The sequence below is a fragment of the Saccharicrinis sp. GN24d3 genome (genome assembly GCF_052400645.1).
Lineage (GTDB): Bacteria > Bacteroidota > Bacteroidia > Bacteroidales > Marinilabiliaceae > Saccharicrinis.
This window is the reverse complement of record NZ_JBQTGI010000003.1, coordinates 429,215-486,885: the sequence shown is the minus strand read 5'-3', so window position 1 is coordinate 486,885 and position 57,671 is coordinate 429,215. Positions and strand designations below refer to the sequence as shown.

The window sequence follows — 57,671 nt, the reverse complement described above, 5'->3', positions numbered from 1 at the left end:
TCTTTACAAATTCATCAAAGGCGTCTTTATATTGCTTGCTGATGGGAATGCGTTCTTTACCAAAGATGATTCTGTAGCGTTCTATAGTGGTTACTTTTTCGAGATTGACAATAAATGAACGATGGACACGCATAAAACGTTCCGAAGGCAATCGCTCCTCAACAGATTTCATGGTAGCATAAAACACGATTGGTGTTTGTTCCGATTCCGTATAAAGTTTCACGTAATCTTTTAATCCTTCCAGATAAAGAATTTCACCATAATTAATCCGCCTTAATTGCGCGTTGGCTTTTATAAACAAGTAATCGCCATCCGAATTAAGATGGCTTTCGGCCGGAGATTTTGCCGCTTCGATCAGGTCAAAGTGTTTTTGGGCATGTTTGGCTGCTTTCAAAAAAACCTCGTAACTCACTGGCTTGAGTAAATAATCGAGGGCATGAAGCTGAAAACCCTCCAAAGCATATTTCTCGAATGCTGTAGTAAATATCACCTTACAGCTTTCATCCAGTGTGCGCGCAAATTCTACACCGGTAAAATCGGGCATCTGTATATCCAAATAAATTAGTTGAACGGGATTGTCCTGCAAAAATTCCATTGCATCTATCGGGTTATCAAACTCCCCCTTCAGTTCCAAAAAAGGTGTTTTATTAATATGAGAAACCATTAAACCCAGGGCTAATGGCTCGTCGTCGATGGCTATGCAGGCAATTTTTTTCATGGTATTAGATTACTAGGCATGAAGAATATTTATAAATCAATATTCTAAAGGAATGATTAAACTTACACTAAAAACATTTTCTTCTATATCCATATTTAAAATAGCTCTATCTCCATAAATTAAATCCAAACGTTTTTTAATATTTGTGATCCCTACCCCGCCCTTTTCGTCATTTACACTGTTTCCTTTTTGGGGGATACTGTTCTTGCACGCAAACTTTACTTGGTTGTTTTCTTGTTTTAACTCAATTTTTATAAATGATTGCTCGCGATAACTGACACCATGCTTAAATGCATTCTCAATAAACGGAATAAACATCAGCGGAGGAATATCGGTGTTCGAGTTTTGATTCGAGATGCTCACATCCAGTTTTACTTTGGAAGTCAAACGTTGCCGCATCAGGTCAATGTAATTTCGTGTAAAATCAAATTCCTTTTGTAAGGCTATGGTTTTAATATCTGACTCATAGATTAAATAGCGCATTAACGCAGAAAGTTTTTCCACAGATTTTTGCGCTTTGTCGCTGTCGATAGCAATAAGCGCGTATATGTTGTTTAAAGCGTTAAAGAAAAAATGCGGGCTAATCTGGTTTTTCAGAAAAGCCAGCTCCGTATCTTGATGCGCCCGTTCTTTTTCTTGTTGCACTTTTTCGTTTTGCCTGATCTTATGAATAATAGCTAATCCCGTACTGGTGCTAATTACCAATATAAGCAGGTAAATATTGTCAACTGCCCTTGGGTCGAGAAACATACCCTCACGTTTATCTTTCCTTACAGGCTTCTCCATGCTCATACTTTCCCTAATCTCGTCAAAACCAACCAGTTCAAAACCCATTTGCCATAGAGACAGAATGGTTAGTATGAACAATACTATTGCAATAAAAAAAACGATTTTGTTTTTAGAGAAATACAATCGGGGCACTAATACCAAATAATTGACATAAAATGCCAATGTCATAAAAAACATCTGATAGTAGTACATATATCTCCAAAATGTCAGATGATTGTCCGACCTGTCGAATACAAACAAAGGCATCAGAAGCACAAATGCTATGGCTATGATATGCGGTAACCAGTTTCCTAGTTTTGATTTGATAATTTGCATATGGTAAAGATAATTATTTCAGTCAATAGTCAGCAGTAGACAGTTATTATCAAACGGATGGTATTTCTTTGCTGCCCACCAGAGTTCGAAAAGTTGGAAAATTGCATTTTTACAATAGTTTACAAGACGGGAATCGGCTCTCCTCCTTAGTAAGAAGGAGAGTCCAAATTACGGATATACTATATTTTACAATTGCAAAACATCAAACCTTATTTTTCGAGCCATCCGCCTATCGCTCTATGCACTTAGCTGCACACTTATTCGTGACGTAAAGCTACAATCGGATCAAGAGCTGACGCCTTTCGCGCCGGATACCAGCCAAAGAAAACACCGATAAAAGAGCAAACCAAAAACGATAACAACACAGAATCCGTGGTAATCAGAATGGGCCAGTTCAAGATACTTTCCACCGAATTAGATGCAAAATACCCGAGCAATACCCCTATGATTCCGCCTAACACGCTCAGTAAAATAGCTTCCAGTAAAAACTGCATCAGAATGTCTTTGCCCTTTCCGCCAATGGCCAGGCGCAGTCCTATTTCTCTGGTACGCTCCGTAACCGACACATACATGATATTCATAATCCCAATGCCGCCTACTAACAAAGAAATAGCTGAGATTGATCCTAATAAAACCAACAACATTTCTGATATAGACCCAAAGTTGCTGATCAGCTCCTCCTGGGTTCTGATTTCAAAATCATTATCCTCTGCTTCCTTCAATTTATGCGATTGACGCAACAACTCTTCTATCTCGGCGCTTGTTTCTTTAATATTATCTTCGGAAGAAGCCGACAAAACAATTTCACGCAAATGTGTCTCGCGGGTTATACGTTTCATGATCGTTGAATAAGGCATCAGAATCATATCATCCTGGTCTTGTCCGAAAGTGTTGTTCCCTTTTTCTTTGAAAGTTCCTATTACCTTAAACGGTATGTTGTTGAAACGAATACTTTGTCCAATAGGGTCAACATCCTCCCCAAAAACATTTTCCACCACTGTTTGACCCAGAACGCATACTTTTGCTGCTGTTTTTATTTCCTGACTGGTATAAAAGCGACCTGTCTCAATCTCGTATTTTTTGATAGTTGCATATTCTTCATTACCTCCACTGATGCTTGTCGGCCAATTGTTCGATCCATATACTACTTGCCCAGAGCCCTTCATTCCGGGAGACACTGCGTCAATCAAAGTACAATTTTGCTTCAGATACGCTACGTCTTTCTCTTTCAGTGTTTGCGATGCCGTTCTGCCTTGTTGTACGCCACCCCTGCTCATACTGGCAGGCATCACGTTAATCAGGTTGGTTCCCATAGAGGCAATACTTGATTTAATGCTTTCGTTAGATCCCTGGCCGATAGCCAACATGGTAATCACTGCCCCTACCCCAATGACAATCCCTAACATGGTCAGGAACGATCTCATTTTATTGCGCTTAATAGCTGCAATGGCTATTTTAAATAAGTTTATTAGTTTCATTTTGCAAGATTTTTAGGTAATAGATTAGAGATAATAGACTTAAAACACAGAAACATAAAGCTTCTTTAAGAACTGCCTAAAACTAAAGGTATACATAAGGAACGGTCCATAAGCCTCAGGAGCTTCGTATGAACCTTTCCAATCAACCTTATCCTAATTCAATATATAATCTTCGTTTTTCAGTTTCAATATCGCCTCACTGGCAATGGCCCTATTTTCTGTTTGGGCATCTTTAATAATCCGGCCATCTCTGAAAACAATATTCCTTTTGGTAAACAAGGCGATATCCGGTTCGTGTGTCACAAAGCCAATGGTTATGCCTTTTTCGTTCAGTTCCTGAAACAAGGCCATAATCTCAAAAGAAGTCCGTGTATCCAGGTTGCCCGTGGCCTCATCGGCCAAAATAATTACCGGGTCGTTCACTATTGACCGGGCTATGGCCACACGTTGCTGCTGTCCGCCCGACATCTGGTTGGACAGGTGTTTCATCCTATCTTGCAAACCCACTGCTACCAAGGCAGCCTCAGCCTTTTCGCGACGCAGCTTACTGTTAATGGATGGATTATATAACAAGGGGAGTTCCACATTTTCCAGGGCCGTAGTTCTGGGCAATAAATTGTACGACTGGAACACAAAGCCCAACTTGGTGCTTCTTATTTCCGCCAGCTGATTTTTCTTCATGGACTTCACATTGTTTCCATCCAGCCAATAATCCCCTTCCGATGCTCTATCAAGGCATCCAAGAATATTCAACAGGGTTGATTTGCCTGAACCGCTGGTACCCATAATGGCCACAAATTCGCCTTGAGTAATGGACAAGTCCACTCCCCGAAGCGCCTTTACGGTTTCGTCGCCCACCCGATAGTTTTTATGGAGACCTTTAATTTCTATGATTTTATGATTGTTCATGATTACATCAATTTTTAAAATTCCAACTCAAAGAGATACTTTGGTTACCTCATAATGTCTTCCAATATTTATCAAATAGGTTTCCAATTGCCGACGCAAAGTTGCGTTACAAACATAATTAGTTGATGATGCGTCGGTTTGAATTACATCACCAACCTGGGACGTTGCCCCAGGTTAGTGCCAAACGCCCTTCGGAGCTTTATTTAAAGAGTTAGTATTACCATTGACTGTTGACTGCCAACTCTCCAAGCTTATCGAAGTCTTACCTCGGTGGTCCACCGCCACCTTTACCACGCGATGGCATAAATGGACTGGATTGCTCTTCATCTGCGCTTTCTTCTTCCGTTTCCTCTTGCATCCCCTCGTTCATAGCTATAACAACTTCATCACCTTCTTCCAATCCTGAAATAATTTGAATTTGGGTTCCATCATTAATACCAATTTCAATGGGGACAGGATGAATCGAACTACCTTTTTTAATCCACACCATTGTTTTTGAGTCATCCTCTTTCATCATACCATCAGATGGCCCTTGCATTTGCTTTCCGGATGATTGACCGCTTTGCACGTTACCTTTGTTTCCGTTCATACCTGGTCTTCCTTCCGGGCGTTGCGGTCTTTGATCTTCAGGTAATGATTGCATATATTCCATCATCATTTCCCTTTCCGGACTAAAGCGTAAGGCTTTACCTGCTGCCAATAATACATCATTGGCTTCTTCCACATATGCGGTGATACTTGCGGTCATGCCCGGCTTTAGTTTTTTGTCGGGGTTGGCAACTATTACAATTACCGTATAGGTAATTACGTTTGACGATTCATTAGGCTGCAGCCTTATCTCAGAAACCTTACCGGTAAAAGTATCATCGGGAAAAGCATCTACCGTAAAATCCACATGCTGCCCAACTTCCACCATACCTATATCGGCTTCATCCACATCGGCTTCCACCTGCATTTCGCTTAAATCGTTGGTAATGGTATACAGCTCAGGTGTATTCATGCTTGCTGCCACAGTTTGCCCCTCTTCTACGGCACGGTTCAACACCACGCCATCAATAGGTGAATAGATGGTGGCATAACTTAAATTCCGCTCTGCTTTTTCTACATTGGCTTTCGCAGACTTCAGGTTAGCCTCGCTTGTTTTATAATTATACACCGCTAAATCATAATCACTTTGCGATAACACATCTTTATCGTACAAAGTCCTCATCCTGGCCAGGTTGCTTTTTTGGTATTCGTACTCGGCCTCTGATCTGTTTAGGTCGGCCTGTGCATTTTCCAGCGAAGATTTTAAGGTGGATTTATCCAGCTCCGCAATTAACTGCCCCTTTTTTACGACAGAATTAAAATCCACATATAGTTTTTCGATCACACCAGACACCTGGGTTCCTACCTCAACCGTATTAGTGGCTTCCAATGTTCCTGTAGCCGTAATCGAATTGTTTATGGATCCTCGTTGCACTATTGCTGTTTCAAAAACATATCCCGACTTGCCGCTATTGGTAAAGGAATAAGTCAGTACTGCTGCTATTACCATGCATGAAACAACTGCATAAATGATTATTTTTTTCCGTTTCATCTTTATTAGATTTTAGTATTCAGATATATGTATCCAGTTTATTTTACTTCCTTTTATCATTTTATAGGGCAATAAGGTTTCCCATGTAGTATTCAATGATTTCGTTTTGTAAAACCATTTCGTACTTTGCCCTTGTCAGGTTATTTTCTGCTGTCGTTAAATTGTTTTTCGATATCAGGAAATCCACGGAACTCAACATTCCTTGCGAAAACATTTCTTCCGCTAACTTAAAAGATTCCTGTTCTGCCACGAATTGTTCCTCGTACGACAAAAAGGTACTACTGGCCGTTTGCGCATCGGTACAGGCCTGTTCAATGGCTTTTCGCAAATCGTTTCTGGTGTCTATCAGGTTGTACTCATAATTATCCCTTGTAATCACCGCTTGTTTCACCCTGTTTTTAACCTCTTTTCGTTGATAAATAGGAATAGACAAGGATAACCCAATGGTGGGAGTTACCTGGTTAGAAAATTGATCGCTAAATGCAGGAGTAAATCCACTATTATAATTGCTTTGAACACTCCCGTTTAACGAAAGATATGGTAGTGCATTTACTTTTGCGAGTTTGATATCCATCTCCGAGCTTTCCAGGTCCAACTCGGCTGTTTTAACACCTGGCTGAATTCCCAATGCCACGTTATACACAATGCCGGGATCCGTTTCCGTGTTCAACTTCACTAAGGTATCTATATTAGGATGCGATATGTCGAACGAATTGCTCACAGGCATATTCATGGTCTGCATCAAGGTTACCAAAGCAATTCGTAACGAACTTTGCGAAGTGACCAAGGTGGCCTTATCGCTCGAATACTGCGATCTTATATTCAAATAGTCAGATGGCGACATGACTCCCGCCTCACGACGAATGGTAGCTTCTTCCAGTTCCTTTTCCGTGGCCTCCAATTGCGACTGGCTGTTTTTTACTTGCTCCTTAGCCTGCAACACGGCAATGTAATTGGCCAGAACATCCAGACTTAATAATTCTTCCTTGGTTTTAATATCAGTTTCGGCTGCGGATAGGTTGATTTTTCCTTGAAGAATGGAGTTTTTGATTTTTGCACCGTTATACAAGGTAAGGTTTGAGCTTAAGGAAACATTCAAGTTGCTATTTGTTTCCCGGTCCCAGATTCCTTCTGTGTTGTTATAAGTATTATTGGAGCTTACTGATTCATTGGCCGACAATGATAAATTGGGACTACGTTCCGCTTTTCTTTGTTCCAATTCAGAAACCATACTAATAACCTCATTATTGGCCCTGCCAATAGTGGTACTGTTTTCCAAGGCATACGCAATGCAATCGTCCAGTGAAAACTGTTTTTCCTGTCCTTTTGCCGGTAAAAAAATTATACCTAATAAAAGAATTGGCATGAATGTTTTCAATATCGTGTTCATCTTAATTGATTTAATAATTGATTTACGATACAAATATTCCTCTATTTGTTGTGTACCTCAATTCAATTAGACCGTTGGCTGGGTATTTTAGAAGTTTGAACGGTTTTACCCGACGAATGGAAATTGGAATTATAGAAAAAGTCATTACAAAACTTATCTATAAGTACGGTTATTATCCTTCCTATTTAATATTTTAAGAATTGCTATAATTATCCTTATAAAAAATACAAAGATGGATACCATTGAAAATGATAAAGCGAGGTTTGATACCAGGCTGCCCAAAGAACAAAAGGAACTTTTTGAAGGAGTTGCTATGCTGGGGATAAAGAACTCTTACAGAGTTTGTATTATCTACCGTTTAGGGAAAAGCCAATGAAATAATTACGAATCAGAAAAAAATAATTTCTACTCAAAACGACATAGAAGTATTTTTTAATGCACTTACGAATCCTCCAACTCCTAACGATAATTTTGTTATGGCAGCAGAAGCTTATAAAAACTACATTAACAAATGAATTTTGCAACCCTTCCCTTAGAAAAAGCGCATTAAAAAAAAGGATTTTGTTGTGGCAATACAATGCTTGATAATTATTTTCAGCATCAGGTTACGCATTAAATAAAAAGTAAATTCGTTTTTATTTCGTTACCCGATAGTGGTAAAATGTTTATAGCCATGAAAACGGTTAAAGTTTTATTTGAGAAATCAAATTTACTTTAACTACTGCCTGGTTGGTGAGTATATAAAAAAGGAATGAATGATGCACGTTAAATCCTGAGCTCAAAAAACCTATCTTTGCGCATATTAAAGTATATGGAAAAGAAGATTGAATTATTGGCTCCGGGTGGAGATGTTAACAGTATTAAAGCGGCCATAATTGCTGGTGCAGATGCTGTTTACTGTGGGTTGGATAGGTTTAATGCCCGTAACAGGGCTGCCAATATTAGTTTCGATGAATTGCAAGGTGTGATGCGCCTCGCGCATAATTACCGATGCGAAGTCTTTCTTACGTTGAATATCCTTATTCTCGAAAATGAAATTCCCGCTTTAATTCAACTACTCAACCAACTTGTAAATACCAACATCGATGGAATCATTGTTCAGGATTTGGGGTTGCTCTATATCCTTTCTACCTATTACAAGTCACTGAGAATTCATGCCTCCACACAGATGACCACGCATAACGAAGGTCAGATAAAATTTTTGGCCCGGCTACATGCAGAGCGTGTCAATTTATCCCGGGAATTGAACTTAAAAGAGATCAAACACCTGACATCCGTCGGAAAAAAACATGAGGTACAAACCGAAGTATTTGTGCACGGTTCGCAATGCATTTCATTCTCGGGCATTTGTTATATGAGTTCGGTCCATGGCGGAAATTCGGGAAACAGAGGAAGATGCAGTCAGCCCTGCAGAGACCGGTATTTAACCACACCGGCAGGAAAAGAATACCCGCTGAATTTAAAGGACAATTCGGCGTATTCGAACATTGGGGAATTATACGAAGCCGGTGTATATTCGTTGAAAATAGAAGGTCGCATAAAAAAGCACGATTATATTTATACGGTGGTTGGTTCCTACAAAAAACAGATTGAAAACTGGCAAAAGCACCAAACGCTACTTTCTGAAAAAAACATGTTGTACAAGGTTTTTAACCGCGATTTTTCCAATGCTTATCTTACGGCGGAAATCTCAAAAGACATGTTTATCGATAATCCCAGGGATTATTCGGTTATTCGTTTAAAGAAAGATAAGGCGTTTCAATCCCTGACCGAGAGAGAACAAGCGGAGAAAGATCTTTTTGAGGAAAAAGATAGGATTATGGAAGATGTGGAAACCAAAACTAAAAAGCTGAGTATTGAAAAACTGCCTGTGATCCTTCGTATTACAGGCGAAGTTGCGTCTCCATTAAAAATATCGGTGCAAACTCCTGATGCTTCCTTCGATGTGATTTCAGAAGTTGTACTTAGTAATAAAGGAACAGAATCCATAAGCTATAGCACTCTATTTAAACGCTTAAAAGCGATCAACACCAGTAATTATTATATTTCGGAAATGAACCTGGAAGGGATAAATGACCGGTTATATCTGCCTTTTAAAGAACTGACAGTCTTAAGGAATCGAATACTTTTTTTATTAATGGATTCCAAGAAAAACATCACGCCTGTTCAGCTACCTCAAATAAAAAGTCAACCAAAGCAAGGCATCAAACCAGCATTATCCGTATTTATTTCATCTTTAAATGATTTACATCACACTTCGGAAACCGACACTTCCATCTACTTTAAACTCCCCGGTAATTTTAAAAACAGGTTTTCGGAATATATTGAAGTATTCAGGAAGGAACGAAACCTTATCCCCTGTTTTCCTTCTGTTTTAATTGGTGATGAATATTCTACAGCTGTCGATTTCATCCATAAAGTCCGGCCTAATTCATTGGTAACCGATAATACGGGAATTGCATTTGAGGCCTATCAACTTGGGTTGGAATGGATCGCAGGCCCCGGATTGAACATCGTTAATTCATACAGTTTGAAGTGCTTAAAAAAGCAATTCAATTGTGCGGGTGCCTTTATCTCGAGCGAATTAAGCAGAATGCAACTCAGAGGTATTCAGAAACCTGATAATTTTAATCTTTATTTTAGCGTTTACCATCCTCATGTTTTAATGACATCCAGACAGTGTTTTACACAACAGACCATGGGATGTAATAAAAAAGTGGTTGACAGCGAATGCATTGAAAATTGCGAAAAATCTTCATCCATCACCAATACGAAAGGTATTTCATTTGCCGTCGTAAAATCCAAAGGGAACTATCACCAAATTTACAGTAACCAAAACTATCTGAATACCGATATTATTAGCGACAACCTCAAAATGTTCGATTCATTTTTTATTGATTTAAGCGATGTAGCCACCGAAACGATGGTAACTATAAGTAAAGCAGAAATTATCCGGCATTTTAATGATTTAGTAAGCGGAAATTCCAAGGCAAGTCAACTAATACGTCAATCCGTTTATCCTACCTCCTGCATTCAATATAAAAAAGGCATATAGATTACCCATACAACTGAAGAAAAATTGTTAATCTCTGCTTTTTAAACAAAAACATAATCCTGGCACCTCTCTATTTTAGAAAAGAGAATTACTTTAAATTATATTTCAATTTTATTTCTTGCTTTTTATCTTCGTCCAGTGATTTCATATATCCTTTCCATCCGGGACAAAAAGTAATATGCCACCTCCAAAACCTCCCGATCAACGATTTGGGTTTTACATCGTATTTAGCCCTCATCCAACACTGTTCGCAGCTTTGCTTTTCCATGGTATTGTTTTTAGTCTGTGAAAAAATAAGTTCTCCACTAAGTTAATAAATCGAATGCCTTCCACAATCCAAAAATTTGACATGTGGTTCTTTTTTAACCACCTTATTATTGGTGTCCGGTTATAATTGAATCTATTCCCCGTCTGTCCAACAAGCAGGCGCTCTTCTTTCGGACTGCAATGAAGCCAAAAATAGTTGACACCTTGTGAAGTTAAACCCGCAATATGCATAGAAATTCTATTACACATTGAAATTACTTTAAAACAAGACTCTTCGTTGCTTCAAGTAATACCTTGTTTTATTGTACTTGCAATGCTCATGACGAACCTCCAATACATAATCCGGGTTAAACCAGACCTTTATTTTTATATCCTAACATTCTACCATCACCATAAATTAATAGGGGTACTTTTAAAAATAAACTTCTTTTTTTTTGCAACTACCCCACATCAAACACCAATGTATTTTTGTTTATAAACGTTTTTCGACAAATCACCCTTAATTTGTTAGTTACTAAAACATTAATCCACATCAAGAAGACGATGTTATTTAACGTAAATTAACAATATGATTTCACCCTTATGGCTGTATGAACTGTCATTAGTAAGAGAAACATTATACCAACAAACGTAAAACACTTGCAAAAAATTATGAAGACCATGGAGAAGAAAAGTGAGAATGCCCAAAAGTTAAAACTAACAACAACCAAGACATTTTTGAATATTTTTATAGTGATTCTATTTTTAATCGTCGGTATTTTGCCATCAAACAATCATGTTATGGCCGATATTAAGCCAGGTAAGAAGAAGGCTACTTTGATCCTTTCCGATGGTCGCAAGTTTGTGTTAACCGACACAGATACCTTGTTAAACTCCGGCATCCCAGGTGTTAAAATACGAATTGATTCGTTAGGTATTCATTATGAACAAAAAATGACATTGCAAACAAAGGATAATCAGGTTAAACAATCCATTAAAAAGGGCAACCATAACAAAATAAGTCCCAAAAACATATAGCACACCCATCTTCCAAGAACGAAATACCTATTCCGCCAGCGAATTATGGTGCGACATGAGCAAAATATGATAAGTCACCTGCGAAAAGGGTTTTACAAAGGCATATTGGTGTGTTACGATAGCCAAACAGGGTATATCGCAGGCCAAAAAGCAGGTTACGAGGGTAAAATAGCATGTTACCAAAGCGAAATAGTATGTTACGAGGGCTAAACGAGATGTTACCATCGTAACACCCCGTTTCGCTCCTGTAACTATGTATTTGGTTATGGTAACACCTTAATCGCTCCCGTTCCTTGGTGTTTTGCCATTGTCGTAAGCACTTTGGTTTATGTTTAAAGCAGTTCGCTTCTTTTCATAAGTCCTATACCTCCGTAGATATTCGGAACAAGTGATGATATCCAACTTTTAAGAGGATGATAATTGCAATGTAATAATTGATAACATTTATAACTTGTACTTCAATTTCTCCGGCAATAGCGGCGTTGCACCGTTGTTGGTGCACACAAAGGCAGAAACATCCACCGCTTTTTGGTGAAGCGCCGTCAGCGGCTGTTCATATAGCAATCCCATCACCATGGTGGCCGTAAACGAATCACCGGCACCAATGGTATCGGCCACTTTTACTTTCGGCGTGGGGATAAATGACTTTTCATCCTTGGCCATCAGCAAACTACCCTCAGAACCTTTTGTTAGCGTTAACAGCCGAAGATTGTATTGATCCACAACCTGGGCGCACAACTCCTCCTCCGTCCCTTCCATGCCGAACATGGTTCGGAAAATTTCTATCTCTTCTTCATTGATTTTAAACACATCGGCAAATTCCAACGACTTCTCTATGACTTCCTTAGAGTAAAAATGCTGCCGCAAATTAATATCAAATACCTTTATGCAGGATTCTGGCACCAATGCCAAAGCCTCCCAAATGGCTTTTCGGGAAACCTTGCTACGCTGGGCCAAAGAGCCAAAGCAAACAGCATCTGCTTTAACCAATTTCTCTTTGGCTACATCAGTCAGTTTAATATTGTCCCAGGCCACATCTTCGTAAATGGTATAGCTGGGGATGCCATTATTTAATTCTACCCCAACCGTACCTGTTGGTTTGTTAGAAATATGAAGTGCGTTAACCACGTTTTCTTCTTCTATAATTTTGACAATCTCCTGGCCGAGTTCATCATTGCCAATAGCACTGATGGCCACCCCTTCGGCACCTAACTGCATGGCATGATATGCAAAGTTGGCAGGTGCCCCGCCCAACACTTTTCCTTCCGGAAGCATGTCCCAAAGTATTTCGCCTATTCCTATTACTGTTTTCATCTCATTATAATTTTAAACTTTTACATGTATTCGATAGTACGCGCCAATACATATTTTTCTGACTGCGAAACAATTCGCATGGCTCGTTTCATTTTTTTATATTTTAGAAGCCCCCAACCTACGAATGGGCTTTGATTAGTTGTTCGGATTTAAATAATTCTTCCCGTCATACCCTTTAAAACCGCCATATGCATCAGAAATCCTATTTTACAATTCAACTACTTTAAAACAAGGCATTTCACTCATTTTAAACTCTCCAGAGGGGTGCTATGCCTCGTTTCATCCATGCCTTGTTTTATGGTATTTTAAAAGCCCGTTACGTACCTCTAGTACATAATCCGTGTTAAATTAGCCATTAACAATGTATTAAAAATTTTACTCATCTACCAACCCGGAGATTTTCGCATGCTTAGGTCACGAAAAGTTGCAATCGGAACTGTAAAAATAAATGGGTCCCATAATCCGTTTTTTCGCTCGAAACAAAATATCGTTTAAGCCCAGGTGCATTCGGCGCTGGTTATATTATTGGCTGCGCCGACAGCAGGTTTTCTTATCAATATTTCACCTTGTTGATGTAGGATAGCAGGTATACCGCTCCGGCAAGCATAACAATAATTGCGCCTATTTGCGAAGCCATCGCATCTGAGGCCACCCCCATAACAAGCGGAAATATTGTTCCCCCGAACAGACCCATAATCATCAAGCCCGATATTTCGTTTTTCTTGTCCGGCTTATGGAACAAGGCCTGTGAAAATACAATGGAGAAAACATTTGAGTTACCGTACCCGATCATACCCACAAAGGCATAAATCAACCATTGATTAGTGGCAATTGTCAGACCCGAAATCCCAACCGTTAGCATTGCAACGCTTATTATAAAGAATTTTTTAGCGGAAAACTTTACCAAGATAAAACTCCCGGTCAAGGCTCCTATGGTCCGGAAAAGAAAATATACACTGGTGGCATATCCGGCAGCGGACAAGTCCATTCCCAATCGCTCCATTAGAATCTTGGGCGCGGTAACATTTGTGCCCACATCGATGCCCACATGGCACATGATACCCAGGAAGGATAGAAAAACGAAGCCATCGCCCAGCAGGGAAAAGCATTGCCCGAAGGTGGAAGGTTTCCCCACCACTTTCTCCTCCTCTATTTTTGTGAACCCTAACCATAAAGTAGCGGCTATGGCCACGACCATAAAAATTGGGAACAATAACTTCCAGTCGTTAAATTGCAGGGCCGCCCAGGCCGCTATAATAGGGGCCATAAAACTAGCAATCGCTTTCACAAACTGTCCGAAGGTCATGGTGCTGGCCAATCTGTCGCCACGTATTAAGTTTGACACCAAAGGGTTGATAGACACCTGCATCAAAGTGTTACCAATTCCCAAAAGGGCAAAAGAAACCAGCATGACAGTGTAGTCATAGGCAATTACAGGCAACATCAACGATAAAATCGTGACAAATAAGCTTAACACCAATGTTTTTCTGCGCCCTATCCGATCCATCAGCATCCCTGTAGGCACCGAAAAAATCAAAAACCAAAAAAAGACCATGGAAGGTAAAAGGTTGGCCACACTGTCGGACAGTTCAAAATCGGCCTTCACATAATTGGTGGCAATTCCCACCAGGTCCACAAACCCCATAGCAAAGAATGCTAACATTACCGGGGCCAGTTTGGCATAGTTCAATTTATTGTTAGTAGTATCCATATTATTATTTTTTATTACAACCTGTGTCGTTGTAGAAATTAGAACACAGAGGCGCGGAGACACTGGGTTTAATTATTATTAATCTTTCCAACATTAAGTTTTGATCTCCGTTCTTGAATCGCACGATCGTTGCAAAGAACGGTTCTATTTAATTCCAAATTTTATGGACAGGCGTAAATGAAGCTTCAATCAGCATAGCTTCTCCACTCGACGACATTTCCATGGTATTCCAGTTTTTGTTGGGGAATACCAGGTTGGTCATCTGAAACTCTCCGTCGTTTACAAATATTTCAAAACCATTTTCGTCCCAATATATGTGCACCTTTATTTTTGTTTTGTCAAAAACATAGTTGCCTGAAACAGGCACCGCAAAGTCTTGGCTAAAATCGCTTTTGCCAGCTTTCGTCCTATCAAAATCAATTCTCCCCTCCTCTATCTCAAGGTTGAGCGATACTTCTTCTTTCAAATCGTTTTTAAGCTTTATGTTAACGGATTTACCGGACATGGCATCTATGTTAAGTTCCGACATCCACGCTCCACCTTTTACTTTTGATTCAAATAGCTGAAGTGCGTTCTCCGAAAGGTTAATCCCTGATTCCGATTGAGCCTGTGTTTTGTTTAAAATGGAAGCCGTCTCTGCAACAGGCTTAGCAGCCAATAAGTAGTTATCTCCTTTGCTTATCAATCTTAATTCGCGTGGCAGGGTCATTCCGCTTCGCCATCTTTCGGTTGGTACTTTGGTTGCATATTGCCAGTTACTCATCCAGCCGATAAATATTCTTCTCCCATCCTGCTCCGGGATATCGCTCCAGGTAACACCTGCATAATTATCCTTTCCATGATCCAACCATATCGGTTGGGGCGACGGGTTTTCGTTGATAAACTTGTTACCGTCAAATTCCCCCACAAAATATTGTGTAGCCGAACCTCCGTTTGGACCTCCCGGATTAATGCTGACCAACAGCACCCATTTTTCGTTTCCCCTGTCGTCTTTGATCGGAAACAAATCGGGACATTCCCAAACGCCACCATGGCCACCTACATCTTTACCAAAATCTGACTCATGTGTCCATGATTTTAAATCTGGCGATGAATAAAAACCAATATGGTCCTTGACAGCCAGGGCCATGATCCATTTATTGTATTTTTCTGACCAGATCACCTTGGGATCCCTGAAATCTTGAATGCCGGGATTGGCGAGAACCGGGTTGCCTTGGTACGTTTCCCAGGTACGTCCTTTATCCAAACTATAGGCAATACTCTGATATTGATAATCGTTCCTTTCTTGTTTAGCCATCGGGTCGTTATGATGCGTAAAAATGGCTATCAACGGAGGATTTTCCTCGCTACCCAAACCGGATGTATTATTCCAGTCCACGACTGCACTTCCCGAGAATATCCAACCCAAAGAGTCTGGATAGATACCAATAGGTAAATGCTCCCAATGAACCAGATCAGTACTTACCGCATGGCCCCAGTGCATAGGGCCCCAAACATTAGCATCCGGGTAATACTGGTAAAATAGGTGATACTCTCCTTGATAATAAACCATTCCGTTCGGGTCGTTCATCCACATGGAATCCGGCGTAAAGTGGTATTGAGGGCGGTATTGCTCCGTGTAGTATTCGCTTGCTGTTTCCTTTGTTGCTTGCTGCTTTTTCTGTGAACAAGCCAACAATATACCCACTGCGATTATTGCAATTAAAATTTCTCTTAGCTTCATTTTTGTAGTTATTAATGTTATCAATTGACATTTACAATGCTCATATTACCATCTGTGGCAATTCATATTTTGTTCATAATTGAATCATACTGCAATTTCCAATATGTAAAATATTTGATTGCAGGTTTTCTTACTGCCAAATAGAGTTAAGAAAATAAAGTTGACCTCCTTTTAATCGAACGTTACCCCCTTTGTTTATCAAGTTTATTTTATTAAATGGTTCATGCGGAAAGAAATATTCAGTCATGACTACTTTACCATCTTGTGCAAACAATTCAACAGATGACACATCTATCAGCATTTTAATATCTAACAGTTCATCTTTAATGTCAAACGGAGCATAGTGTACTCCTGCAAAATCCGGGTGAAAATCAGATTCTCCAGCGTTGGTTCTATCAATAAAAAAGCGCTTTTCAATGTTATCATAACCAACTACCAGCCTCTCTCCTAATCCATTAGTCAATTCCACCGCCACGTTCGATGCCTCTATAGAATCAAAGTCCAATTCAAGTTTCAGCGGTGCTTTGGACTTTTTACTTATTACCATTGAACCTGAAAATTGACCACCTTTGATTACTTCTATTTTCCGGGTTAATTTATCTATCTCATCAATAGGTTTAGAGGTAAGAAAATATCCATTTTGACCACTGTTTAACTTAAGTTCCCTGGGAAAAGTTAGGTTGCCTCTCCACTTACGGGTTGGTGTTAGGTTATGATATCCGATACAGGTCATCCAACCTATAAATATTCTTCGCCCGTCTTCCTGAGGAATATCCGACCAGGTTACCCCTGCATAATTATCCTTACCGTAATCCATCCATCTGGTATTACTGTCTTGTGCAATGAATGAGTCTCCATCAAAATCCCCCACGAAATATTGCGTGGCTGAACCTCCATTAGGACCACCCTTTACAATGCTTACTGTTAATACCCATTTGCATTCATCCTTGCCTAATACTTTTAACGGAAATAAATCAGGGCACTCCCAAACACTTTCGTGACAACCGATTTCCATCCCAAAATCACTTTCAAATGTCCATTGCTTTAGATTATCTGAAGAGTATATCTTTACCCTGTCGTTAGCAGCAAAAACCATGATCCATTTATCTGATTTGTCATGCCAGAAAACCTTGGGATCCCGGAAATCCTTTATACCAGGATTAACAACAACAGGATTATTCTTATATTTAATCCAAGTCCTTCCCTTATCTAAGCTATATGCAATCGCTTGACTTTGATTCTTAATTTTCCCTTGATTTTCTCCATCCATATCATGATAGGTGTAAGCAACTATTAATGGAGGATTTTCAGTGCTGCCAAAACCGGAGGTGTTGTTCCAGTCAACAACTGCACTACCCGAAAAAATATAACCTAAACTATCAGGATATAAAGCGATAGGAAGGTGTTTCCAATGCAATAAATCAGTGCTTATTGCGTGGCCCCAGTGCATGGGTCCCCAAATAGTGGTATCGGGATTGTGTTGATAGAATAAATGATATTCACCATCTAAATATACCAATCCATTAGGATCGTTCATCCAGTTTTCCGGTGGTGAAAAATGAATCTGGGGCCGATATTTTTCCTGATAATAACCGTTTACCGACATTTTGTCAACCGCATTATTTTTTCTTGACATACAACCAGTTATCAGAACGACTATCAGGACTATAACAATATTTTGGCAATGATATTTATACATTTATATTATATTAATGGGCTTTTGTTTCTATATTAGATACACTCCCGCCGTTAAAAACCACATTTCCTCCTTCTGCAAAGAGATATATTTGATTAAAATCAATTTTAGAATCAAACTTTTTAGTCATGCTCGCAAAACCATTCAGAGCAAACAATTCAACAGTATTGTTTGTAAGTATTACTTTTACATCCAGTTCTTTGGCATTTACAATAGTAGGAGCATAATAAATCTGACTTTGGGCGTCACTAGTATTTGAGTTTTGCAGAGCAATAAAAAAGTAACGTCTTAAATTATGATATCCTACAATTAATTTATCTCCTCTACTATTTTTTAAGATTACTCCAAAAACTTCTGCAAAGTCCAGATATTTACGATTATAAACATCAAAAGTGAGATTAATCTCTGTAGGCAATTTTACATCATTATCAAATAAAACTTCTTCTGTGAATTCTTTGCCTTTCTCCACCTTACCCTCTATTTTATCATTTTTAAAAGCAAAAGTTGGTTTTGATATCAGGTAGTATTGGTTATTTTCCTTGGTAAGAAAAAGGTTTCGTGGCACGGTATACGAATAACTGTCAGTATTTGAATTTTTCATGCAACCCATCAATATGGCACAATCTTTTTCTGCATGGTAACTGTAATTACCTACACCCAGATAAGTATCTGTTCCATAATCGAGCCATTGCCCAATGTTCTTGTGTGCAGTAAAAATAAAACCATCAAAGTCACCGGTAAAATACCTTGTTCCTTGACTTGCATTCGGTGCACCAGTGTCTCCGGTAATAAAAAGCACCCATTTCTTTTCGCTACTTTCCTCCACATTTACCGGAAAAAAGTCAATATTAGTCCATTCCCCTTTACGCTCATAAATTTCATTCCCATATTCACTTAGAAACTCCCAGTTTATTAAATCATTAGATGCATAAAACTGAATATTATAACCGGCTATAACAAGCATTATCCAACGTTGGGTTTCCTCATGCCAAAATACTTTTGGATCATTTATAGGATAAGAACCGTCGTTAACTATCATTGGGTTTTCAGGATGATCCTTCCAACTAAGTCCATTATCTGTACTATATGAAATATTCACAGCTTGCTTATCTTTAGATTCTGTATCGCCCGATATAGCAATCATAGGAGCGGTATCGCTTATGATTTCGGTAGTATTGTTATAATCAACCACCACCGATCCATCACCTTTTATATTCAAGAATGGCAGGTGTTCCCAACTTGTTAAATCGGTACTTGATGAATGGCCCCAACTAATATTACCACTTGCATTATTAGTCTGATAAAATAAATGATAAGCATTATTACAGTATATTAATTCCGTTGGAATACCAAGGTTACTGCCATCTCCGATTGAAAAATGAATATCGGAACCATCATTAACGTTTGGTCTTGAACAACTAAGCACAAGAACCGCTAAAACATATATAAATTGATGAATACGCATATTACAGACATAAAGATTCTTAAACCAAACTCAAGAGGAGTATTGAGTATTAGATACTCCCCTTGGATCCATACTAAAACTTCTCAGCTTTAGTAACCTACATTTTGCTCATAAAGGCCTTTTGTAAAATCAATTTCTTGCTGTGGAATCGGATAATATTCATCACGACCTGCTGTAAACTGGGCATCACTCAAGAAATCTCTTCTGGTTTTCTCCACTGCCAAATAGGCATTTAATGTTTCTTCGGCAATCCCCCAGCGAACAAGGTCGAAGAAACGAGGACTTTCCATCGCAAACTCTAATCTTCTTTCCCACTGCAACGCCATTCTTGCATTATCTTGTGTCCAAGCTAAATTAACCCCGTCGTATTGATCAATCAGGTAATTAGAAGCTGGTGTTCCATCAGCCAGTTTAGTGCGACCGGTACTTTGCGAAGCCCTGGCCCTGACCTGGTTAATTAAAGGCATGGCCAAATCGTGCTGACCCAACTCAATATAGGCCTCGGCTTGCATCAATAACACATCCGCATAACGGATAATATCAATATTTTTAGACGTTCCAATAAAGGGACCTTCCTTTTTGTAACATGAGCAATCTGCCGCTTGCTGCTCTTTCATACTTTGAAACCAACCATAAACACCAGGGTCACGAACCCAGCTATTATCGAAAATATATGCTTCTTGGTTACGATACTTATAAGGGTGACCATGTATTCCTACCGTATGATCGATACGTGGATCCATGGTTACACCCGTGGGTGTGATATCATCCGAACTAAGCTCTACACTATTAAAGGTTTCGAATTTAGGGAGGCCACTATCATCCGTGGAAAAGGCATTTACCAGGTTTTGACTTGGTGCGTGAAAACCGCAACACCCAAATTGGGTGGCACCATGTGGATAGTTCAGTCCTGTTACAAAACTTAAACGTCCAACTGCTGTTCCGTCACTGATAGAGAATTGAACTGCAAAAATCGATTCCGGGCCATTGTCATAACCATCCAGGAAGTTTTCTGCAAAGTCAGGTTGTAAACTATACATACCGGAGCTAATCACTTCTTGTGTTAGATCAACTACCTCTTGCAATCTAGAGGAATTTATACCAGTTACCTGATTGTTTTCATCCTGTTCGTAGGCTTGGTACAATCTAAGCTTTGCCAAATAGGCCGCTGCTGCATAATGGTTTGCCCTACCCACTTCAGGCTGCGACTCTGGCAAATTATCATAAGCATACTGAAAATCCTCTGCAATTTTGTTCCATAGCTCATCGTTGGTATAAACCTTGTTTGAGATTTGAAGAATCTCATCTTTGCTCAATCCTTCTTCTATATAAGGAACGTATTTAAACAGAATCTTCAACATAAAGTAAGCGTGGCCCCTGATAAATCGGGCTTCCCCTATCCGTACTTTCCGAAGTTCATAATCCTCGTCGCTTAATTGATTTAACGCAGCCAATGCTGAGTTGGCCCTGGAAATAACAATATAAAAATTTTCCCAGGTATAAGGGTGCATCCAAGCCTGATCGGGTTGGGTTAAATTATATTGCTCATAGAAATTAACATCAGCAACATCGGAAACACCACCACCACCTTTGTAGGCATCATCGGAACGTACACTGCCATAAACCCACATACTGGTCATAGGGCCAATCATATCATCGTTACCCACCGCAGCATATGCAGCCGTAACTAAACCATTTGCACTTTCTGCTGTAGGTGCCCCGGCAGAAACAGCCCCCTGGGGATCTACTTCTAAAATGTCTTTACACGAAGTAGCAGAAACAACTGCCAACATGTATAATGCGATATATATAAATTTTATTTTCATATCTAATATATTATTGTGTTTATAATGAAACATTTACACCAAAAGAATAAGTAGTTGGTACAGGAATAGTATTAACATCTAATCTTTCTGGATCCGGACCTTTGAAGTCTTTGGAGTCTATCCAAAATAAGTTATCTGCCATAAAGTAAACCCTTAGTTTTTCAAGTTTAATTTTCTCCACAAATGGTTGCTTGAATGTATATCCCAATTGTAAGTTCCTAAGTTTAAAATATGATGCGTTTACATTAAAATAGTCTGAAGATCTTGTTTCATTATTCGCATCGGATAAACTAAGTGCAGGGACTGAAGAATTTGGATTTTGAGCTGTCCAGGCATCAAATACACCAGGACCAACATTATCACGCCCCCTAATAAAATCATTATAAAACACATAAGGGTCAAAACCTGTTTTTCCTGCTACTCCCGAACCAAAAATGGATAAATCAAAGTTCTTATAATCAACATCGATCTTTATACTATATTCTAAATCAGGCAGTGTAGTTCCCAGGAAATCCTGATCTAAAGCATCAATTTTACCATCATCGTTTAGGTCTTTATACCGGATTCTTCCCGGTGCAGCTCCCACTTGGGTTGCATGCGCATCCACTTCTGCCTGGTTATTAAATATACCATCCGTTTCGTATCCAAAGATGGACAAGGCAGAGTGACCGATAATATCTTTCTCGGCGTTACCTGGGTATGCAGTTCGCACTTCTTCGGGAAGCTTGGTAATTTTATCCTTAAAATGGCTACCTGTTAGTGTTACTGTATAGGAAAGATCACTTTCGTCCTCCTTCGCCTTATGATAACTTAAAGCCAACTCCCATCCCTTGTTTTCTTGCGTAGCTCCATTTAACCACTGTTTTTGACCTTCTCCAACTGCGGATGCCACTGGAGGTTGTATTAGGATATCGCTTGTTTCACGAGTAAAGTAATCAAATGAACCGACAACTTTTGTACCCCATAGGCCAAAGTCTAATCCCAGGTTGATTTCTTCTGTAGTTTCCCATCTAACCCCCGGGTTAGCTGCCTGAACTGACACAAATCCTGAAGCCAGGTTGCCTGAATTGGAACCGGTAAGATCATAAGCTGAACCGATATTCCAGTATTGATCGAAGAATCCTACGTGACCAAACCCATCGATATCAGAAGCTCTTGTTCCATAGCGAGACTCAAATAAACCAAGGCTTGCAAAGTTACCTATGTCCTGGTTACCTACTCGTCCCCAACCTGCTCTAAACTTTAAATTGGAAACTACTTCCACATTTTCCATGAAATTTTCTTCCGTTAATCTCCAACCAAATGTGGCTGCCGGGAAGTAACCAAATCTATTATCCTCACCAAACTTTGAAGAACCATCACGACGCAAGGTAAAAGATGCCAGGTATTTATCCGAAAATGTGTAATCAATCTTGCCAAATTGAGAGAAAAGAGTGTTTTTCGTGCTATTTCCAAAGCTGTTACCATTAGTGGTACCTGCATCGAACACAAAATATTCTTCGGTTTGCGTAGCAAAATTCTCTTTATAAGCTGTAATTGAGTTAAAGGTTTCTTCTACGGATTCAACACCCAACAAAAACCTAAACCTATGGTTATCTACATCGAGTTTATAATTCAGAGTGTTAGACCAGGTAACGCTGGTTAAATCACTATTTGTTTGGGTCATGTTATTCACAGCTCTTGCAATAAATCCTTCGGTAAAAGCAGGTTCAATATCTTTGTCCTTAATCAGTGAATAATCGATACCTACATTTGTCTTGAAAGTAAGATCTTTGATCAGCTTCAATTCCGCAAAGACATTTCCGAATAAATACGAACGTTTCGTATTGTCCCATCTGTTGATATACTGCATATGTAATGGGTTATTACGGTCGGAATAACCTGAACCCAAAGGACCAGCATATTCACCCGTGTTAGTATACACTGGAATGGTTGGTGCCAAAGTAACAGCCAGACCGGGTGTAGGTGCACTACCTAAGTCGGGTGTTTCCAGTGTTTCATTTGAAGTTACCAAAGTTGTATTGATTCCTACTTTCAAACGATCTTCGAACATACTGGTTTGTGCATTTAATCGAGATGTAATACGATCATAGTCGGTATACTTTAACATACCTGTATTTTTGATATAACCAAGGTTCAACAAAACCGAAGAATTCTCGTCACCCCCTGATATTGTCAAGTCGTTGTTGATCACATAACCCGGTTGATACATTACGTCCTGCCAATCGGTATCACCTACTGGCACATTGGTATCTCCACCAACATAAGGTTGAACGGTAACACTATTCAATACCGGATTGTTAAAATCCCCGTTCCAGTCGAAATTATAAATTTCACCATAACCACTGGCTGGATCCACGCCATCATTAACCGAAGCTTGCCAAAGGGCTCTACCTCTATCAGCGGCATTCAACATGTCGAAACGCTGACGTTTTTCGCTTTGGATGGACAGGTTGGAGTTGAACTGGATTTTTACTTTTCCATCATTATTGGAACCGTTTTTCGTGGTTACGATCACGACACCATTGGAAGCACGCGAACCGTAGATAGAGGATGCGGATGCATCTTTCAACACCTGAACCGAAACAATAGAACCTGGACTGATTCCCTGGAATACCTCCGTACGTTTTGTTGGTACGCCATCTATAATGTACAAAGGGTTATTATCCCCCAATGTATTTACGCCTCGAATTAAAATACGGCTGTTTGAACCGGTAGGTGAACCTGTTTTTTCAATATACAAACCCGGAACCCTTCCTTGTAAAGCTTGCATCGGGTTACCCGAACTTAAACTCACGTTTTCAATAGACTCCATTTTTACCACCTCTACAGCACCGGTCAAATCCGCCTTTCGCATAGAAGAATAACCTGTTACGACCACCTGATCCAAATCCGTAGTTTGATCCATCATGGTAATGGATAATACAGTCATATTAGCTGTAACATCCATCACTTGACTATTCATACCCACAAAAGAGAATGTTACCGTTGAACCAACTGGTGCCTCCAATTTGAAGTTACCATCAATGTCTGTTATAGTACCTGTGGTTGTACCTGTAACTACAACAGTTACGCCCGGCAGCGGGCTTCCTGTTTGATCGAGAACTGTTCCTGAAACATTTGTTGTTTCCTGCGCCAAAAGTACCTGAGGAATCAACATTAGCATTATTAATGGTAGAAAAGCATTTCTACATCTTCTGCTAAAGCTTTCATTTTTTTTCATAATTAATCGTTTTAGAATACTTAACTGTTTTTATGACTATTAAATTCGCCTCATGCACTTGTATATTTCATTCCAACTACAAATGACTTCTTTTAATAATCGTTAACACAAATTTATAGCCGTATGCAGGCAAGCGTTAGTAAAATTGTTACAAAATGTTACAAAATGGTTACATGGATTGATTTTATTAAGGAGCAGTATGAAATATGTTACAATAATGTAACCTGTATTATAACGGCAATGGCCAGACCGAATAATATTTTTTAACAAATCCTTATATTCACGCCTCGTGGTCTGAGATCCGATAAATCTAGATGATTTATTAGAGGTACGTAATGAGCATGTAAAATACCATAAAACAAGGCGTTGCTGAAACAAGGTATAGCACCGCTCTGGTGAGTTGAAGCAACTCAGTAAAACGACTTGTTTTGAAGCAGTTGATTTGCGTAACAGGATTTCTGATGCATATGGCGGGTTTAAAGTCGGACAAGTTGACCAAGGGTTCGTATATTTTAGAAATTTGAATTGAATGAGAGAAGACAAATTTATCTACAGGCGAATTCCAGAACCTCGATCGCACATGCACATCAAGGTGTCGAAACGGTAAATCACCCATACTCCTTTTGTAAGTTCCCACTTTTTTAGTAATTTAAAATCCTACTCAAAAAACAATCAATCGGGAATTATGGGAAATAACGACAAAAAAAAGAACGGCTCAGAAGCTATGTATTCGAAAAACGGCAGCTTGGATAAAAAATTTTATTTTAAAGAATTAGAGCGGCTTCAACTGGAACTTGTCAGGCTTCAAGAGTGGATCAAATACAAGGGGCTTAAGGTGGTGGTGGTTTTTGAGGGAAGGGATGCCGCAGGAAAAGGGGGAGTGATTAAAAGGATAACACAACGTCTAAATCCCAGGATAACTAAAGTTGTTGCTTTACCTGTTCCTACAGAAAGGGAAAAGACCCAGTGGTATTTCCAAAGGTATATACCGCATCTGCCTGCCGCCGGCGAAATGGTTTTGTTCGACCGGAGCTGGTACAACCGAACCGGGGTTGAAAAAGTAATGGGGTTCTGTAACCAGAAACAATACGAAGAGTTTTTACGTTCCTGTCCCGAATTTGAGCGAATGCTGATCCGATCCGGAATTGTCCTTGTGAAATATTGGTTTTCGGTGAGCGACGAGGAACAGGAAAAACGTTTCCTGGAACGCATCCAAGATCCGCTTAAAAGATGGAAAATCAGCGAAATGGACATGGCTTCCCGTACACATTGGGTAGATTATTCCATCGCTAAAGACATGATGTTCAGATATACCGACACCAAGCAAGCACCTTGGTATGTGGTTGAAGGGGACGACAAGAAAAAGGCCAGGTTGAACTGCATAGCACATTTGTTATCATTAATACCCTACGATAAAGTACCGTACGATAAGTTGGAACTCCCTGAATTGCAAGACAAGGTTGGTTATATGCGTCCACCTAAAGACGAACAAACCCATATCCCGGAGCTTTATTAAGGATTTAACCAGCCCACAGCCGGGTGATATTAGGAGGCGGAGTGCGATGAGTTTCGAGTGCTTTGTTATAAAAACTAACGCTTCATTTTAACAAATTAACTCATTGGATAGATGAAAGCACACCTGATTCCAGCATGTCAAGCCAAACATAGTGCTACCGGTCAAGGTTAATTTTCCTCGCATTTTAGCACTGAATGGATCGATATATCGGAGCACTTAAGGAAAGATTTAATCCGAAATTTTGTAATTTTGTAGAAGGAGATCTTAACGTCATGTATAGAAACTACTTTCTGATATTGTTGATAGGGTTATTCACCTTTTCAACATCCTGCAAAAAAAAGAAAGACAAAACCATACACATCGGTTTTTCGCAATGCACCAACCAGGATGCTTGGAGGGAAACCATGAACCGCGAAATGCAGGTGGCAGCATCGTTATACCCCAATATTAAGCTTACCGTTTTAAATGCGGATGGTATCACGAAAAAACAATATATTCAAATCAGGCAATTGATAAATATGGATGTCGATTTGCTGATTATCTCCCCTAACGAATCGGAACCCATCACGTCTATTGCCGAAGAAGCCTTTGATGAGCACATTCCTACCATTATTATCGACAGAAAGATAAGTTCGAAAAAGTACACCGCCTATATTGGAGCAAACAATTACCACATTGGTAAAAATGTTGCCGATTATCTTGGCAACCTGTTCAAAGACAGAAGGGAAATTCTGGAGATAAGAGGTTTGGATGAATCCAGCCCGGGTCAAGAAAGACATCGAGGGTTTATGGATGGACTTAAGCACTATCCCAACCTTGAGGTAACGGAAAGCATAGAGGGCGAGTGGCTGCATGAAAATGCTAAAAATTTGGCAGCTCCGCTTTTAAACGCTCAAAAATTCGATATTGTATTTGGTCATAATGATGTAATGGCCATTGGAGCACGCGAAGTTACACCTGAGGACAAAGCAGCAAATATGTTTTTTGTGGGCATTGATGCATTGCCTAATTTAGGTATGGAAAAAGTGAACGAAAACATACTTCAAGCTTCTTTCTTGTATCCTACAGGTGGTAATTTAGCCATTGAATTAGCCCTCAACATATTAAATAACGAAGAATACGATAAAAACAACGAACTGGCTACCTCGGTTATAGATGCCGGTAATGTGAAGGTGATTAAACTGCAACAACAGCAGGTGTTGGACCACCAAAAAACCATTGACAAACAGATCTCAAGAATGGCTCAACAAGAAGAGGATTTTAACGACCAGCGGAGCTTGTTGAACATAAGCTTGACAAGTTTGGTGCTGTTGGTGGTAGTTGCATTCTGGCTGTTCTACTATTTCATCCGCATCAACAAAAAAAATCATGAGCTGGCCCAAAAGAATGATGCCATCGAAAGACAGAAAAAAGAACTGGAGGAAAAAAACAACCAGATTCTTGAAATGAATAAAGAGGTAGAAGAAGCCACACAAGCCAAACTCAGCTTTTTCACGAATATCAGCCACGAAATCAGAACACCGCTGACTTTGATTCAGGCTCCTGTAAACACCATGATGGATCAGTTCCGCCAGCTCCATCTTCCAACATCATTAATTAAAAACTTGGAGTTGATACATAGAAACTCGGACAGGCTCCTTCGCATTATCAACCAGCTAATGGACTTTAGAAAAGTAGAACTGGGCAAAGCAGGCTTAAGCGTAAGTAAAATAAATATTGTGGATGATTGCGAAAATATCTATCAATCGTTTATTCCCCTGGCTAAACAAAAAGAAATAAACTTTAGTTTTGATAAGGATGAAAACCGCTGTGATATATGGATTGATCAGGATAAGATTGACAAAGTACTTTTCAACCTCCTTTCCAATGCTTTTAAGTTTACGCCGCAAAATGGCGTTATCGTCATCCGGCTAAAAACCAACTTTCCCGATCATGTTTATGTAGAGGTTTCGGATAGCGGCCCGGGTATACCGGAAGCAAAAATCAACGCCCTATTTGAACCTTACGTTCAACAGAATGAACATCGCTCCATGGGTACCGGAATTGGTCTTTCATTATCCAAAGGATTTGTGGAACTTCATCATGGGAAAATCGAGATCAATACGAGCAAGGAAGGCGGCAGCATATTTAAGGTAACCCTGCCAAAAGGAAAGGAACACTTTAAAGAAGATCAGATAATACCCATACGAGAACAGGAAAAAACCCGGAGTTACGATATCAATAGCAAGAACATACAGGACAGCGAACCTTTAATTTCCGGTGAAAGCCATAAAGAACATACTGTTTTGGTTGTCGAGGATGACATGGAGCTTAAACAATATCTTATCAATTTACTCAACGAACATTACTACGTCAAGAGTGCAGAAAATGGCAAGCAGGCCCTTGAAATGATAGAGCTTGAAAATCCGGATATGATTGTTACCGACCTGATGATGCCGGAAATGGACGGACTGGAAATGACCCAACGGATAAAATCCGGACTTGACACCTGCCATCTGCCATTGATCATGTTAACGGCGAAAAGTACCCAGGAACAAAAAATTGAAGGCATTGAAACCGGAGCCGATGCCTATATCGAGAAACCTTTTTCCCCCGAATACCTTTTGGTAAGAATACGTAGATTACTGGAATCCAGAAAAACACTTCAAGAATATTACCAACAACATATTGTGAGCCCGAAAATCGCCAACCATAACGGACAAAATTCGCTGGACAAGAAATTTCTTTCCGGTCTGATCCGGAACCTGGAAAGCAACTACAGCAATGCAAACTTTAGTGTAGAGGAATTCGGTCAACAATTAGGATTGTCGAGAATACATCTTTACAGAAAGGTTAAAGCCCTAACCGGTTTTACCCCATCCGAGTATATTAACAAATACCGTCTTAGAAAAAGCAAAGAATTCCTTTTAAACCAGGAAACCAATATTTCCGGCGTTGCCATGGAGGTCGGTTTTTCGTCGTCGGCATATTTCACCAAAAAGTTTAAGGAGGAATTTGGAGTTACTCCATCGCAGTATTTAAACGAGTCCTCGGTTGGCAGTTCACATTAGGACTGTACATTCATCTGACAACATAGTCAATTTATTGGAAGTGTTATATGCCTTCAACCCCAATGGCAATTGACTATTGACCAATGGCTAATATACTTCTGACTGAAGGCGACACTAATTAACCCTCCTCATTGCCCAGGTGTACAAAACATTACCGGTGAATGTACAACAAAACATGGCCGTGCCAAGTGGCACCAGGTTATCCGCATGAAAAAGGGCTATTACTGTTCCAATCAAAAAACTTAAGATAAATCGTGTAATCCCGATAGTAGCATTGGCCGAACCGCTTACCTGCGGGTTGATGTTAAGTATGGCCGCGGTGCCGTTTCCGAAAACCAGCCCCAAACTCCCTACAAAAAGGACAATACTGGCAAAGACCGCCCAAAAAGAAGGCTCTGACTGTAGAACCGCAACAAACAAAGCAATTCCGGCTATCAACTGAAGCGCCAAGCCTATTCTTAACAAGAATCTGGGTTTGTGTTTTTTTAAAAGAATGGTATTCAAAAAAGAAAGAAGAATATTTAAAACTACATTGGCCCCAAACAATAAAGGAAATTTACTTTGTTCTACGCCAAAAAACTTGATATAAATAAATGAAGCTCCTGTTAAAAAAATATACATTCCTGCCATTGAAAAACTAATGGCAAATAACATGATCACAGATTCTTTGTCCGAGAAAAATATCTTATACTTCTGTAACACTTGCGCTGCGGTAATTTTTCGAGTTATCAGTTTTTGATCCCTGGACTCTGGAACCAGGATGAAAAAACTCACAAATAACAGCACAGCAAAGGCAAACAGAAAATAAAAAACGCCTTGCCACCCCTGGTGTTCAATAAGTAATGCGCCAATAACGGGCGCAAACAGAGGCGCTAACATCATCATCATACTTATGATGGTCACAAACTTGGCCACCTCTTTCCCGGAATACCAATCTCGTATAAACACATTAGACGTAACAGTGGCAAATCCACCACCGAAGGCTTGCGTTACCCGCAGTATAAAAATCAATTCAATGTTATCGCAAAAGGGAATCATCAATGCCGAGATGCCGTATATGGCAATTCCGGATACGGCAATGGGTTTTCGTCCGAATGAATCAGATAGTGGCCCGCCAAAAAAATTACCCACTGCAAAACCCAGGAAATACAAAGTAATGGTGAGTTCAACAACACTGATACGCACCCCAAAGTAAGTAGCCATCATGGGCATGGCTGCCAGGTATGAATCGATAGCAAAGGGAGACAGCGTTACCAAAGCCGCCAACATCACCGTTAATAACAGCGGATTCCGTTTGTGAATATTTTGCATTAAAAAATTGTATTTATTGAAGGAGCGACAAAAGTAATGTTTTATACATTCAATCCTTTATGATGTGCTTCATTCTTTCCAACATCCTTTTGACCTGGATATCGCCAAAGCCGTATATTCCTTCTTGCGCGTTGAATTTTTTGAAGATGTTTGCAAAGTCTTTATTTTCGGATTCAGCCATCACCATTTTTAAAGTTTTCTCGGGGCGGCCCGGGCCATTTTCAGGGAATCTATCGATATGCGCCTGAACAACATCCTCAATATGTTCCATTTTCGGTTTTAGAGGGCTTGCGTTCCTTTTTAATTCCGACCAATTATTCTCCCGGTACGATTCCCAAAGCTTAACTATATGTTTCTTGTCCAGAGTATTAAGCGCTAACCTATTTGCGTAGGAAGCTTTTAATTCCTCTAAACTTAAAACGCCAAAGCCGTGCCACGAATCTTTTATGGGGAGCACCAAATACAAGGTACAATTTCTGCTAAATTCTTTTAACAGGTTTACAATAAACCACATGTTAACCTGACAAAACAAATCCTGCTCAAACCAAAGATTAACGATTGACCCTTTGGGGATTCGTGAAATCTTTTCGATTTCTCCGGCTACGTTTTTTAGATAGTCATCTTTATTGGCACAGAATACTTCCTCAAAAAATATGGCCCTTTCACGCATGAATGCATTTAAAGAAGTTGATTTTACAGGTCCATCTATCAGGCACTCCCTAAAAACGATTTTATCTTTGTTAAACTGATGAAGTTGCTCGAGTAGGCTATCCCCATTCAGAATATGAAATTCGTCAGGATGGTTGTTCAAATGGAAAAGGGTAAAAGGCTTATCAATTCTAATATTAAAACCGATTACCGTTCCCAACAAAGGAATTAGTATTGGCAAAATCCATGCTCTTAGAACATACGGAACGTCATTACTAATAAACAACCTTAAGGCAAGATCAACCCATACAAAAACAAATAAACCAACGATGCCATACAACATTCCCCGCACAACATTTAAGGGTTGCCTAATATAACTTGTATAAATAAATCCCCCTAATCCCACCCCCAGAATAATCCCCAGGTAAACGAGCGAGAAAAATTTAAAATAATAGACATCTAATTGTCCGGCAACATCTTTTACGCCTGATACACTAAATAATATAGCTGAAAAAAAAGCGCCTAATGCCCCCAATAATATTTCCAAAGTAATGTACAGCCATTTATTTTTTTGTTCCTCCATTGATCACTTTTTTGTATTTTAAATCGATATTACCCGGATGAAAAAATAACAATGCCAATAAGTTAAGGATATCTCTTAATAAATGAATTATCAAACGGTTAAAAAAACCTTTAAATCCCGATTTTCGCATGGAAAACAAAACAGCGAGAACTGCAAGAATACAATACATAAGCATGGGGAGCACACTCTTGGTTAGTACAGAAAATACAATTATTATTATTAAAACAATCCATGTTGGGTCGCTGGTGAGCATTCTTTTAAGCACATGTTTATTAAAAATATGGTCGCGGTACAACACTGCCCTGGGGTATACGTGCGAACCGTTTACGAAGGAACGCCACAATCGCTTTCTGTCTTTATAATCTATCGTGTGATGAATGGCCATCAACTCCTTTTTTCTTAACAAAGGAATGCCTTTCCTGGCCAAACGATACCCCAAATCGAGGTCTTGTCCTTTTTTGTATTTGTTTTTCATCCCCCCTACCTCATCCCATTGTTTGCGTTTGATGGCAAATAATCCTCCGGTAGTATATTGAAAGGTATCCTCCCGTACATATATCTTTCTATAAAAATCCTGACGTAAGCATTCGCCTTCATCATTATAATAGTAGTTCATAAAATTACCCGACACAAACTCATATCTTAGATGGCGGGATTCATCCAAAATAAGTTTCAGAAACTCAGGATTGATTTCCATATCACCATCCAGGAAGATCAAATTTTCTCCTTTCGATTCTTTTACACCGATATTACGGGCAATAGCTGCATTGCATGTTCCGGTGATCACAAATGACTTAACCGATGGGAAACTTTGAACGATTTTCAGGCTATGGTCGGTCGATTGCGAATCCACATAGATAATCTCCGCATGCAGTCTGCACTCATCTACCGCTTTAACTATACTCGATAAACATAGTTTCAGGCGCCAGCCTTCGTTTCTGCCTATTACCACAAACGAGATCATAATTTAGACAATAAATTACGTTTGGTATAAAATGCATAAATAGTCCTTAACATCTGCATTGCGAAACCCATTAAAAATAGAGGTTTGGCCGCATGTGACTTATAATACCTATACCACATTTTAATACTTGTCTGCGAATAAGGATTGAAAAACGATTTAAAAAACGTACAGCTGGATTGCTTCACAAAACTCTTGCCCCCACCGGTTTCTTCAATATACGAATGTACCGCAACATCGTAACTGATCAGACAACGATAGCCTGCCTTTTGTATTCGTAATGCCAGGTCGTAATCGGAAGCATATTGCGGGAATCGTTCATTATAGCCATTCACCTCCTTAAATATAGGAACGGGAATGACCGTCCCTCTCCCGTTCAAACATTTTGTGGGATGCAGTCCTCCTAAATTTTCAGGCAGAGGAGTAAACGCCTTATGATATTTTACCTCCTTCGCTTTCCACCAGATGATATTTTTTATTCCTGAGAAGAAAATATACGCTTGCTCTTTTTCGATCAAATTTAAGGTGCCGATCATTGCATCGGGGTTTTGTTGATGCTGTTGAACCAGCTTTTCAATCAGCAAAGTATTAAATATGGTATCATTATTTAAGGTTATAATTAAGCCGGCTCCTTTTTCGATAGCAGCCTTGCAGCCTTCGTTCATGGATTTAGTCCACCACCAGTTTCCGGTCCCTTTCACCAGAATCACCTCAGGAAAGCAACGTATTATCTCGTTTGATGTGCCGTCCGTTGATCCGTCATCCACTACCACAACTCCAAAGTCTTTAAAGGTTTGCTTTTGGAGCAGCCGCAAGCACTGAATGGTGTACGACTTTCGGTTAAAAACCGCTATAACAACATATATTTTCATTCATATCGGGTATCAAGTATCAAGACTTATTTCTTCTTTTTTAAATAAAACAGGCATTAACGTCAAAGAAATAAAAAACACCTTGATAAAATAAATTTGTGAAAAACCTATCAACAAAATGGTTATCAAAGCAAAAATAGCCATTCGCTTATCCACATCGTAAGCTAAACACATGCGAAAAAACGTTAGGTACATCAGGTAAAAATAAATCAGGAATGCAATACCTCCGTACATCACCAAATGGTTGGTCACCCCATTGTTTCGGTGTATGGTTCGGGCGTTTGTCTCTCCCTGAAAACGGGTTGACTCAGACCTTCCCATCCCAAAGAGCGGATACTTTACAAAATCCTGAAAATCGATTTGCGCACTTTTAAAACGTGTGTTATAAGTAGCATCGGTAAAACTCATTTTACGCACAATCTTACTTCCCAAAAAATCAACATTTAAAAATACAGTTACTCCTATTACGAGTACAATGGGGATTACAATGTAACGTCGAATCAAATCCCTGTTCAATACCAGATAAAATATTACAACACCTGCCATCACCAATAGTCCTGATGTTGAAAAGGTAGTCAACACCCCCAGCATCAAGATTCTGTTTTTTTTGTTATTGAGCTGGCCCGTTATAATAATATTGAACAACAAGGCCACTAATAAAAATCCCGAAAATGCTCCCGGTTCCCAAAAAGGGCCTGAATTTCTTTTAAGCCAGATCAAACCTTCACCTTGCGAATTGAAGGTATACAATATAATACTAGGCCAGTTTTTATAGTTGGATGTTTTGATGAGCGGGTTATCAAACATTGGAGCCACCGTGTTTTCAAAGAAACTCTCAAAAGCTCCTATGTAAGAAGTAACATAAAAGAAAAGGCTAACCAGCACCGAGAAAACTAAAACATCTACATAGTACTCCACCGTCTTTCTTCCGACTGCTTTTATCGTCAGGTAGGCGAACAACAACCGGACATGAAGCCCTAAATACGTTTGCACCGGGAGTTCATAGAACTTCAGCATCTGCCCTACTTGAAGGGTTAGTACAGCGGATAAATAATACATAAAAAAACGGTCAATCTTTCTCTGTCGGATAAAGAAAACAACGGCCGGAAATGCCAAAAACACAATCATCATGGCAATATGCGCCTTGTAAAAAAAAGGCACGCCCGAGAACGCGATCAGCAGGTAAACCAGCCAATAATCCGTTATTTTAGTTACATTTATCATAGACGAACGCTATTGTGTTTTTGTTTTTTGATGCTTTATAGTATTAACTTCCTGACATTAAAATACTAAAAACAAATTTTATACTTTAAAACCCCCAATGGGGTTAAATCCGAATAACCACGGGTAAAAAAACGTAAATTCCTGAGCTTTAAAACCTGTAACCCCAAAGTGGTTCAACTCTTTAAATGCATTAACATCTTACCAGCCTCATTCAACAAGTGATTGATACAATTGAATATATTTTTTTGAAACCTCATTAATATCAAAATTATCTACAATAGTTTGTCGGGCTGTTTCCGATAAAAGTATATTGTTTTCCGATTTTGTACAGAATTCTATCCCTTCAGTTAAATCTTCTATATTTTTATGTTTTGCCAGGTATCCGTTGACTTTATGCTTAATCATATCGCCATTTCCCCCTATTTTAAATGCAACAACAGGAGTTGCACATGCCAGGCTCTCCATAATTAAATTGGACAAGTTCTCCTGCAATGAAGGCACCACAGCAACATCCACCGCCGACATATATTCAATCATGAGTTGGTCATCATTGATTTCACCCGGAAAATAAGTCTTTAATCCACTGATTGAGTTTGCATCGCTTTGTTCACCGATCACCACCAATTCGTATTCTTCCGGTTTTAGCATGGTTAACGCCTGGCTGAGGTATTGATATCCTTTTCGGGTTTCCGACAATACATCAACCGCTGCAAACAATATTAGTTTTTTATCGTTTGGCAAATTTAATTTATTGCGACAAGCCTGCTTATCCATTGGCGCAAATATATCCACGTCTATCCCATTAGGTATTTGTTTTATCTTATGGTCCTGTCCAATCAAACTTTGTTTCACACAATCTTGCATCCAGGTACTTAAACCAATAAATGTAATAGGGGAAGTGTTGTTTAAGATTTCTCGTTTACAAGATAGCTGCTTGAAACTTAGTCCATATTCTCCATCTTTTCTTAAGATGGGACAACTTGCACAACCATTTACATATCTTCCACATCCCTCATCGTAATGGCATCCTCCGGTAAACCACCACATATCGTGCAAGGTAATCACAACGGGTATCTTTATTCCTTTCAGTTCATTCAGGTTCATATACCCTCGGTTTATCCAATGTAGATGAACAATATCCGGTTTTTCTGTTTCTATTTTTCTTCGTATCGAATGTGCGGGATATCCTAACGAGAACATTTCTCTGCTTCCTTTTGCCTTACTTTTTATAATCAGCTTTTCAAGCTTAATATATATCTTTGTCAGCTTTTTTTTTGCCTTTCCCTTGTGGATATCAACCACAGTATCATCCGCTGTTCGTTTTGCACCTACCCACATCTTACTCCCAATGCCGACATGAAGCAAACCTTTGTGCAGGCGATAAGCTGCACGTCCGGCACCAAAAAAATCTTTTCCACACAGATGAAGTACTTTCATGGCTTAAACTCAAAATTATGATTCCATATATTCAATCAACTTATCCACGTTTCTTTCCGCGTTAAATTGCTTATTAAAATAATCCTTTCCGTTGCTTAATTGTCGGCTCACATCGTGCCCATCTATAAACTCTTGAAGTGTTGCACGCAAAAAATCGAAATCACCTTGACAACTGAACCCAACGTTTTGCCGACTAAAAACCTGATCGGGGTCAACATTTAAACTTAATATTAGGGTTTTAAAATACCAGCTCTGAATAAAGGTATTTGGCATTCCTTCGCTCAAACTTGTATTTACATACACTTTTGCCCGGGCAAACCATTGGTTGGCCTCCTGATAGCCGACAGAACCGACTACACTCAAATTCTGGGGGATATCTTCCGATAAGATGGAATTACAGGCCGAGCCCAGCATCACAAAATGCCAATCTCGGTTTAATCCAAACTCCTTCGCCAGTTCAATAAATAAATGTGCCTGTTTTACCAAACTGTCGTTACCTACCCACAATATCACATTTTCTTTGTCTTCATCTACCTCCTCCAGTAATGAAAAAGAATTGGGAACGACGATTCCAAGAGTATTAAAATTAGTCTTGTAAGACTGAAGCTGATACTGATTTTGACAAACCACTTTACCCACCCGCTTTTTCACCCATTCAATTAACTTATCAAGGAGGAAAAAATCAGTTTTACGTATCCATTTTTTTATGATATTGGAATAGCTATACGCTTTAAAGTATGTGCTATATTTATTTTTGTGTGCATCAGAATCAAGAGCCAGCGCAAATACCATATGCTTACCCTGTTTCTGGGTATACCAATACGTGGATGCAGTTAAAGCGAAATCTGTTCGTTGGTAGTAATAATGTGCGCTTGTATTTTTCAATACTTTCAACACATCCCAAAACTCCAGTATTCTGATACTTCTTTTTCTGTAATAATGATATTGAATATTATCATTTAGGAACGGAGAGTTACTGATTTGCTTTTCATATCCTAACCCCGCACAAACTACTTCGACCTTCCATCCCCTTTTTAAGAATGCCTGCGACAAGTAATGTACCTGAATTTCGGCACCTCCTGTGGTAAAAGTTACAAAGTGTGGAATAACGAAACATATGCTCCTCATATCATTGTTCATACCTTACTACTTTCAGGATCGTTTTTAGGCGTTATTGTACTTATTGTAGTAATCGTATTTGTATTTTTTGCCCTCGAGCTTGCTTCCGTTTAATACCAAACCATTGTTCTGTATGCCCTTTTGCTTTACTTCCTGCAACACGGAACGAAGCACTTTTTCACTCGTATATTTTTCCCTGACCACGAATAAATTTACATCCGCATATTTCATCAGCATATACCCATCGCTGAGCACTCCAATAGGCGGTGTATCAATAATAATGTAATCGTAATTGGCCTTTAACACTTTAAACAAGGTTTCTGTCAACTCATTCCCTATCAGCTCCAGAGGGTTTGGAGGGATGACCCCGGGGGCTATAAAATCCAGGTGTTCAATTTCGGTATGGATAATAATTTCATCAATCTCATTATTTTTAAGATAGTACGACGTTAGCCCTCTGCGTTTATCGTGTACAAAATCGCTAAACTGTCCCGATTTGCGTAAATCATATCCGACAATTACCGTCTTTTTACCAAAATTAGCCAGGGAAATGGCCAGGTTATTTGCCACAAAGCTTTTGCCTTCCCCCGCTATGCAAGACGAAACCAAAATGGTTTTATGTGCAGCTCCTTCTTTGAAAAATGACAAATTGGTACGTATCGTTCTAAATGTTTCCGTAACCACCGATGCCGGACGACTATGCACCACGAGCTTGCTTCCTTTTTCTTCACTTTTTAAGATGGAACCTAAAAAAGGAACATCCGCAAACTTTTCGGTAAATTCTTGCTCGTTTTTTATTCTATCGTCTATTAAGTCAATAATCACCAGCGCCAAAGCAGGAAGTATAAGTCCCAGAAATAATGCCAGGGCAAAATGAATCTTTGGGTTTGGAAATACTTTTTTCAACACCCGTGCCGGTTCAACAATTAAATGTTCGGGTAAACTACCGGCTTTGGCTATTTGTGCCTCGGCACGTTTTTGTAGCAGAAAGGTGTAAATGGCATCGTTAATATTGAATTTTCGCTGCATTCCCACCAGTTTTCGCTCTGTTTTCGGCAGTGTTTTCACTTGTTGCTCCAGTTGCCTAATCTGATCCTGGAATTTCTCCACTTCGCGTTTTAACGATTCCTTGGAAAAAGTAATGTTGTCGACAATGCTGTTTCTGAGGTTTTCGATTTTAATCTCCAGATTCTTAAAAAACGGCCCTTTTTGCTGATTCCTGGTAATCAGGTCGCTTCTTTGGTTGGAAAGAATTAACAGGTCCCTGATAAATTCGTTCAGTGTTGTATTGGTCACCCCTATAGACGAAGGAACAACAATCTTGCTGTAGTCATCGTCCTGCTGAAAATACTCATCCAAATACTCATAATAATTATAGGCCCGCTCTGTAGTGCTTTTTTGAATTTCCAACTGCTGAAGCCTTTCCAAAACACGGGTGGCCTTGGTGGTTATGTCCATCACCTGATTGGATGCCCGGAACTTCTCCAGTGTGCTTTCGGCAAAGCTCAGTGAATCGGAAATTTCTTCCAGCTGACTATTGATAAACGCGATGGTATTTAATGCCAGATGATTTTTCCGTTCGAGGTTTTTATTAAGGTAAATTTCATTTAGGGTCTGGATAAAATCTACACCTCTGGCAGGCGATTCCGATTTTAATGATAATTGCACCACGCTCACTTCGGTATTTACAGGGTTCACCTTTAATTCCTTTTGATAATTTCGTACCAAAGTTTCAATATCGAAAAACTTAAAAGCATATTTTTGCCCGGCTATTTTTTTTAAATCGACATCTTCATTTAAATAAATCCTAAATTTATAATCTTCCCCCATGATTACTGCCGATTGAAAAAACTCCGCTTCTATTTCCAAGTTTTTTTCCGTGGGATATCCAATTCCCGTGGAATAATTCACTATTCTGTAATCATCTTTATCTGCCCTTAAAACAAACTTCCCGTCCTCCTTAAAAACTACCTCAAACGTTGTGTTGATGATTTGGTTATGCAACGAATCGATGATGACCACAAAGGGCGATTGATTATAAATTTCCTTTTGCAAAAGATTTTCATCGAGATAATAGGCTGTTTCCAGATTTAATTTTTCAATCGTCTCACGGATCAAAGGAGATGAACTCAAGATTAACATCTCGTTTTGGTAGTTCATCTTTTGATCGAACATACTGAAACTTTGAATAAACTCCATCGCTTTTTGTCCATCCAGCCCCATATCTTCTTTTATATAGATGCTGGACGAAACCAAATATTTTGGCTTTAACACCTTAATAGAAACGATGGCCAAAACACAACAAAACACCAATGAAACCACGAACCAATGCCAGTTTTTAAACAGATGCTTAATCACCTTACTGACATCGATATATGAATCATTGTTGGTATTATTTTTTATACTCATTCTTTTACATAGTTAGCAACCAAAATAATGGTTGTAATTGAACTTAGCACCACAGCCCAGGGAAATGCGTCAAATCCCCAGTGTCGCCTTTTCAATGGTTCCACGTAAATGACGTCATCAGCTTGAACATACAGGTCTGCCTCCCCCAACAATGAAATATCGGTTAGATTGACCCTTTTGCGGACTACTTTATTGTTCGCATCCCTCACTATCACTACTTCTCTGCGGTTACCATATTCCGAAATGTCGCCGGCCAGGCCAAGTGCCTGAAATATGCTCAAATACTCGGCCGCATAGAAATATCGCCCTGGCTTATTAACACTACCTAGTACAGTAATGCTTTTATTGACAAAGGTAATTTTTACAGAAGGCGTGTTCAGATAGTCTTCAAGTTCCTTGCGTATTTTTTCGGATGCCTGATCAACTGTCAAGCCTTCAACTTTTGTTTGTCCAACAATAGGCAATTTAACCGCTCCGTCTTTGTCCACCGTGTAGGATACCATGGCCAAATCAAGTTCGGAACGTCCTCCGCCATAACGGTTTGGGTCATTGTTCATAAAGTTAATGTTGCCGTCGTCGAAACTTGAAACCTGGATATAAATTTGATCGAATACCTTAATCGTATTCTCAGATTTTTTATTGGCAAATGATTTTTCGGTATGGTCTAAATCGGGATCCTGCAAATAAATAATGTCTTGCTGCGGAACACATCCGAAAGTTACGACCACAAGGATCAAAAACAGAAAAGCTTTACTCATATTTGATTGGTTTATTTAATAATTGATTATCATGTTAAATACGAGACAATAGACCTATTTACAAGGTGCTTATCCTCAATTTATTACTACAATCATCGTTGATTTTTCAAACAACACTCAATCAGGCACTTAAAAAAACTTATCCAAGTGTTGTTTAAAATCCACCCTAAAATATTTATTCTCGGCCAATATTCTGTTTTTTTTTATATAAAAAACTACATTTTCGATATTAAATCAAACCTTTCACTTTCTATCATTAATCCTTACATAAAAAAAGGGCATCTATAAAATAAACACCCTTGGAAATATTGTAATATAATTTAATTTCTCCAAAAACAAGTTAAGCCGTTTTTATTCTATAGCCAACATCCACTTTCCCTTTAGAAATAGCGGTTAGTTTACCTTTTAACAGCCTTTTTTTTAATGGGGACAGATGATCTACAAACAGAATCCCTTCCACATGGTCGTATTCGTGCTGCACAACCCTGGCAGCAAAACCTTCCAGTTCCTCTTCAACCAGTTCAAAGTTTTCGTTTTCGTACTCAATCTTTATTTTGTTCGGTCGTTTAACTTCTTCGCGAATACCCGGCAAGCTCAGGCACCCCTCTGATTCGTTGCAATTTTCATCGTTTGTTTCCACAATAATTGGATTGATCAAGACACGTTTAAAGTCTTCCAATTCCGGGAATTCTTCCGACAAAGGACTGGCATCAATCACGATTAAGCGAATACTTTTCCCTATTTGAGGTGCTGCCAAACCTATACCATCAGAATGGTGCATGGTTTGCCACATGTCTTCTATCAGTTTCTCCAACCCTTCGTAATCCTCATCAATCTCATCGGCCACCTTTCTCAATACAGGATGACCGTAAACAGTTACCGGTAATATCATAAATTCAAATTTCCTTTTTGTTCCAAATACGACTGCAAGATAATGGTGGCACTTAGTTTGTCCACCAAATTTTTGTCTTGCCTGGCCTTCTTTTTAAGTCCCCCGTCAATCATCGCCTGAAAAGCAATTTTTGAGGTATAACGTTCGTCTACCCATTCAACAGGCATATGCGGGAATTTGTTTCTTAAACGGTTAAAAAAAGGTTTGATGTACCGCATCGATTCCGAATCCTCTCCCGAAGCCTGCCGGGGATATCCCAGCACAATCTGCTCCACATCCTCTTGCTCAAAATATTTTTCCAAATATTCGATTAAAGTATGCGAGGGAACCGTCTCCAAACCGTTTGCAATAATTTGCAAGGGATCTGTTACCGCAAGTCCCGTCTTTTTTCTTCCGTAGTCAATAGCTATTATCCTGCCCACATAAATTCCTTTAGAAAGGCAAAAGTAGTTGTTTTTGCCAATACAACAAGATATTCAGATTCAATATCTACAAAAGAAAATTTGAAGAAAGAAAAAGTTCCTGTTCAATTAATGTTAAATCGAACAGGAACTCCTATCAAAACTACTTAATTACTGCAATCCTTTTTCTTGCAACAATTGCTTGTTTTTTATGCTCCACTCCTTACAAGCCGTATACGCACATTCAGCGTATTTAGGAAGGTCTTCAAAGTCTAACAACAACCTGTCTTCCACTAAATCGTGAAGTTCACTAGCTATTTGACCAGCTTTGAATTTAAGCTTATTCACTTCCTTTTCCAGCTCTTTAATTTGCTCTTCTGTCATTACTGCTACTTTTCTTCGTCGCTTACGGTTGTGATTGAAGATATCTTGCACCAATCATAATAGGTATTAAACACCTTACCATCTATAGTTTCTGAAACCCAAACCACATTTTCTTCAAGAAAAATGGTAGCATTTTTATAGATTTTGCCATCATTGATTTGAAGTTCTACGCCTTTACGTTGTTTTCTTGACAGGGTTCCGTGTAAAGGCATAGTGGCATATTCCAACACCTTTTCCCAAGTTTGTTTTACTTCCATAATAAATTTTTTAAATTAGTAAAACAACCCCACCCTCAAACAATAAACCATCCAACTTAAATAACTGAAAATAAAACCTTACCCATGTGTTAATATACGATATGGTAGGAAATTTAAGCGGTAGTCTACAAAATTGTCGCATCGTACAACTATATTTTGCAAGAAATTATAGTTATACCTTTACTTCCCCATCTATCCTGTATCCGTCGGAAATATTATACCCTGCCAACGAACCAGTTCTCGATTGAACCACCATATATATCATACCTTTATCCGAGGTATTGCTTAATGTTCGTGACCCACGGGGTGATACCCTGACCATTGAACCTTCCTTAATTTCAAATATGTGGTTGTCCACCTGATATTTCCCCTTTCCTTTTATGAAAATATAAATCTCCTCATGTTGATGGTGCCCATGTAAAAAAGGTACGGTGGTATCTGGCGCTAACTCACGGAATGATATTTCCGCACCAGTGGATTTTAAAAGTTCTCCTGTGAAAAGTCGGCTTTTATCTTCAGTTCCGAATTTGGGATGAATAAAACTGTATTCCGACAATTGATCAAAACTCCCTATGTCAATTGCTTTATGGTTTTTACCTTCTGATATTTCTTTAATCATAGCTCCTTTTATTACGAATATCATTTGTAGAACACTTCAGATAAAATAGAGTTCTTAAAAACATATCAAACTAAGGCTATCCAAATTATACTTTTTAAACGAAATATTCTAATAAACGAAACAACCTCATATAAAGTGCTTTAAATTTGAACAAAATACATACTAAACGTGTCTAACATCTGGCAATCTATCATATTTCAATTCTTTGAATGAAAGGGTTGAGTTGCTTACCTATTGCTAACATTTAAATTATTGGTTTATGCGTTACAATTTAATTAGCATGCTTACGCTCATATTGTGGTCTGCGCCAATTTTAATCTCCAAAATTTCTTCTTCCACACAGGAATCGTTTAAAAATAAAAATGACAGTTTACTAAATGTCATTCGTTCCACCGCCAATGATACAGACAAAACAATGTTGTATATTGATTTATGTGACCTAAATACTTATAACAACTCGAAAAAAGCGGTTGAATATGCAAAGCAAGCTGTATATACAGCCAATCAAGCCGATTATTATTTAGGAATTGCCAAAGGTTACGAACGAGCAGCCAATGCATATTTTCAGTTGGGAGACCATGAACGTGCCACAGCGTATTATTTAAAAGCGGGCGATGCCAACAAAAAGGCGGGTAACTACCAGCTCGATGCCTCCGTAAACTATAACCTGGGTAACATTCAACATGAGCTAGGCAATTACGACAGCGCTATTTACTATGCCCAAGAGGCCGGGAAAATATTCAAAGCCAATAACGATTCGATGGGTTATGGCGCTTCGTTATATTTGGTATCCAGCGAATATCAGTCCAAAGGAAATTACGAACTGGCAACAGCAAACATTTTACAAGCCCTGGAAATTTTTAGAAACAAAGGCGTAAAAGAATGGGAAGTATATGCGTTAAACATGCTGGTAGGTATCTATAACGTTCAAAAGAAATATAATGAAAGCCTGGCGTTGCTCAACACCTGTTTACGCTATCATCAAAAAAACAATAACGCTAAGTTTACCGCCATTACCTATCGCCTTATCGGCGATATATATCTGGAAATTCCTGATTACGAGAGAGCAAGAGTTAACTTGGATTCTTCGTATCAAATTACGGTTGCAAACGGGTTTGCGCAAGAAGAAATCAAGAGTATGTACTCTTTGGGGCAATTGGCGTTTAGAACAAAAAACTATGAAAAAGCTTTAAAAATTTATCAATCAGGTCTGAAACTGAGTTACAAATGTGACGATGCGCTTTTTAAGTGTTCCAATTATTTCGGGATTGGCGAATGTTTCTCAGAACAGAAAAAGTACCATGCTGCCATTGATAATTTGGAGCAAAGTATTCTTCATGCCCAAAATATTGAAGACAATTATAAACTGAGGGACGCCTACGAAATTATATCGAGAAATTATGAGGCACTAAACAATCCCCAAATGGCGTTGAGCAACTTTAAAAAGTATAAGCAGTTTAGCGACAGTATCCATGCCAAAGAAAACAAACGACAGTTTGCCGAATTGACATCGAAATACGAGACCGAAAAAAAAGAGAAACAAATTACGGTTTTGCAAAAGGAAAATGCGAAAGCGGAATCTAACCAACAGCGTGTTTTGTTTTTCTGGATATTAACCCTGGTAGTCGGTGTGCTGGTAGTAACAATTTTGGTTCAGGCCTACCGAAAAAACAAACAATTACTGCGGGCCGAAAAAGAACTGGACCAGGTCAAGTCGAGGTTTTTTGCCAATATTTCGCATGAGTTCAGGACGCCCTTAACCCTGATTCTGGGGCCGGTGAGCGAAATGCTGAAAAACAAAGCGTCCGAACCCTTCCAACCTTCATTGCATACGGTAAAACAACAGGCCAACCGGTTGCTTTTGTTAATCAACCAGATACTCGACTTATCCAAACTGGATTCGGGTAAGTATTCGCTCCGTATTATTCAAGGTGATTTTGTGGCGATGTTCAAAAGCACGGTACTTTCCTTTCACTCGCTGGCCGAAACCAAAAACATTCATCTGGAGATAGAATGTGAAAAGGAACAATGGATGATCCATTACGATCCCGAAAGCGTGGCCACGATACTCAACAACATTCTGTCCAACGCATTTAAGTTCGAACCCCATAACGGGCATATAAAAGTGCAGCTGGATTCTTCCGGCTCCGACGCGAATCAATTAAGTATTGCCATTACAAATAGCGGATCCTTTATTCCGGAAAAAGACTGTGCCTTGATCTTTGACCGTTTTTACGGTTCTACCCATACGTTTTCCCAAGGTAAAGGAACTGGAATAGGCCTTGCTCTTACCAAAGAACTTGTAAATATGCACCAGGGCAGTATACAAGTAAAAAGCACCAGGGAAACAGGCACTTGCTTCACACTATTACTGCCAACAAATCTTCCTGTTACCGAGCAAAACATGGCTATAACACCTATACGTCCTAATGGCAAGGAACATAAACCCAATGGTAAAAAACTTACCGTGCCTTCCGAAATTTCCCAAACAAATTCATTGCCCCTAATCCTTGTGATCGAGGACCATCAGGAGGTATCTGAATATATTGTTTCGATTTTGGAAAACAAATATCAGATTATTACAGCCAGTAATGGCAGGGAAGGCGTGGATAAAGCTTTGTTATTCATTCCGGATATAATTGTAAGCGATGTGATGATGCCGGAGATGAACGGTATTGAAGTTGTGCAATCCTTAAAAAGCAACGAATTGAGTTCGCACATCCCTATGATACTTTTAACCGCCAAAGCGTCGGTAGATGACCGTATTGAAGGGTTGGAAGTAAAAGCAGATGCCTATTTGACAAAACCTTTCAATGCTGATGAACTGAGACTTCTGATTCACAACATGCTGGATCATCGCAATAAGTTAAAGGAGAAATATTCGGATGAATTAGTAATTAACACGGCCAATATTCAGGTTAAATCTCTCGATCAGGTTTTTATGACCAGGATATGTCAAGCTATCGAAGACAATCTCTCCAACGAAAACTTCTCCGTGGAAGAACTGGCCGGCATTATCGGGTTAAGCCGAAGTCAACTGCACCGAAAACTGGAAGCGGTCACCGCTAAATCCACCAGTCGATTCATTCGGGAGTATAAGCTGGAACGAGCCAAAGAACTTATTCTTAAAAATACGGGTACAATTTCAGAGATTGCCTTTATGACCGGCTTTAAGAATATGGGATATTTTAACAAATCATTTAAAAACTATTTTAACACAACCCCCGGTCAACTTAAGGAAAACACTGATATACTATAACTTATATCCCATGCAACATAAGTGTAACATCACGCAACATGTGCGTTACCCTCCTCGATGACAATTATCGTAATTTTGGATAAAACAATCTCAAACTCCATTATTATGAAAAAGTCAGGTTTAAAATCAAACAAAGAATTATGGGGTGCAAATATTATTAAAATAGTATTGCCCTTATTAGTAATCGCCCTAATTGGATTTAGCTGTCAAAAGGATGATGGCCCCAATGCCGCTGAAGTTACCAACAACTATATCTTAAACCTCCCGCCTGTAACTTTCCCTTCGGAACAAGCCGAAGAATTGGATAGTTCCGCCACGGACCAAGATCTGGAATATGACTACACCATTGATTATTATACGGTGGCAGCGGGTTACAACGAGCAAATTGTACTAAACCCACAAACGGATGTTATTTATCCGGGAGCACTGATTAAAGGTGAAAGTATACTGGATGGTAGTTATATCCCTATCCCGGTTGAGCGCAAACCCATTACCATTTCAACTTCGCTACAAGGTTCCGGTCAGGTTTCGGTAGTTGTTGACAACCCGGATAAGTTGTCTGAGGTACGTGAGGCTGTCAATTCACTGATGAACCAGGAATACGACGTGCCCCCGGCCAACATCGGTTTTACCGTTGAAAAAGTATATAGCCGCGAACAGTTACGGCTTGCTCTAAAGGCCAGCTATGACAACGGTTTTGGCAACATTAATTCCAGCTTCGACTATTCCAATAAAAAAATCAGGTCGAGATTTGTAGCCAAGTTCATTCAAAACTATTATACCTTAGATATGGACTTGCCACAAGAACCATCTGACCTTACGGACGATACATCCAACAACAACCTTTATGGTTCGCTGATGCCCATGTATATATCCACTGTTACTTTTGGACGAATGGCTTTGTTCACTATTGAATCGGAATTGGAAGAAACTGAGGTACAGGCCTACCTGGAAGGCTCGTATGGTGATGTGGAAGGTGAAACGTCGTCCGATTTTGAAAGCTTAAAAGCCAAATCCACCATGAAAGTGTATGTGTTGGGGGGATCAGGATCCGATGCCGGAGCCACCATAAACGGATTTCAGGACTTTAAGAAATATATCGTTCAGGGAGGAAACTTTTCTAAAGAATCCCCGGGAGCGCCGATTTCTTATAAATTGAGATATATTAACGACAACTCGATTGCACGTATCGTATTTGCGGCCTCCTATCCTATCAGGACGGCCATACCGCGCACGGACAACATTAGATATGACATTTCCGTTCGTCTGCGTTCCATGAAACCTAAGTTTAGTGATGGTGCTGCCGGAGAATATAATGAATTATGGGGAAGCATTAAAAGTAAGCTCGGAAGAAATTCATCGTACAAAACTCATTGGAGCCAAAGTGATGGCGGCTCTTATTTGAAACTAAAACAAAACCAAACACATTACTTTTCAGATAATACAACTACGAATCGCACTTACACGAATTTAGTAGGAAGCGATCATATTACACTTAGACTTGATGTGAACGAAAGCGATTTAACCAAAGATATTGACATGGGTGTGGGTACATATAATATCGAATTACCTACAATTGTTAACTCGCCAAATGGAGAATATACTTATACGATATCTAACTATGGTAAAAGTCAACATTATATGGATCTTACATTTGTGTTTAAATTAAAGAAACTATATCGCGTAGAATAATCCGAGACCTGTCATCAGGAATTTGCATAAATCCTTAATGTCAGCAGGCATCAGCTGTATGGAGGGAATCCTGGTTTAACCCGCAATATGCATTAGAAAATCTATTACACATTGAAATTGTTTCAAAACAAGACACACCGCTGCTTCACTTCAACTCACCATAACGATGAAAACCTAGTAAGATTGCACTTTCAATGTTCACGACGAAGTTCTAATACATAATCCGGGTTTAAAATATTTACCGTAATTCAGAACTGTTTTTAAACCTGCGGTAGAGAGCGTATTTCGAGAATTCGGGGTACGCTCTTAAAAATTGTAGAAAAGTGACGGGGTGAATATATTGTCATACAAGATAGCAGGTCGGATAATTCCCCCTGGCTGACAAAACAGTTGACCATCCTCACATGCTCTATTCAAGCATTTTTTTTATTGTTCTTTTTTGATGTTGCATTATCGACCATTCAATGATAGAGTTCTTGCTTGAAGGTAGCGATTTCGCACTTTCGCGGAGGATCGCTTACCATGAAAACAGTTTTCATAATATTTTAATTTAATATTAGATTGATTCGTTTTTTAAGAGCATAGGTTCCATACATCCGGATTTTGTGCGCAAATGTATTGGGCAAGCCATGGGACGGTGTAATGACAAAACGGACATGTATAAAAATGAATCTTCCCGGTATACTTTTACAAACCGAAGCTTATGGTTGGATTAGTGCCTGACTTCGCTAGTGCGAAGATTGCTAATATTTAACGATGTATTATTCTTTTGTACATTAAATGTAAATTTACTACCCTTATTCAATGCACTTTCGACTTTAAGCTCGCCTCCCAGTTTCTCCGCCAGTTTTTTACATATCATTAAACCCAGTCCGGTACTTGATTCACCGTTTGTTCCACATCTATTCGTATTAATTCCCATATTAAAAAGATTCTTCACCATTTCCTTATTCATGCCGATACCAGAATCGTGAATGACCACCGCTACTTTTCCATTATTGCTGTCTTCGGTTGAAATGCAGATTTCACCACCTTGTGGTGTGAATTTTATGGCGTTATTGATTAAGTTTCTTTGTATGGTTTGAAATATATGTATATCCGCAAAAATATCGATATCACCTGGTACCAGAGTACTAATTTTAATATCCTTGTTGCTGCATTCTTCTTTGAAAAAGTTAACACTTTTAATGGTCATGTCTTTCAGATTAATTGTCTGAGGATTCAAATTCATTTTCCCTTGTTGAATTTTTCCCCACTCCAGCAACGATTCTAAAAGTTCGAATGCATTTACCGATGACTTATTTATTAATCCCGCAAATTCCCGCATTTCTTCTAATGTGAGGTTGCTGGATTTATTGCACATTAATTCGGTAGCACCTAAAATACCGTTGAAAGGAATTCTCAAATCATGCGCCATAATATTAAAGAACAGGTCTTTTGAAGAATTTTGTCTCTGTAGTTCAAAATTTTCATTTATCATCTTTTTCTTTTCCTTTTCGTAGGTATTTTTCAAAAAGCTTGTCATCAAAAAAACAGCAATAATTGCAGCTACATAGCCAAATAGCAGCGCCGATTCTTTTGCTTCAACATTGGGATAAGGTATAATCAGCTCATCATAATACTGGTTCTCCAGAATAATTAACAGGGCAAAGTTTGCTATTGTAACTGTAAGTAAAAGCAATTGGTATTTGGTTTTGGAAATACCAATAAATATAGAAGTGAAAACTATATATAGGGCGGGTATCGAACCCGTTAAACCTTCGTTCAACACCCACAGAACAGATAGAAAGCCAAGGGTGGTAAAAAAGAAGATAAAAGAGTTGAATATTTTCTTAAAACGCGATAAATAATAAAGTACGCCATATGTGACAACTCCAATGACAACTGCAACATTAGGTATTATTGAGAATCCCGGTTTAGTATCCCAGATGAGAGCTAATATCCCCGCTACTGCACCCACTAAACAAGTGGAAATATATATTCTATTCTCCAAATTAAATGATTCTTTATTTCCAATAAGAAATCCAGGCATAATTTAAAGTATTGCAAATTAATACACGGTTTGTATCTGAAGCGAAATTTTTCGATGGTTCATTAACAGGTTTCCCCGCATAAAAAGGCCCTTAAAGAACACAAATCCCACCATTTTTTTAATGGTACTGAATATCTTGTACCATGGTATTTGCGCCCAAAACCTCCACAATAATATCATGATGGCGATGATCAAAACGCTGGTATACCCACTTTTTTAGCAGGTTATATTCTGTGGCCGATAACCAGCTTGATGATTTTATCAATTCTTTTTTAAACAGTTCGGGATTATCAATTACACCTTCTAAAACCCTTTTTTGATGTTCCAGCATAGCATTCATGTTAAGCATCCGGTTTTCCATTTTAACAAAAAAATAACAGACCAAATCAATAAAAAATTTGAATTTGAGCTTTCTCCCCCAATGAGTAATTAAACTTTGCGTTCTGTTGCCCGGGTCAACTGCATGATTCACCCAAAATAAGATTCTTTAAAACAAACCTCAGGCGTATAGCGGTATCCTTCTTTAATAGGAAGAGTTTTAATTCTGGGGATATTAACCATCAAAACACCATTATCCACCACGGTCTGGATGTTATTGGTATCCATATCGCGCCATATGTTTATTTTTTCTATCAGGATGCTTTTGGGTTCTGTTTCGCCCATGATTGCATAACTACCCGGAAGGTCTTTTATTTCACCCGTTATTTTTAGTATTACTTCGTCCTTGCCCAATTCAACCTCTACACCTATTTTTTTGATATGTGTAACATTATACTTAAACATATAAGCTTTAGGCGACTGTAAAACCGTTTCTTCCAACGGAATCCGACTTGATATTGTTGAACCGGTCAAATGCTTGTCATTTCCTAAGATATCTGAACCTAACCTTTTGTTTTTCATGATTTATTCCTTTCTTAAAATAGTTTATATTTATTGCGTACATTTATATTTAATAAGGCTATATTCACCTCACTCATGCTGTTCTGCATAAGATGGTTTAGCAATTGATTCTTCAATTCTGTTGTTAACGGCCATTCTATACGCCATCGACTTAATGATGGAAAGCGTGGTTGCGAGATGAGACCTATTGTATACACCCTGATTTTCTTTATTGGTTTTTAACAGGTGTTTGTATTTGGCTTCTATAAATCCGATATGCCGAAACCCTCCGCCGGATTCTTTTGATCTGGCCATCAGTTCTTCAGGGGTGATATGACTACCTATAATAATTCCGAGATTATCGATGGGTTGGGTTGCTTTTTTGAGCAATTCTTTGGTCTCTTTTGTTTTTTCTTGTCTGTTTTTAATATAACACCGTACCCAATCTTCCAGAACTGTGGTATATGTGGGATTTCCCATCTGTATTTCTGTCCAGATGTACAGATCGGGGCTGTACAGTACTTTGGCCAGTTTGTTCAATGCAATAATGGATGTAAGAAGATAGGAATTGGGATTTCCAAGATTTTCCAAAACTTCGCTGAACAGGCTGTTTATTACTTCTACATTCTTAGCGTTCATTTTATATTGTTTTTATCTTTAGTATTACAAATAATATTTATATTGATGAACTTCACGGAGGTGTTTTAAATATATTACAATTCCGGGCATTTGCCTGTAGTTAAATAGCAATGGGTTTTGTAGGTAAAATAACGATTGAAATGTAGCACAATCGACTACAAATGGATTAATACTAAGCCGGTTTTACCCAAGGGTTACACCTCACTCCCATAGGTAATTTCTTGTTGCCTTCTCTTAAGCATTTTATCTATTCGTTTAACCAGATAGTCTAAATGAACTGGGTTTACCAGATAAGCCGCGGCTCCGCGTTTAAAGGCTTCTTCCCAATACAGGGGTGTGTTAATTTCAGAAACCATGATCACAGGGGTACGCTGAAGGTCAGGAATTGATTTGATATCTTTTAATAAAAACAGACCTGTCGTGTTTTTTAACTTAAGGTTCATCAGTATGACATCGGGTTGTTCCGTACAGGCACTTTCAATAGAATGTTCACTACCGGATGAAACAAGGGTGTAATTCTTGTTTTCTAACATGTGTTGAAGCATCACTAAAGTTTCATCATCGTCTTCAACAATCAGAATTTTGGCTTGTAATTCTTCGTAGATATTTTTCATATATTTAATAAAATTTAGGGTGTTTTATTGGGGCATGAAACCGTTTATCCATGTACTTACGAACCGGATTGTGCGATACAGTCATGTCCCAAACAAAGCACCTCTTCATAAATTTCGGGGTGCCGGTTCCGGAAGTTATCACAAACCCATTTGATCAATATAGTCCGTTCGTTCACATTTAACCATAACATGGATTTCATAAGTTCTTTTCTGAACAGTTCTTTGAAATCAACTACTCCGTTCAAAACATTTTTCTGATGCTCTAACATAAACCTGGATTGATTATTAATATACTTTTTCAAACTCGATAGCAAGTATATTTATAATCATGGAAATACCGTGTAGTGAAATAACCTCGGCTGTTGTAGTTAAAACTACGATAAGAATGTAGCGTAAATGACTATAGGTTGTTTTTTACGACATAACGGATAAGCTGGGAAGTGGAATCGAAATTCATTTTTTTGAAGATACGGGATTTGTAGGTGTTGACCGTACTGATGCCTAATGCTAAATTTGCTGCTATCTCTTTGGTTGATTTACCGGAACCTATCTGGCATAATATCTGGAATTCACGGTCCGACAGTTTTTCATGAAGTTTTTCCGATGAACCTGTGTTTAAATCCCATGCAAGTTTTTCCGCTAACTGTTCACTGATATATCGTCCGGTGCTTATCGACTTTCGAATGGCCTTAATTAATTCTTCGGGTGCCCGGTCTTTGGTAATGTATCCCGAGGCGCCGGCCTTAATAGCCCTGACAGCAAATTCTTCTTCCGGGTTAACACTCAGCATAAGGACGTGCATGTCGGGCTTTATTGTTTTTATATCTTTTAGCACATCCAGCCCGTTTCGGTCGGGTAAGTTAATATCCAGTATGATCAGGTCACATTCATTTTTAAGGATAAAACCACATGCTTCGGCTCCTTTTTGTAATTCGCCAACAACCCAAATGTCCTTCTCGGTTTTAAGTGTCTTTTTTAATCCTTCCCGGATAAGAAAGTGATCATCCACTATCAGTAATTTAATCACGAATAGGTCGGTTTATTGTTTAGTATTGAATAGATGTGTTATACTAGTATTTGTGTTACGGGTATCTATTTCAAATATACAATAATTTTTGAAGTATACTTGTTTTATTCGAATACAAACAAACCACACGAGGAACTGATGCCATTGGCTGTGGTGTGCCAGCCCTGGAAGTCAATCCCCCTGCATAGTTACAATCGTCAGAAAGATCCAAGACCGCCCCCTTTTCCAAGGGGGAAGGATCCGTTCACCCCTCCGTTGGCGAAGCATCAATGGGGATAATTTTAATAAAATAGTAGAAAACCACCTCCCGGTTCGTACCTCACCGTACTCCTCCTTGGTAAGGAGGAGAACTGATTCTCATGATTTATAACGATTTACGGGCATTCACCCTTAGTTTCTATAATGTCATAACCCTCAGGCCATGGGCGACAGGCGGAAAGGGAGGTGGTGATTAATAAGGTGGTAACAAAAAGAACCTTTCAGGGGCATTAGCTTTGGAGTGCCGACCCTTAATGTCAATCCCCCTGCATAGTTACAATCGTCAGAAAGATCAAAGACCGCCCCTTTTCCAAGGGGGAAGGATCCGTTCACCCCTCCGTTGGCGAAGCATCAATTGGGATAATTTTAAAATATAGTAGAAAACCACCTCCCGGTTCGTACCTCACCGTACTCCTCCTTGGTAAGGAGGAGAACTGATTCAGATGATTTATAACGATTTACGGGCATTCACCCTTAGTTTCTATAATGTCATAACCCTGTCTGCCGACAGGCAGGCGCTACGCGGTATTGTTTCAACGCGTGAACACCGTGGGTGTTCCGGCATTATAGAAAACGTGGTACGGTTGCGAAGTTTACCGCGTAGCGGTTACGGCATGTTATGTCCCGCCTTAGCGGGAGGGGTGTCATTATGGGCAAGTTCCCGGTCTGCAACCATAACCGTCAGCCTATGGGCGACAGGCGGAAAGGGGGGGTGATTAATAAGGTTGCAACAATAAGAGCCTTTCAGACGGATTGGCTGTGGTGTGCCAGCCCTGGAAGTCAATCCCCCTGCATAGTTACAGTTGTAAGAAAGATCCAAGACCGCCCCCTTTTCCAAGGGGGAAGGATTCGTTCACCCCTTAGCTCTAGGCCATGGGCGGAAGGCGGGCAAATCGGCACCAGCGATGCAATGATTACACGGTGTTTCTTTTTTCGTTTCTCAATGCGGTTTTCCCGGCAATGGTATCTTAATCCATATATTGGTCCCCTGTCCTGCTTCGCTTTTTATTTTCAGTTCCCCATTCAGCAGAAGTACCCTCTCTTCCATACCCAGCAACCCAAACGATTGTTTTTGTTCCCGTACATTTAAGTCAAAACCAGCCCCATTATCGCTTATTGTAAGCGTGAGATATTTTTTACTTTTTTTAATCACCATATTTACCCTGGAAGCTTTTGCATGTTTGGCAACATTGGTCAGCACTTCCTGAACTATCCGGAACAGTGCGATATTGGAGTCTTTATCAAAATCAATACGATCAATATTCGAGCTAAAATCTGTCCGAACCCTGTTCCTTCGCCCGAATTCATCCAGATGCCGTTGTATGGCCGGTATAACGCCGAAGACATCAAGCACCTGCGGGCGGAGCTCGGTAATCATTTTTTTTACGTCGTTGATGGCTGTAGTCAATACATTCTTCGATTCTTTCAGTTCGGTTAATATTCCCTGCCGATCCACCGGTTTGTTTTTATCTTTTATTTCCCGTTCTATGGTTGACAAATTCATATTGAGGGCCGCCAATACCTGGCCAAATTCATCATGTATTTCCCTGGCGATAGCCGTTCTTTCCTCTTCGCGTACCGATTGTAGATGCCGGGTATGGGATTGTAACTGCTTCGTCTTTCTTAATAAATTTTCTTCCGTTTTTTTAAGTTCGGTAATATCCTGTATAATCGTAAGCATATGTCTTTTCCCGTATAAATGAATTGGAACAACTTTTACTTCTACCTGAAACTCAGATCCGTCTTTTCTATAGTTTGTTCCATACACATGAGCGGATTTACCTTCTTGAATTTTTTCTGTAATTTGGGTTAATTTCTCCAATAAATTTTTACCAATATATTGATGAATATCTAAGGACAAAAATTCATCCCTGGAATAACCGTGCATGTGGTAGGAAGCAGGATTGGCATCTATCATTCGATGGGAAAGGTCGCGAATATGAAATCCAATGGGGGCGTTATCAAAAATGGTCCTGTACCTTTCTTCACTTTCCTTGAGCGACTTCTCAGTTTCCTTTAATTTTGTGATGTTCAACATTGAGGTTAAAAGCGCATCTTCACCTCCGTAAATGATTTTTTTCACCGACATGTGGGCCCAGTATAGCTTTCCGCTCTTAGCTTTTATCCGGCATTCAAAATCATCTGCCTTCCCCTGTTGTTCTATGATTTCCAGTAATTTCTTGCGGTCATTATAATCCACATATACCTTATCTGTGGTAACAGTTTGCAGTTCCTCGTGTGAATATCCCGATATTTCAGACATTTTATCGTTGACTTTAAGCACCTTGCCGGAGAGGGATGTGATGCTAACAGCGATGGTTGAATTGTTAAATAACGACCGGTATCTATCCTCGCTTTCCCTAAGGGCTTTTTCCATCCGTTTCCGTTCGGTAATATCAACTATACTTAACATGACTTCAGGTTCTTCTTTTAAACTAAGCAAGGCCGTTGAGATCAGGAATGTCGCCTCTTTTTCTTCACCATTTATTAACAACGGTAACGAAGCTTCTTTCATTTCATGGGTTATCCCTTTTTCAAAGGTATCCATTACCCTATTGCGAATAGGGCATTGAACACAGGAAGGTCCAAACCCACACCCTTTCGGATGGTCAAGATGATGTATACACCGGATGGCTTCGCCGCCGCGTAATCCAATCAGGTCATGCGAAGATGCCCCAATATACTTTTCTCCATACTTGTTAATTTTTTTTATCCTTCTATCTTTATCAATTAGCATTAGCAGAACTGGGGCATTTTTATAAATAACGTCCAGCTCCTCTTTGTTCTTTATATTGATGGCTTCGCTTTGCTTTCGTAAGGTAATGTCTATGAGCATCAGCCGCCACTGATGCAATTTTCCTGAATCATCACAATCAGCCTCTATTTCTGCCAATACCCACGCTGGCCGGTTGTCATTGATTTGAAGAGGCAGCTCGATACGCTGTTTCTCCCCGGTTTTGATGGATTCTTTAAGGGTTTCGTGATAGGCACCTTCCCAGCCCGGTGCTATAAAATGGCTGAACCCTGAATGCAACAGGTACCGGCGTTCCGTTTGTAATAACGTGACCGTCATCAGGTTTGCACGGGTAATAATACCTTTTGCATTGATGGTTATATAACCGCAGGAGGCAAACTCGTACAGGTTCTCGTACTCCAGTTGAAGGTCGGATATTTCCTGCCGCGACTGCCGGAGTTCTTCGTTCTGGAGTTCAAGTTCGATCTGCTGTACCTTTAATTCATGGATCAGTTCGAGCATGTCGGCGGAATCCGCATTTGTGCCAACGGGCTGATGCTTAATTAACTCTTCTGCCCGTTGGCGGAGTATTTCAAATTTGTCGGATTTATTGTTGTCGTGTTGCATACCTTTCTGTTCACCGGTTAATAGATACCGCAAGCAAGTTGGAAACTTGTGGCCAGGGCTTTATTGTTTATTCATGCGCATGTATTGTCACGAATATACTAAATTATTAGGAGGAGGGAGAAATAGGGAATGGTCATCTGCAATTTTCCATTTATTCAATCCGTAACCGCTACGCGGTATGGTTTCAAAACGTAACATTGTTCTACAATGCCATAACCGCCACGCGGTATGGTTTTAACACATGAACGTTTTTTTACAAATCCGTAACCCTACAATGCCATAACCGCTACGCGGTATCGTTTCAAAACGTAACATTGTTCTACAATGCCATAACCGCCACGCGGTATCGTTTTAACATATGAACACCTTGGGTTTTCCGGCATTGTAGGTTACGGTGTGTTCATTCAAAATATTTAAATAGATAATGTTCATCAAACTCTACCTCAAATTTTTTTAGAAAAGACGAATACTCCTTCTTAAACGACTGTTTTTGATGATGGTCCTCCTGATTTTTTACGTAATTGTAAATGTCATCTAATTGTGATCGACCATAAGAAAATGCACCAAAACCTTCCTGCCATTGAAACCTTCCATTAAATACCTTCAAATCATTTATAAAAATCGATGAAAGCCTTTTGACTTCTTTAACGGTGTCCGAAACAGATACTTTTGGATTCAATCCGACCAAAAGATGCACATGATCTTTCATGCCATTAATTATTATTGACTTATGGTTCAAAGTTCGAATAATACCGCCCATGTATTCAAAAACACGAGGCCGAATCTTATCAACTAAAAGTGCTTCTCTGTGAAAGGGAGAAAAAACCAACTGAATATAAATTTGCGTGAAAGTTCCTGGTTTCATAATTATGTCAGATTAAATTCATCATAATTTACATACAATTTTCCATTTAATCAATCCGTAACCGCTACGCGGTATGGTTTCAAAACATGAACATTTTTTTTACAAATCCGTAACCCTACAATGCCGTAA

At 39.2% G+C, this 57,671-nt stretch carries 45 protein-coding genes (1 of these 45 cut by a window edge); 8 read left to right on the top strand and 37 right to left on the bottom strand.

From position 1 onward, the window contains the following. From ACT29I_RS06230 to ACT29I_RS06205, 6 genes are all read right to left on the bottom strand, one after another. Positions 1-718 carry the 5' portion of a LytR/AlgR family response regulator transcription factor gene (locus ACT29I_RS06230; protein WP_430931357.1) on the bottom strand. It extends 14 nt beyond the left edge of the window, so the window shows 718 of its 732 coding nt (coding positions 1-718); its start codon is at positions 716-718; its stop codon lies off the left edge, out of view. Between the two features lie 36 nt (positions 719-754). After that, entirely contained in the window at positions 755-1,822 is a 1,068-nt protein-coding gene (locus ACT29I_RS06225; RefSeq protein ID WP_430931356.1) for a sensor histidine kinase, read from the bottom strand. Between the two features lie 257 nt (positions 1,823-2,079). After that, complete coding sequence (locus ACT29I_RS06220) at positions 2,080-3,300, bottom strand: ABC transporter permease (RefSeq protein ID WP_430931355.1); 1,221 nt, start codon at positions 3,298-3,300, stop codon at positions 2,080-2,082. Positions 3,301-3,453: 153 nt separating this feature from the next. Beyond that, positions 3,454-4,209 carry an ABC transporter ATP-binding protein gene (locus ACT29I_RS06215; protein WP_444792953.1) on the bottom strand — a complete coding sequence of 252 codons (756 nt, stop codon included), beginning with the start codon at positions 4,207-4,209 and terminating at the stop codon, positions 3,454-3,456. 262 nt (positions 4,210-4,471) lie between these two features. Beyond that, positions 4,472-5,788: an efflux RND transporter periplasmic adaptor subunit gene (locus ACT29I_RS06210; protein WP_444792952.1), complete on the bottom strand. Its 1,317-nt coding sequence runs from the start codon at positions 5,786-5,788 to the stop codon at positions 4,472-4,474. Positions 5,789-5,849: 61 nt separating this feature from the next. Continuing rightward, on the bottom strand, positions 5,850-7,178 hold the full coding sequence (locus ACT29I_RS06205; RefSeq protein ID WP_430931352.1) for a TolC family protein: 1,329 nt from the start codon (positions 7,176-7,178) through the stop codon (positions 5,850-5,852). Positions 7,179-7,410: 232 nt separating this feature from the next. Here ACT29I_RS06205 and ACT29I_RS06200 point away from each other — a divergent pair, with 232 nt between their 5' ends. The 3 genes from ACT29I_RS06200 (at position 7,411) to ACT29I_RS06190 (ending at position 10,233) form a co-directional block, all read left to right on the top strand. Beyond that, entirely contained in the window at positions 7,411-7,554 is a 144-nt protein-coding gene (locus ACT29I_RS06200; protein ID WP_444792951.1) for a hypothetical protein, read from the top strand. 1 nt (position 7,555) lies between these two features. Continuing rightward, on the top strand, positions 7,556-7,693 hold the full coding sequence (locus ACT29I_RS06195; RefSeq protein ID WP_444792957.1) for a hypothetical protein: 138 nt from the start codon (positions 7,556-7,558) through the stop codon (positions 7,691-7,693). 296 nt (positions 7,694-7,989) lie between these two features. Further along, complete coding sequence (locus ACT29I_RS06190; protein WP_444792950.1) at positions 7,990-10,233, top strand: peptidase U32 family protein; 2,244 nt, start codon at positions 7,990-7,992, stop codon at positions 10,231-10,233. 88 nt (positions 10,234-10,321) lie between these two features. Here ACT29I_RS06190 and ACT29I_RS06185 read toward each other — a convergent pair whose 3' ends face one another. Further along, positions 10,322-10,501 (bottom strand): hypothetical protein, encoded by a 180-nt coding sequence (locus ACT29I_RS06185; RefSeq protein WP_430931350.1) that lies wholly within the window; start codon positions 10,499-10,501, stop codon positions 10,322-10,324. Between the two features lie 659 nt (positions 10,502-11,160). Between ACT29I_RS06185 and ACT29I_RS06180 the strand changes: the two genes are divergently transcribed. Then, positions 11,161-11,517: a hypothetical protein gene (locus ACT29I_RS06180; protein ID WP_430931349.1), complete on the top strand. Its 357-nt coding sequence runs from the start codon at positions 11,161-11,163 to the stop codon at positions 11,515-11,517. Positions 11,518-11,961: 444 nt separating this feature from the next. Here ACT29I_RS06180 and ACT29I_RS06175 read toward each other — a convergent pair whose 3' ends face one another. From ACT29I_RS06175 to ACT29I_RS06145, 7 genes are all read right to left on the bottom strand, one after another. Further along, positions 11,962-12,831: a carbohydrate kinase family protein gene (locus ACT29I_RS06175; RefSeq protein WP_430931347.1), complete on the bottom strand. Its 870-nt coding sequence runs from the start codon at positions 12,829-12,831 to the stop codon at positions 11,962-11,964. 553 nt (positions 12,832-13,384) lie between these two features. Further along, a complete protein-coding gene (locus ACT29I_RS06170) occupies positions 13,385-14,542 on the bottom strand; it encodes an MFS transporter (RefSeq protein WP_430931346.1) in 1,158 nt (385 codons plus the stop codon). Between the two features lie 148 nt (positions 14,543-14,690). Further along, on the bottom strand, positions 14,691-16,265 hold the full coding sequence (locus ACT29I_RS06165; protein WP_430931345.1) for a glycoside hydrolase family 32 protein: 1,575 nt from the start codon (positions 16,263-16,265) through the stop codon (positions 14,691-14,693). 130 nt (positions 16,266-16,395) lie between these two features. After that, positions 16,396-17,901, bottom strand: a complete 1,506-nt coding sequence (locus ACT29I_RS06160; protein WP_444792949.1) for a glycoside hydrolase family 32 protein — start codon at positions 17,899-17,901, stop codon at positions 16,396-16,398. A gap of 73 nt (positions 17,902-17,974) precedes the next feature. Further along, a complete protein-coding gene (locus ACT29I_RS06155) occupies positions 17,975-19,426 on the bottom strand; it encodes a GH32 C-terminal domain-containing protein (protein ID WP_444792948.1) in 1,452 nt (483 codons plus the stop codon). Positions 19,427-19,515: 89 nt separating this feature from the next. Continuing rightward, complete coding sequence (locus ACT29I_RS06150) at positions 19,516-21,252, bottom strand: RagB/SusD family nutrient uptake outer membrane protein (RefSeq protein ID WP_444792947.1); 1,737 nt, start codon at positions 21,250-21,252, stop codon at positions 19,516-19,518. A 19-nt stretch (positions 21,253-21,271) separates the two neighbouring features. Then, entirely contained in the window at positions 21,272-24,475 is a 3,204-nt protein-coding gene (locus tag ACT29I_RS06145; RefSeq protein ID WP_444792946.1) for a SusC/RagA family TonB-linked outer membrane protein, read from the bottom strand. A 685-nt stretch (positions 24,476-25,160) separates the two neighbouring features. On the opposite strand from ACT29I_RS06145, the gene ppk2 reads away from it, so the two are divergent. Together ppk2 and ACT29I_RS06135 are read left to right on the top strand one after the other, a co-directional pair. After that, the gene (ppk2, locus tag ACT29I_RS06140; RefSeq protein WP_430931340.1) at positions 25,161-25,991 is read left to right on the top strand and encodes a polyphosphate kinase 2; all 831 of its coding nucleotides are present in this window, start codon (positions 25,161-25,163) and stop codon (positions 25,989-25,991) included. 194 nt (positions 25,992-26,185) lie between these two features. After that, the gene (locus ACT29I_RS06135; protein ID WP_444792945.1) at positions 26,186-29,041 is read left to right on the top strand and encodes a hybrid sensor histidine kinase/response regulator transcription factor; all 2,856 of its coding nucleotides are present in this window, start codon (positions 26,186-26,188) and stop codon (positions 29,039-29,041) included. Between the two features lie 114 nt (positions 29,042-29,155). Here the strand turns inward: ACT29I_RS06135 and ACT29I_RS06130 are convergent, their stop codons facing one another. The 14 genes from ACT29I_RS06130 to ACT29I_RS06065 form a co-directional block, all read right to left on the bottom strand. Beyond that, positions 29,156-30,352, bottom strand: coding sequence for a multidrug effflux MFS transporter (locus tag ACT29I_RS06130; RefSeq protein WP_444792944.1), 1,197 nt, complete (start codon positions 30,350-30,352; stop codon positions 29,156-29,158). Positions 30,353-30,401: 49 nt separating this feature from the next. Beyond that, positions 30,402-31,583 carry a DUF1835 domain-containing protein gene (locus ACT29I_RS06125; RefSeq protein ID WP_444792943.1) on the bottom strand — a complete coding sequence of 394 codons (1,182 nt, stop codon included), beginning with the start codon at positions 31,581-31,583 and terminating at the stop codon, positions 30,402-30,404. Continuing rightward, entirely contained in the window at positions 31,564-32,547 is a 984-nt protein-coding gene (locus ACT29I_RS06120) for a glycosyltransferase family 2 protein (protein WP_430931336.1), read from the bottom strand. Before ACT29I_RS06120 ends, ACT29I_RS06125 begins: the two co-directional genes overlap by 20 nt. Further along, positions 32,544-33,416 (bottom strand): glycosyltransferase family 2 protein, encoded by an 873-nt coding sequence (locus ACT29I_RS06115; protein ID WP_430931335.1) that lies wholly within the window; start codon positions 33,414-33,416, stop codon positions 32,544-32,546. Before ACT29I_RS06115 ends, ACT29I_RS06120 begins: the two co-directional genes overlap by 4 nt. A 12-nt stretch (positions 33,417-33,428) precedes the next feature. Next, positions 33,429-34,640, bottom strand: a complete 1,212-nt coding sequence (locus tag ACT29I_RS06110; RefSeq protein WP_444792942.1) for a hypothetical protein — start codon at positions 34,638-34,640, stop codon at positions 33,429-33,431. A 207-nt stretch (positions 34,641-34,847) separates the two neighbouring features. Then, the gene (locus ACT29I_RS06105) at positions 34,848-36,077 is read right to left on the bottom strand and encodes a glycosyltransferase (protein WP_444792941.1); all 1,230 of its coding nucleotides are present in this window, start codon (positions 36,075-36,077) and stop codon (positions 34,848-34,850) included. A 15-nt stretch (positions 36,078-36,092) separates the two neighbouring features. After that, positions 36,093-37,217: a glycosyltransferase family 4 protein gene (locus tag ACT29I_RS06100; RefSeq protein ID WP_444792940.1), complete on the bottom strand. Its 1,125-nt coding sequence runs from the start codon at positions 37,215-37,217 to the stop codon at positions 36,093-36,095. A gap of 24 nt (positions 37,218-37,241) precedes the next feature. Further along, the gene (locus tag ACT29I_RS06095) at positions 37,242-39,605 is read right to left on the bottom strand and encodes a GumC family protein (RefSeq protein WP_444792939.1); all 2,364 of its coding nucleotides are present in this window, start codon (positions 39,603-39,605) and stop codon (positions 37,242-37,244) included. Then, positions 39,602-40,363, bottom strand: a complete 762-nt coding sequence (locus ACT29I_RS06090; RefSeq protein WP_430931330.1) for a polysaccharide biosynthesis/export family protein — start codon at positions 40,361-40,363, stop codon at positions 39,602-39,604. Before ACT29I_RS06090 ends, ACT29I_RS06095 begins: the two co-directional genes overlap by 4 nt. Before the next feature lie 340 nt (positions 40,364-40,703). Next, positions 40,704-41,255, bottom strand: a complete 552-nt coding sequence (gene def / locus ACT29I_RS06085; RefSeq protein ID WP_430931329.1) for a peptide deformylase — start codon at positions 41,253-41,255, stop codon at positions 40,704-40,706. After that, the gene (gene ruvX, locus ACT29I_RS06080; protein WP_430931328.1) at positions 41,252-41,677 is read right to left on the bottom strand and encodes a Holliday junction resolvase RuvX; all 426 of its coding nucleotides are present in this window, start codon (positions 41,675-41,677) and stop codon (positions 41,252-41,254) included. The genes def and ruvX overlap by 4 nt, the downstream gene beginning before the upstream one ends. Positions 41,678-41,827: 150 nt before the next feature. Next, the gene (locus ACT29I_RS06075) at positions 41,828-42,040 is read right to left on the bottom strand and encodes a CCE_0567 family metalloprotein (RefSeq protein WP_430931327.1); all 213 of its coding nucleotides are present in this window, start codon (positions 42,038-42,040) and stop codon (positions 41,828-41,830) included. Between the two features lie 5 nt (positions 42,041-42,045). Continuing rightward, positions 42,046-42,297: a hypothetical protein gene (locus tag ACT29I_RS06070; protein WP_430931326.1), complete on the bottom strand. Its 252-nt coding sequence runs from the start codon at positions 42,295-42,297 to the stop codon at positions 42,046-42,048. Positions 42,298-42,469: 172 nt separating this feature from the next. Further along, positions 42,470-42,940 carry a cupin domain-containing protein gene (locus ACT29I_RS06065; RefSeq protein WP_430931325.1) on the bottom strand — a complete coding sequence of 157 codons (471 nt, stop codon included), beginning with the start codon at positions 42,938-42,940 and terminating at the stop codon, positions 42,470-42,472. 235 nt (positions 42,941-43,175) lie between these two features. Here ACT29I_RS06065 and ACT29I_RS06060 point away from each other — a divergent pair, with 235 nt between their 5' ends. Both ACT29I_RS06060 and ACT29I_RS06055 read left to right on the top strand, forming a co-directional pair. Next, complete coding sequence (locus ACT29I_RS06060; protein ID WP_444792938.1) at positions 43,176-46,175, top strand: hybrid sensor histidine kinase/response regulator transcription factor; 3,000 nt, start codon at positions 43,176-43,178, stop codon at positions 46,173-46,175. A 105-nt stretch (positions 46,176-46,280) separates the two neighbouring features. Further along, on the top strand, positions 46,281-47,867 hold the full coding sequence (locus tag ACT29I_RS06055; RefSeq protein ID WP_444792937.1) for a thiol-activated cytolysin family protein: 1,587 nt from the start codon (positions 46,281-46,283) through the stop codon (positions 47,865-47,867). Positions 47,868-48,579: 712 nt separating this feature from the next. On the opposite strand, the gene ACT29I_RS06050 is transcribed toward ACT29I_RS06055, so the two are convergent. From ACT29I_RS06050 to tnpA, 9 genes are all read right to left on the bottom strand, one after another. After that, complete coding sequence (locus tag ACT29I_RS06050) at positions 48,580-49,899, bottom strand: sensor histidine kinase (protein ID WP_444792936.1); 1,320 nt, start codon at positions 49,897-49,899, stop codon at positions 48,580-48,582. Positions 49,900-50,017: 118 nt separating this feature from the next. Beyond that, entirely contained in the window at positions 50,018-50,248 is a 231-nt protein-coding gene (locus tag ACT29I_RS06045; protein WP_444792935.1) for a hypothetical protein, read from the bottom strand. Between the two features lie 119 nt (positions 50,249-50,367). Then, on the bottom strand, positions 50,368-50,799 hold the full coding sequence (locus ACT29I_RS06040; RefSeq protein WP_430931320.1) for an Hsp20 family protein: 432 nt from the start codon (positions 50,797-50,799) through the stop codon (positions 50,368-50,370). A 69-nt stretch (positions 50,800-50,868) separates the two neighbouring features. Continuing rightward, positions 50,869-51,417 (bottom strand): hypothetical protein, encoded by a 549-nt coding sequence (locus ACT29I_RS06035; RefSeq protein WP_444792934.1) that lies wholly within the window; start codon positions 51,415-51,417, stop codon positions 50,869-50,871. A gap of 194 nt (positions 51,418-51,611) precedes the next feature. Continuing rightward, positions 51,612-52,031 carry a response regulator gene (locus ACT29I_RS06030; protein ID WP_444792933.1) on the bottom strand — a complete coding sequence of 140 codons (420 nt, stop codon included), beginning with the start codon at positions 52,029-52,031 and terminating at the stop codon, positions 51,612-51,614. A 56-nt stretch (positions 52,032-52,087) separates the two neighbouring features. Beyond that, a complete protein-coding gene (locus tag ACT29I_RS06025; protein WP_430931317.1) occupies positions 52,088-52,300 on the bottom strand; it encodes a hypothetical protein in 213 nt (70 codons plus the stop codon). A gap of 131 nt (positions 52,301-52,431) precedes the next feature. After that, complete coding sequence (locus ACT29I_RS06020) at positions 52,432-53,058, bottom strand: response regulator (RefSeq protein ID WP_444792932.1); 627 nt, start codon at positions 53,056-53,058, stop codon at positions 52,432-52,434. Positions 53,059-54,256: 1,198 nt separating this feature from the next. Then, positions 54,257-56,677, bottom strand: a complete 2,421-nt coding sequence (locus tag ACT29I_RS06015) for a PAS domain-containing sensor histidine kinase (RefSeq protein WP_444792931.1) — start codon at positions 56,675-56,677, stop codon at positions 54,257-54,259. Between the two features lie 400 nt (positions 56,678-57,077). Beyond that, positions 57,078-57,542 (bottom strand): IS200/IS605 family transposase, encoded by a 465-nt coding sequence (tnpA, locus tag ACT29I_RS06010; RefSeq protein WP_430931314.1) that lies wholly within the window; start codon positions 57,540-57,542, stop codon positions 57,078-57,080. Positions 57,543-57,671 lie beyond the last annotated feature (129 nt).

What these genes read in the sequence shown, in the direction of transcription:
- ACT29I_RS06110 (WP_444792942.1), bottom strand. Translation starts at nt 34,640, where the DNA reads ATGATAAATGTAACTAAAATAACGGATTATTGGCTGGTTTACCTGCTG.
- ACT29I_RS06200 (WP_444792951.1), top strand. Translation starts at nt 7,411, where the DNA reads ATGGATACCATTGAAAATGATAAAGCGAGGTTTGATACCAGGCTGCCC.
- ACT29I_RS06190 (WP_444792950.1), top strand. Translation starts at nt 7,990, where the DNA reads ATGGAAAAGAAGATTGAATTATTGGCTCCGGGTGGAGATGTTAACAGT.
- ACT29I_RS06120 (WP_430931336.1), bottom strand. Translation starts at nt 32,547, where the DNA reads ATGATCTCGTTTGTGGTAATAGGCAGAAACGAAGGCTGGCGCCTGAAA.
- ACT29I_RS06125 (WP_444792943.1), bottom strand. Translation starts at nt 31,583, where the DNA reads ATGGAGGAACAAAAAAATAAATGGCTGTACATTACTTTGGAAATATTA.
- ACT29I_RS06220 (WP_430931355.1), bottom strand. Translation starts at nt 3,300, where the DNA reads ATGAAACTAATAAACTTATTTAAAATAGCCATTGCAGCTATTAAGCGC.
- ACT29I_RS06060 (WP_444792938.1), top strand. Translation starts at nt 43,176, where the DNA reads ATGCGTTACAATTTAATTAGCATGCTTACGCTCATATTGTGGTCTGCG.
- ACT29I_RS06025 (WP_430931317.1), bottom strand. Translation starts at nt 52,300, where the DNA reads ATGTTAGAGCATCAGAAAAATGTTTTGAACGGAGTAGTTGATTTCAAA.
- ACT29I_RS06090 (WP_430931330.1), bottom strand. Translation starts at nt 40,363, where the DNA reads ATGAGTAAAGCTTTTCTGTTTTTGATCCTTGTGGTCGTAACTTTCGGA.
- ACT29I_RS06035 (WP_444792934.1), bottom strand. Translation starts at nt 51,417, where the DNA reads ATGAACGCTAAGAATGTAGAAGTAATAAACAGCCTGTTCAGCGAAGTT.
- ACT29I_RS06030 (WP_444792933.1), bottom strand. Translation starts at nt 52,031, where the DNA reads ATGAAAAATATCTACGAAGAATTACAAGCCAAAATTCTGATTGTTGAA.
- ACT29I_RS06155 (WP_444792948.1), bottom strand. Translation starts at nt 19,426, where the DNA reads ATGCGTATTCATCAATTTATATATGTTTTAGCGGTTCTTGTGCTTAGT.
- ACT29I_RS06145 (WP_444792946.1), bottom strand. Translation starts at nt 24,475, where the DNA reads ATGAAAAAAAATGAAAGCTTTAGCAGAAGATGTAGAAATGCTTTTCTA.
- ACT29I_RS06055 (WP_444792937.1), top strand. Translation starts at nt 46,281, where the DNA reads ATGAAAAAGTCAGGTTTAAAATCAAACAAAGAATTATGGGGTGCAAAT.
- ACT29I_RS06100 (WP_444792940.1), bottom strand. Translation starts at nt 37,217, where the DNA reads ATGAACAATGATATGAGGAGCATATGTTTCGTTATTCCACACTTTGTA.
- ACT29I_RS06130 (WP_444792944.1), bottom strand. Translation starts at nt 30,352, where the DNA reads ATGCAAAATATTCACAAACGGAATCCGCTGTTATTAACGGTGATGTTG.
- ACT29I_RS06050 (WP_444792936.1), bottom strand. Translation starts at nt 49,899, where the DNA reads ATGCCTGGATTTCTTATTGGAAATAAAGAATCATTTAATTTGGAGAAT.
- ACT29I_RS06210 (WP_444792952.1), bottom strand. Translation starts at nt 5,788, where the DNA reads ATGAAACGGAAAAAAATAATCATTTATGCAGTTGTTTCATGCATGGTA.
- ACT29I_RS06075 (WP_430931327.1), bottom strand. Translation starts at nt 42,040, where the DNA reads ATGACAGAAGAGCAAATTAAAGAGCTGGAAAAGGAAGTGAATAAGCTT.
- tnpA (WP_430931314.1), bottom strand. Translation starts at nt 57,542, where the DNA reads ATGAAACCAGGAACTTTCACGCAAATTTATATTCAGTTGGTTTTTTCT.
- def (WP_430931329.1), bottom strand. Translation starts at nt 41,255, where the DNA reads ATGATATTACCGGTAACTGTTTACGGTCATCCTGTATTGAGAAAGGTG.
- ACT29I_RS06180 (WP_430931349.1), top strand. Translation starts at nt 11,161, where the DNA reads ATGGAGAAGAAAAGTGAGAATGCCCAAAAGTTAAAACTAACAACAACC.
- ACT29I_RS06040 (WP_430931320.1), bottom strand. Translation starts at nt 50,799, where the DNA reads ATGAAAAACAAAAGGTTAGGTTCAGATATCTTAGGAAATGACAAGCAT.
- ppk2 (WP_430931340.1), top strand. Translation starts at nt 25,161, where the DNA reads ATGGGAAATAACGACAAAAAAAAGAACGGCTCAGAAGCTATGTATTCG.
- ACT29I_RS06015 (WP_444792931.1), bottom strand. Translation starts at nt 56,677, where the DNA reads ATGCAACACGACAACAATAAATCCGACAAATTTGAAATACTCCGCCAA.
- ACT29I_RS06205 (WP_430931352.1), bottom strand. Translation starts at nt 7,178, where the DNA reads ATGAACACGATATTGAAAACATTCATGCCAATTCTTTTATTAGGTATA.
- ACT29I_RS06095 (WP_444792939.1), bottom strand. Translation starts at nt 39,605, where the DNA reads ATGAGTATAAAAAATAATACCAACAATGATTCATATATCGATGTCAGT.
- ACT29I_RS06115 (WP_430931335.1), bottom strand. Translation starts at nt 33,416, where the DNA reads ATGAAAATATATGTTGTTATAGCGGTTTTTAACCGAAAGTCGTACACC.
- ACT29I_RS06165 (WP_430931345.1), bottom strand. Translation starts at nt 16,265, where the DNA reads ATGAAGCTAAGAGAAATTTTAATTGCAATAATCGCAGTGGGTATATTG.
- ACT29I_RS06150 (WP_444792947.1), bottom strand. Translation starts at nt 21,252, where the DNA reads ATGAAAATAAAATTTATATATATCGCATTATACATGTTGGCAGTTGTT.
- ACT29I_RS06065 (WP_430931325.1), bottom strand. Translation starts at nt 42,940, where the DNA reads ATGATATTCGTAATAAAAGGAGCTATGATTAAAGAAATATCAGAAGGT.
- ACT29I_RS06175 (WP_430931347.1), bottom strand. Translation starts at nt 12,831, where the DNA reads ATGAAAACAGTAATAGGAATAGGCGAAATACTTTGGGACATGCTTCCG.
- ACT29I_RS06045 (WP_444792935.1), bottom strand. Translation starts at nt 50,248, where the DNA reads ATGCTTAACATGAATGCTATGCTGGAACATCAAAAAAGGGTTTTAGAA.
- ACT29I_RS06215 (WP_444792953.1), bottom strand. Translation starts at nt 4,209, where the DNA reads ATGAACAATCATAAAATCATAGAAATTAAAGGTCTCCATAAAAACTAT.
- ACT29I_RS06105 (WP_444792941.1), bottom strand. Translation starts at nt 36,077, where the DNA reads ATGAAAGTACTTCATCTGTGTGGAAAAGATTTTTTTGGTGCCGGACGT.
- ACT29I_RS06070 (WP_430931326.1), bottom strand. Translation starts at nt 42,297, where the DNA reads ATGGAAGTAAAACAAACTTGGGAAAAGGTGTTGGAATATGCCACTATG.
- ACT29I_RS06160 (WP_444792949.1), bottom strand. Translation starts at nt 17,901, where the DNA reads ATGTCAAGAAAAAATAATGCGGTTGACAAAATGTCGGTAAACGGTTAT.
- ACT29I_RS06185 (WP_430931350.1), bottom strand. Translation starts at nt 10,501, where the DNA reads ATGGAAAAGCAAAGCTGCGAACAGTGTTGGATGAGGGCTAAATACGAT.
- ACT29I_RS06170 (WP_430931346.1), bottom strand. Translation starts at nt 14,542, where the DNA reads ATGGATACTACTAACAATAAATTGAACTATGCCAAACTGGCCCCGGTA.
- ACT29I_RS06135 (WP_444792945.1), top strand. Translation starts at nt 26,186, where the DNA reads ATGGATCGATATATCGGAGCACTTAAGGAAAGATTTAATCCGAAATTT.
- ACT29I_RS06225 (WP_430931356.1), bottom strand. Translation starts at nt 1,822, where the DNA reads ATGCAAATTATCAAATCAAAACTAGGAAACTGGTTACCGCATATCATA.